Origin of the sequence: Pseudomonas sp. PONIH3 (genome assembly GCF_002934345.1) — a bacterium.
GTDB lineage: Bacteria > Pseudomonadota > Gammaproteobacteria > Pseudomonadales > Pseudomonadaceae > Aquipseudomonas > Aquipseudomonas soli.
On record NZ_CP026386.1, the window covers coordinates 3799116 to 3856786 of the forward strand.

General features: G+C 63.8%; 48 protein-coding genes (2 of these 48 cut by a window edge). 28 read left to right on the forward strand and 20 right to left on the reverse strand.

What is annotated here, in order from left to right; all coding sequences use genetic code 11:
* The 5 genes from C3F42_RS17565 to hcnC form a co-directional block, all read left to right on the forward strand.
* A protein-coding gene (locus C3F42_RS17565) for an autotransporter serine protease (protein WP_104444678.1) crosses the window boundary here: on the forward strand, positions 1-2816 show its 3' portion. 184 nt of this gene lie to the left of the window's left edge; only the last 2816 of its 3000 coding nucleotides appear in the window; its start codon lies beyond the left edge, outside the window; its stop codon occupies positions 2814-2816.
* A 149-nt stretch (positions 2817-2965) separates the two neighbouring features.
* Complete coding sequence (locus tag C3F42_RS17570) at positions 2966-5965, forward strand: autotransporter serine protease (protein WP_201754897.1); 3000 nt, start codon at positions 2966-2968, stop codon at positions 5963-5965.
* A 211-nt stretch (positions 5966-6176) separates the two neighbouring features.
* A complete protein-coding gene (hcnA, locus tag C3F42_RS17575) occupies positions 6177-6491 on the forward strand; it encodes a cyanide-forming glycine dehydrogenase subunit HcnA (protein WP_023629670.1) in 315 nt (104 codons plus the stop codon).
* Positions 6488-7882 carry a cyanide-forming glycine dehydrogenase subunit HcnB gene (gene hcnB, locus C3F42_RS17580; protein WP_046857637.1) on the forward strand — a complete coding sequence of 465 codons (1395 nt, stop codon included), beginning with the start codon at positions 6488-6490 and terminating at the stop codon, positions 7880-7882. Before hcnA ends, hcnB begins: the two co-directional genes overlap by 4 nt.
* Positions 7883-7884: 2 nt before the next feature.
* Positions 7885-9135: a cyanide-forming glycine dehydrogenase subunit HcnC gene (gene hcnC / locus C3F42_RS17585; protein ID WP_094010878.1), complete on the forward strand. Its 1251-nt coding sequence runs from the start codon at positions 7885-7887 to the stop codon at positions 9133-9135.
* 85 nt (positions 9136-9220) lie between these two features.
* Here hcnC and lpdA read toward each other — a convergent pair whose 3' ends face one another.
* Complete coding sequence (gene lpdA, locus C3F42_RS17590) at positions 9221-10621, reverse strand: dihydrolipoyl dehydrogenase (RefSeq protein ID WP_104444679.1); 1401 nt, start codon at positions 10619-10621, stop codon at positions 9221-9223.
* 215 nt (positions 10622-10836) lie between these two features.
* Here lpdA and cfaB point away from each other — a divergent pair, with 215 nt between their 5' ends.
* The gene (cfaB, locus tag C3F42_RS17595; protein ID WP_094010880.1) at positions 10837-12021 is read left to right on the forward strand and encodes a C17 cyclopropane fatty acid synthase CfaB; all 1185 of its coding nucleotides are present in this window, start codon (positions 10837-10839) and stop codon (positions 12019-12021) included.
* 39 nt (positions 12022-12060) lie between these two features.
* Here the strand turns inward: cfaB and cls are convergent, their stop codons facing one another.
* The gene (gene cls / locus C3F42_RS17600; protein WP_038707076.1) at positions 12061-13500 is read right to left on the reverse strand and encodes a cardiolipin synthase; all 1440 of its coding nucleotides are present in this window, start codon (positions 13498-13500) and stop codon (positions 12061-12063) included.
* A gap of 129 nt (positions 13501-13629) precedes the next feature.
* Between cls and C3F42_RS17605 the strand changes: the two genes are divergently transcribed.
* Complete coding sequence (locus tag C3F42_RS17605) at positions 13630-14157, forward strand: DUF3617 domain-containing protein (protein WP_023629675.1); 528 nt, start codon at positions 13630-13632, stop codon at positions 14155-14157.
* A gap of 8 nt (positions 14158-14165) precedes the next feature.
* On the opposite strand, the gene folE2 is transcribed toward C3F42_RS17605, so the two are convergent.
* Entirely contained in the window at positions 14166-15047 is an 882-nt protein-coding gene (folE2, locus tag C3F42_RS17610) for a GTP cyclohydrolase FolE2 (RefSeq protein WP_023629676.1), read from the reverse strand.
* Between the two features lie 24 nt (positions 15048-15071).
* Positions 15072-15449, reverse strand: coding sequence for a hypothetical protein (locus C3F42_RS17615; RefSeq protein ID WP_023629677.1), 378 nt, complete (start codon positions 15447-15449; stop codon positions 15072-15074).
* 109 nt (positions 15450-15558) lie between these two features.
* Between C3F42_RS17615 and zigA the strand changes: the two genes are divergently transcribed.
* Genes zigA through C3F42_RS17630 form a run of 3 tightly spaced genes read left to right on the forward strand, consistent with a single transcriptional unit; the run spans position 15559 to position 18411 of the window.
* Positions 15559-16767 carry a zinc metallochaperone GTPase ZigA gene (zigA, locus tag C3F42_RS17620; protein WP_023629678.1) on the forward strand — a complete coding sequence of 403 codons (1209 nt, stop codon included), beginning with the start codon at positions 15559-15561 and terminating at the stop codon, positions 16765-16767.
* Positions 16764-17381, forward strand: coding sequence for a DUF1826 domain-containing protein (locus C3F42_RS17625; protein WP_104444680.1), 618 nt, complete (start codon positions 16764-16766; stop codon positions 17379-17381). Before zigA ends, C3F42_RS17625 begins: the two co-directional genes overlap by 4 nt.
* 52 nt (positions 17382-17433) lie before the next feature.
* The gene (locus tag C3F42_RS17630) at positions 17434-18411 is read left to right on the forward strand and encodes a GTP-binding protein (protein ID WP_104444681.1); all 978 of its coding nucleotides are present in this window, start codon (positions 17434-17436) and stop codon (positions 18409-18411) included.
* Here the strand turns inward: C3F42_RS17630 and C3F42_RS17635 are convergent, their stop codons facing one another.
* Positions 18412-18804: a DUF3301 domain-containing protein gene (locus tag C3F42_RS17635; RefSeq protein WP_023629680.1), complete on the reverse strand. Its 393-nt coding sequence runs from the start codon at positions 18802-18804 to the stop codon at positions 18412-18414.
* Positions 18805-18924: 120 nt separating this feature from the next.
* Here C3F42_RS17635 and pdxY point away from each other — a divergent pair, with 120 nt between their 5' ends.
* Positions 18925-19797 (forward strand): pyridoxal kinase PdxY, encoded by an 873-nt coding sequence (gene pdxY / locus C3F42_RS17640; RefSeq protein ID WP_023629681.1) that lies wholly within the window; start codon positions 18925-18927, stop codon positions 19795-19797.
* Here pdxY and C3F42_RS17645 read toward each other — a convergent pair.
* Positions 19794-20279, reverse strand: coding sequence for an acyl-CoA thioesterase (locus tag C3F42_RS17645; RefSeq protein WP_023629682.1), 486 nt, complete (start codon positions 20277-20279; stop codon positions 19794-19796). The two genes, pdxY and C3F42_RS17645, sit on opposite strands and share 4 nt — an antisense overlap.
* Positions 20280-20605: 326 nt before the next feature.
* On the opposite strand from C3F42_RS17645, the gene C3F42_RS17650 reads away from it, so the two are divergent.
* Positions 20606-22366: a cation:proton antiporter gene (locus C3F42_RS17650; protein WP_023629683.1), complete on the forward strand. Its 1761-nt coding sequence runs from the start codon at positions 20606-20608 to the stop codon at positions 22364-22366.
* A gap of 143 nt (positions 22367-22509) precedes the next feature.
* On the opposite strand, the gene C3F42_RS17655 is transcribed toward C3F42_RS17650, so the two are convergent.
* The 3 genes from C3F42_RS17655 to uvrD form a co-directional block, all read right to left on the reverse strand.
* A complete protein-coding gene (locus tag C3F42_RS17655) occupies positions 22510-22917 on the reverse strand; it encodes an SMI1/KNR4 family protein (protein WP_023629684.1) in 408 nt (135 codons plus the stop codon).
* Positions 22918-23030: 113 nt separating this feature from the next.
* Positions 23031-23879 (reverse strand): Tim44 domain-containing protein, encoded by an 849-nt coding sequence (locus C3F42_RS17660; protein WP_104444682.1) that lies wholly within the window; start codon positions 23877-23879, stop codon positions 23031-23033.
* A gap of 161 nt (positions 23880-24040) precedes the next feature.
* Positions 24041-26224 carry a DNA helicase II gene (gene uvrD, locus C3F42_RS17665; RefSeq protein WP_038707073.1) on the reverse strand — a complete coding sequence of 728 codons (2184 nt, stop codon included), beginning with the start codon at positions 26222-26224 and terminating at the stop codon, positions 24041-24043.
* A gap of 253 nt (positions 26225-26477) precedes the next feature.
* On the opposite strand from uvrD, the gene C3F42_RS17670 reads away from it, so the two are divergent.
* Positions 26478-29339, forward strand: coding sequence for an EAL domain-containing protein (locus C3F42_RS17670; RefSeq protein WP_094011058.1), 2862 nt, complete (start codon positions 26478-26480; stop codon positions 29337-29339).
* Here the strand turns inward: C3F42_RS17670 and zwf are convergent.
* Positions 29336-30778 (reverse strand): glucose-6-phosphate dehydrogenase, encoded by a 1443-nt coding sequence (zwf, locus tag C3F42_RS17675; RefSeq protein WP_094010885.1) that lies wholly within the window; start codon positions 30776-30778, stop codon positions 29336-29338. The two genes, C3F42_RS17670 and zwf, sit on opposite strands and share 4 nt — an antisense overlap.
* Positions 30779-30881: 103 nt before the next feature.
* On the opposite strand from zwf, the gene hexR reads away from it, so the two are divergent.
* Complete coding sequence (hexR, locus tag C3F42_RS17680) at positions 30882-31748, forward strand: transcriptional regulator HexR (RefSeq protein WP_023630201.1); 867 nt, start codon at positions 30882-30884, stop codon at positions 31746-31748.
* Positions 31749-31884: 136 nt separating this feature from the next.
* A complete protein-coding gene (locus C3F42_RS17685) occupies positions 31885-32103 on the forward strand; it encodes a PA3496 family putative envelope integrity protein (RefSeq protein ID WP_081941302.1) in 219 nt (72 codons plus the stop codon).
* Here the strand turns inward: C3F42_RS17685 and C3F42_RS17690 are convergent.
* Positions 32045-32992, reverse strand: a complete 948-nt coding sequence (locus C3F42_RS17690) for a LysR family transcriptional regulator (protein ID WP_177410854.1) — start codon at positions 32990-32992, stop codon at positions 32045-32047. The genes C3F42_RS17685 and C3F42_RS17690 overlap by 59 nt on opposite strands.
* Before the next feature lie 204 nt (positions 32993-33196).
* Between C3F42_RS17690 and C3F42_RS17695 the strand changes: the two genes are divergently transcribed.
* Together C3F42_RS17695 and oadA are read left to right on the forward strand one after the other, a co-directional pair.
* The gene (locus tag C3F42_RS17695) at positions 33197-34612 is read left to right on the forward strand and encodes an acetyl-CoA carboxylase biotin carboxylase subunit (RefSeq protein WP_023630199.1); all 1416 of its coding nucleotides are present in this window, start codon (positions 33197-33199) and stop codon (positions 34610-34612) included.
* 11 nt (positions 34613-34623) lie between these two features.
* Positions 34624-36432 (forward strand): sodium-extruding oxaloacetate decarboxylase subunit alpha, encoded by a 1809-nt coding sequence (gene oadA, locus C3F42_RS17700; protein WP_023630198.1) that lies wholly within the window; start codon positions 34624-34626, stop codon positions 36430-36432.
* 68 nt (positions 36433-36500) lie between these two features.
* On the opposite strand, the gene C3F42_RS17705 is transcribed toward oadA, so the two are convergent.
* From C3F42_RS17705 to C3F42_RS17715, 3 genes are read right to left on the reverse strand one after another with little or no spacing between them, the layout of a single operon-like run.
* On the reverse strand, positions 36501-37172 hold the full coding sequence (locus C3F42_RS17705) for a GNAT family N-acetyltransferase (RefSeq protein ID WP_104444684.1): 672 nt from the start codon (positions 37170-37172) through the stop codon (positions 36501-36503).
* Positions 37173-37179: 7 nt separating this feature from the next.
* Positions 37180-37626, reverse strand: coding sequence for a GNAT family N-acetyltransferase (locus tag C3F42_RS17710; RefSeq protein ID WP_023630196.1), 447 nt, complete (start codon positions 37624-37626; stop codon positions 37180-37182).
* A gap of 11 nt (positions 37627-37637) precedes the next feature.
* Positions 37638-38267, reverse strand: coding sequence for an FMN-binding negative transcriptional regulator (locus tag C3F42_RS17715; protein WP_104444685.1), 630 nt, complete (start codon positions 38265-38267; stop codon positions 37638-37640).
* A 90-nt stretch (positions 38268-38357) separates the two neighbouring features.
* On the opposite strand from C3F42_RS17715, the gene C3F42_RS17720 reads away from it, so the two are divergent.
* Complete coding sequence (locus C3F42_RS17720) at positions 38358-39887, forward strand: PLP-dependent aminotransferase family protein (protein WP_104444686.1); 1530 nt, start codon at positions 38358-38360, stop codon at positions 39885-39887.
* A 28-nt stretch (positions 39888-39915) separates the two neighbouring features.
* On the opposite strand, the gene C3F42_RS17725 is transcribed toward C3F42_RS17720, so the two are convergent.
* The 4 genes from C3F42_RS17725 to aspA form a co-directional block, all read right to left on the reverse strand.
* Positions 39916-41019, reverse strand: a complete 1104-nt coding sequence (locus tag C3F42_RS17725; protein ID WP_104444687.1) for an extracellular solute-binding protein — start codon at positions 41017-41019, stop codon at positions 39916-39918.
* A gap of 2 nt (positions 41020-41021) precedes the next feature.
* On the reverse strand, positions 41022-42062 hold the full coding sequence (locus C3F42_RS17730) for a histone deacetylase family protein (protein WP_038707625.1): 1041 nt from the start codon (positions 42060-42062) through the stop codon (positions 41022-41024).
* A gap of 113 nt (positions 42063-42175) precedes the next feature.
* Positions 42176-43168 carry an AraC family transcriptional regulator gene (locus C3F42_RS17735; protein WP_023629862.1) on the reverse strand — a complete coding sequence of 331 codons (993 nt, stop codon included), beginning with the start codon at positions 43166-43168 and terminating at the stop codon, positions 42176-42178.
* Between the two features lie 264 nt (positions 43169-43432).
* The gene (gene aspA, locus C3F42_RS17740) at positions 43433-44857 is read right to left on the reverse strand and encodes an aspartate ammonia-lyase (protein ID WP_031314847.1); all 1425 of its coding nucleotides are present in this window, start codon (positions 44855-44857) and stop codon (positions 43433-43435) included.
* A gap of 181 nt (positions 44858-45038) precedes the next feature.
* Here aspA and C3F42_RS17745 point away from each other — a divergent pair, with 181 nt between their 5' ends.
* The 5 genes from C3F42_RS17745 to C3F42_RS17765 all read left to right on the forward strand — a co-directional run bounded on the left by C3F42_RS17745 (position 45039) and on the right by C3F42_RS17765 (position 48651).
* Positions 45039-45968: a LysR substrate-binding domain-containing protein gene (locus C3F42_RS17745; protein ID WP_023629864.1), complete on the forward strand. Its 930-nt coding sequence runs from the start codon at positions 45039-45041 to the stop codon at positions 45966-45968.
* Between the two features lie 172 nt (positions 45969-46140).
* On the forward strand, positions 46141-46632 hold the full coding sequence (gene purE / locus C3F42_RS17750; RefSeq protein WP_031314848.1) for a 5-(carboxyamino)imidazole ribonucleotide mutase: 492 nt from the start codon (positions 46141-46143) through the stop codon (positions 46630-46632).
* A gap of 11 nt (positions 46633-46643) precedes the next feature.
* A complete protein-coding gene (locus tag C3F42_RS17755; RefSeq protein ID WP_023629865.1) occupies positions 46644-47726 on the forward strand; it encodes a 5-(carboxyamino)imidazole ribonucleotide synthase in 1083 nt (360 codons plus the stop codon).
* A 96-nt stretch (positions 47727-47822) separates the two neighbouring features.
* On the forward strand, positions 47823-48068 hold the full coding sequence (locus C3F42_RS17760) for a GlsB/YeaQ/YmgE family stress response membrane protein (protein ID WP_023629866.1): 246 nt from the start codon (positions 47823-47825) through the stop codon (positions 48066-48068).
* Positions 48069-48117: 49 nt separating this feature from the next.
* Positions 48118-48651 carry a DUF3299 domain-containing protein gene (locus C3F42_RS17765; protein WP_023629867.1) on the forward strand — a complete coding sequence of 178 codons (534 nt, stop codon included), beginning with the start codon at positions 48118-48120 and terminating at the stop codon, positions 48649-48651.
* 51 nt (positions 48652-48702) lie between these two features.
* On the opposite strand, the gene C3F42_RS17770 is transcribed toward C3F42_RS17765, so the two are convergent.
* Together C3F42_RS17770 and C3F42_RS17775 are read right to left on the reverse strand one after the other, a co-directional pair.
* Positions 48703-49599, reverse strand: a complete 897-nt coding sequence (locus tag C3F42_RS17770; RefSeq protein ID WP_104444688.1) for a D-hexose-6-phosphate mutarotase — start codon at positions 49597-49599, stop codon at positions 48703-48705.
* Positions 49600-49672: 73 nt separating this feature from the next.
* A complete protein-coding gene (locus C3F42_RS17775; protein WP_003253317.1) occupies positions 49673-50071 on the reverse strand; it encodes an acyl-CoA thioesterase in 399 nt (132 codons plus the stop codon).
* 362 nt (positions 50072-50433) lie between these two features.
* On the opposite strand from C3F42_RS17775, the gene C3F42_RS17780 reads away from it, so the two are divergent.
* The 5 genes from C3F42_RS17780 to pstB form a co-directional block, all read left to right on the forward strand.
* Complete coding sequence (locus tag C3F42_RS17780; RefSeq protein WP_023629869.1) at positions 50434-51723, forward strand: MFS transporter; 1290 nt, start codon at positions 50434-50436, stop codon at positions 51721-51723.
* 166 nt (positions 51724-51889) lie between these two features.
* Positions 51890-52888 (forward strand): phosphate ABC transporter substrate-binding protein PstS, encoded by a 999-nt coding sequence (locus C3F42_RS17785; protein WP_023629870.1) that lies wholly within the window; start codon positions 51890-51892, stop codon positions 52886-52888.
* 143 nt (positions 52889-53031) lie between these two features.
* On the forward strand, positions 53032-55320 hold the full coding sequence (locus tag C3F42_RS17790; protein ID WP_104444689.1) for an ABC transporter permease subunit: 2289 nt from the start codon (positions 53032-53034) through the stop codon (positions 55318-55320).
* 17 nt (positions 55321-55337) lie between these two features.
* Positions 55338-57008, forward strand: coding sequence for a phosphate ABC transporter permease PstA (pstA, locus tag C3F42_RS17795; RefSeq protein WP_038707069.1), 1671 nt, complete (start codon positions 55338-55340; stop codon positions 57006-57008).
* 72 nt (positions 57009-57080) lie between these two features.
* Positions 57081-57671 carry the 5' portion of a phosphate ABC transporter ATP-binding protein PstB gene (gene pstB, locus C3F42_RS17800; protein ID WP_031315066.1) on the forward strand. Its footprint extends 243 nt past the window's final position, so only the first 591 of its 834 coding nucleotides appear in the window; it begins with the start codon at positions 57081-57083; its stop codon lies beyond the right edge, outside the window.

Here is a 57671-nt window from a genome sequence, read left to right on the forward strand (position 1 = left end):
CCTATGCCGCCGGGTTCACCGGTGCCGGGGTCAGCATCGGCGCCCTGGACTCGGGATTCGATCCCGCCCATCCCGAAGCCAGCCCCGGGCGTTTCCACGCGGTCACCGCCACCGGCCAGTACCTCGACGGTACTCCGTTCAGTGTGTCCGGGGTGCTCAATGGCGCCAACGACAGCCATGGTACCCATGTCACCGGCACCATGGGCGCGGCCCGTGATGGCGTGGGCATGCACGGCGTGGCCTTCAATGCCCAGGTATACGTGGGCAACACCAACAAGAATGACAAGTTCCTGTTTGGCACCGATCCCGATCCGCGGTATTTCAAGGCGGTCTACGACGCCCTGGTGGATTCCGGGGCGAGGGCGATCAACAACAGTTGGGGCAGCCAGCCCAAGGATGTCAGCTACCAGACCCTCGGCGACCTGCGCACGGCCTACGCCCAGCATTTCCAGCAGGCCACCTGGCTCGATGCCGCTGGCGATGTGGCGCGTCGGGGTGTGATCAATGTGTTCAGCGCCGGCAACAGCGGCTATGCCAATGCCAGCGTGCGCTCGGCGCTGCCGTACTTCCAGCCGGAACTGGAAGGCCACTGGCTGGCGGTATCGGGCCTGGACAAGAACAACCAGCAGAAATACAACCAGTGCGGCATCGCCAAATACTGGTGCCTGGCGACCCCCGGTGCGGCAATCACCAGTACCGTGCCCGGTGGCGGCTATGCCACCTACAACGGCACCTCAATGGCCGCGCCCCATGCCACTGGGGCCCTGGCCCTGGTCATGGAGCGTTATCCCTATCTGAACAACCAGCAGGCCTTGCAAGTGCTGCTGACCACTTCGCGCCAGCTCGATGGCTCGCCGACCCAGGCGCCTAGCGATCGGGTGGGCTGGGGCGTTCCGGACCTGGGCCGGGCCTTGCATGGCCCAGGGCAGTTGTTGGGGGAGTTCAACGTCAACCTGGAGCGTGGGCAGGGCGATAGCTGGAGCAACGGCATTTCCGACCAGGCACTGGTGCAGCGTCAGGCCGAGGACGTCGCGGAACGGCAGGCCTGGCAGCAGACCCTCAAGGATCGCGGCTGGGAGCATGGGCTGGCAGCGGGCGTCAGCCAGCAGGATCGCAGTGATTATGCCCTGGGCATGGCCCGTGACGCGGCAGCCGCGCAGCGGGTTTATCAGGGCAGCCTGGTCAAGTCCGGGGCCGGTTGGCTGGTGCTGTCGGGTGACAGCAGCTACCGCGGCCCGACCCGCGTCGATGGCGGGTTGCTGGCGGTCAACGGCAGCCTGCAATCAGCGGTGACGGTCAATGCTGGCGGTACAGTGGGCGGCAATGGCCGGGTCGGTGCCCTGATTGCCAACGCTGGGGGCGTGGTGGCCCCGGGTAACTCCATCGGTACCTTGAATGTCGCCGGTAACCTGGACTTGCAGCCGGGTTCGACCTATCAGGTGGAGCTGTCGCCCACGGCCAGTGATCGACTCGTGGTGGATGGTCAGGCCAGCGTCGCTGGCGCCAATCTCGATCTGGTGCCCCAGGCTCGGCCGAACCTGCTGGCCGGTGGCCCGGTCACCAGCCTGGTGGGGCGCCAGTTCGACATCCTGCAGGCGGCAGGCGGCGTCGATGGGCGCTTCGCCCAGGTTCAACCCGGCTACTTGTTCCTTGGGACCGTGCTCGACTATTCGGCCAACGGTGTGCAGTTGGACGTGACGCGCAGCGCCGCAACGTTCGACAGCGTCGCGGCCACGCCCAACCAGCTCGCCAGCGGCGCCGCCGTGGAGCGCCTGGGGCCGGGCAATCCGGTGTATGAAAGCCTGCTGCTCTCGACCTCGGCGGACCAGGTCCGGGACGGCCTGCGCCAGCTAGCCGGGGAGATCTATCCGGCGCTGGACTCGATGCTGCTCAGCCAGGGCTCGGTGTTGCGTGATGCCTTGGGCGAGCGTGTGCAAGGCGCCGCACTGCCAGCCAATGCGCCTGGCACGACGGCGCCCGAGACCGGCTCGACCCAGCTCTGGCTCAAAGGCCTGGGCAGTTGGGGGCGCATCGAGGGCGTGCAGGGCAGTGAGTCCTATACCAGCTCCTTGGGCGGCATGCTGCTGGGCCTGGACCGGGACTTCGACGAGCAGACCCGCGCCGGTCTGGCTGCCGGCTACAGCGACAGCTCCCTGGGCATGGGCGGCAGCCACTCCCGGGCCACGGTCGACAGCTATCACTTGGGCGCCTATGTCCGTCACGACGTCGACCAGCTGCGCTTGAGCCTGGGCGGCAGCTACAGCTGGCACCGCGCCGAAGTTCGTCGCGACCTGGCCTATGCCGAGGTGTCCGGCCGCCAGCGCGCGCGGATCGATGCCCGCAGCCAGCAGCTGTTTGCCGAGGCGGCCTATCGCCTGGCGTTGCCGGCGGTGCAGTTGGAGCCGTTCGCCAACCTGACCTACCAGCACCTGGACCGTGATGGCTTCCATGAGAAGGGCGATGCCGCAGCGTTGCAGGCGGGCGACGAGCAGCGTGATGCCTGGTTAAGCACCTTGGGCCTGCGTGGGCGCCAGCAATGGCAAGTGGGCCCGCAGCAGGACCTGCAATTGGCGGCAAGCCTGGGCTGGCAGCACCGGCTGAGCGGAACCCAGGACCGCGAGCACCTGGCCTTTGCCGACAGTGACCTGCCGTTCCGGGTGGAGACGGCGCCAGCCCTGCGCGATGCCGCGCTGGTCGGGCTCCAGGCACGGGTGGGCCTGACCCGCGACCTGGACCTGAGCCTGGACTACCAGGGGCGTCTGGCCAGTCGTGAACAACAGCATGGCGCGGGGCTCAACCTGCAATGGCGTTTCTGAGGCGTCATGGCGCCAGTTGTTGCAATACGGAGTTCGACCAACGCGGTATTCAATCCATACAACTAAGGAAGGTCGTAGTGAAGCGAGTCAGACAGGATGACAGCGCACTTGGGCAGGGCTGGGCCCTGGCGCCGCTGGGGCGGGTATTGATGGGCTGGGCGGCGTTGATGGGCACGGCCCAGGCCGCGCCCTATGTGGAGAGTGGCCGCCTCGGCGACGCCAGCAGCTGGCGCAGCAGCGAATTCAAGGCCGATTGGGGGCTGGGGGCGATCCACGCCGACAGCGCCTATGCCGCCGGCTACAGCGGCAAGGGGGTGAAGCTGGGGATCTTCGACCAGCCGGTGTACGCCGCGCACCCTGAGTTCGCCGGCAAGGACAAGATCGTGACCCTGGTCACCAGTGGCATTCGCCAGTACACCGACCCCTATATTCCGGTGAAAGCCGGCGATGCCTTCCGCTACGACGGCAGCCCGTCGGTAGGTTCGGATGGCAAGCTCGGCTCCCATGGCACCCACGTCGGGGGGATCGCCGCCGGCAACCGTGACGGCGTGGAGATGCATGGCGTGGCCTTCAATGCGCAGATCATCAGCGCCGACAACGGCGACCCCGGCCCCGAGGATGGCATCGTCCTGGGCAACGATGGCGCGGTGTACAAGGCCGGCTGGGACAGCCTGGTGGCCAGCGGCGCGCGGATCATCAACAACAGCTGGGGCATCGGCATCACCGACCGCTTCGCCAAGGGCGGGCGCAATCCGGACTTCCCGCATTTCACCGTGAACGATGCCCGGGCGCAGTTCGCGCAAATCCAGCCGCTGCTGGGCACCTTGCCCGGTGGCGCCTATGACGGGGCCATCGCCGCCGCCCGCAGCGGGGTCCTGACGATCTTTGCCGCCGGCAACGACTACAACCTGAACAACCCCGATGCGATTGCCGGGCTGGGCTATTTCGTACCGGAGATCGCCCCCAACTGGATGACCGTGGCGGCGTTGCAGCAGAACCCCGACACCAGCAGCGCCAACCCGTACGTGATCAGCACGTTCTCTTCGCGCTGCGGCTATACCGCAAGCTTCTGCGTATCGGCCCCCGGCACCCGCATCTACAGCGCGGTGATTGGCGGTACCAGCCTGGAGGACCTGACCCAGGGTTACGCCAACAAGAACGGTACCTCCATGGCCGCGCCCCATGCCGCTGGCGCAGCGGCGGTGCTGATGGAGCGTTTCCCCTACATGAGCGGCGCGCAGATCGCCAGCGTGCTGCGCACCACTGCCACCGACATGGGCGCGCCCGGCATCGATTCCTTGTATGGCTGGGGCATGATCAACCTGGACAAGGGTATCCGCGGCCCCGGCATGCTGGTTACCGAGCAGGACATTCCCGAGGAGTTGCGGATCGCCGGCGGCTACGGCCCGAGCCAGTTCGTCGCTGATCTGCCGGGTGTCGGCGCCCTGGTGGATGCTGGCAGGCCCACGGAAAGGCGCTGCAACGATCTGAGCTGTGTGCTGGATCTGTGGAGCAACGATATTTCCGGGCATGGCGGCCTGACCAAGCAGGGCATCGGCACCCTGGTGCTCAGCGGGAACAACACTTACGCCGGTCCGACGCTGGTCAACCAGGGGCGGCTGGCGGTCAATGGTTCGCTGCAATCGACCGTGACGGTCAACGACGGCGGCGTGCTGGGCGGCAATGGCCGGATCGGCGCGCTGGTGGTCAACCGCGGCGGCGTGGTGGCGCCCGGCAACTCCATTGGCACCTTGCGCGTCAGTAATGACGTGACCTTCCAGCCTGGCTCGACCTATGCGGTGGAGGTAGACAGCACTGGCAGCGACCGTCTGGTCAGCGATGGCCAGATAGCCGTGGGCGGTGCGAACCTGGCCCTGGACCTGCAGAACCCTGGCGTTTCGCTGCAGTCCCAGCAAGCCACCAGCCTGGTGGGGCGGCAGTTCGACATCCTGGATGCCGCAGGTGGCGTGCAAGGCAGTTTTGCCCAAGTGCAGTCCAACGCGTTGTTCCTCGGTGGTGGCTTGGCGTATACCGGCAGTGGGGTACGGCTGGCGGTGCAGCGTAATGCCACCTCGTTCGCCAGTGTCGGCCTGACCGCCAACCAGCGTTCGGTGGCCGCGGCGGCCGATCGGCTCGGCGCGGGCAACCCGGTCTACGAGAGCCTGCTGTTGTCGGCCGATGCCGCCAGCGCCCAGCAGGCATTCGATCAGCTGTCCGGCGAAATCCACCCGGCGGTGGGTAACTTGCTGCTCAACGACAGCCGCCAGTTGCGCGACGCCGTAGGCGAGCGTACCCGGCTGCAGGGTGTGGAAGGCCAGGACAACGGCCTGTGGGTCAAGGCCCTCGGCGCCTGGGGCAAGGCCGACGGTGATTCCGGACATGCGCGCTATAGCAGTTCGATTGGCGGCATGCTGCTGGGGATCGATGGGCAGATGAGCGAGGACACCCGTGTCGGCGTCTTTACCGGCTATAGCGACAGTTCGCTGAGCATGGGCGATGGCCGTCACTCCTCGGCCAGCGTCGACAGCTACCACCTGGGCGCCTATGCCGGCAAGGAACTGGAGCAGCTGCGCCTGAGCGTGGGCGCCAGCCACAGTTGGCACCGTACCGAGACCAAGCGCGAACTGCAGTACAACGAGGTCAGCGATCGCCAGAAGAGCAAGCGCGATGCCCAGAGCACCCAGGTGTTCGGCGAGGCGGCCTGGAAGGTCGAACTGCCGAGCGTGGCGCTGGAGCCGTTCGCCAATCTGGCCTACGTGCATATAGCCAGCGACAGCTTCAGGGAGCATGGCGGCGCTGCCGCGCTCAAGGGGGGCCAGGATAACCGCGATGCCTGGCTCTCGACGTTGGGCATGCGCGCCGGCAAGCAGCTGCAGTTGTCCAGCGGCCAGGCGGTCGAGCTTGCCGCCACTCTGGGCTGGCAGCACAACCTGAGCTCCACCGGGGCCGACCAGCACCTGGCGTTCGCGGGCCAGGGCGATACCTACAAGGTTCAGGCGCTGTCACTGGACCGTGATGCGGCGGTGGTCGGTGCACGGGTGGGGATTGCCCTGAGCCGCGAGGCCCGGGTCAACCTGGACTACAACGGACTGCTGGGTAGCCGCGACAAGAGCCACGGGGTCGGCCTGACCCTGGATTGGGCATTCTGACACTAAGGTCTCAGTGCTTTGTAGTCAAAAGGCCCCTGCATTCGCGGGGGCTTTTAAGTTCTGCAGGTAAGCATTTTCGGAGCAATGTGAAATCCGTAGCAGTTCGTCGTTGTCGGACGTTTCTACAACCAGCGTCTGGCATGGATCAATGTTTTCTCTCCGGGTTTGCCCTAACGTCCCCCGACCCATCAGTCATCAAGGACGACAGGAAATGCAGACGCTGCAACGAAAGCACGATATCCAGCCATTGGAAGGCAATGAAATGACCCTCCTGGTCAATGGGTTGCCCGCAGTCGCCAGTGCCGGCGAGACTGTACTCAGCGTGCTCAACGCCGTTGGCCTGCGCCAGCTGGCGCGTAACGATCATGGCCAGCTCAGCGGTGCCTACTGCGGCATGGGCGTCTGCCATTGCTGCCTGGTGCAGATCGACGGTCGTCCCAAGCGTCGCGCCTGCCAGACCATCGTCAAACCGGGCATGCACATCGAGACCGAGGTCAACCGCGTGCACGAGGAGGCCCATCCATGAGCCTTCGTCCTGTGATCGTCGGTGGCGGCTCGGCCGGCATGGGCGCGGCCATCGAGCTGGCCGAACATGGCGTGGATTGCCTACTGTTCGACGAAGCCTCGCGCCCCGGTGGCGTGGTCTATCGTGGCCCGTTGCGCGCCGGCGTCGACCTGGGCTACCTGGGCCCGCGCTACACCAAGGCCCTGACCAAGCTGCACGAAGATTTCGCCGCCTGCGCCGAGCGCATCGACCTGCGTCTGAACCATCGCGTGGTGGGCGGTGACGACCAGCGGCTGATGGTCCTCGATGGCGACGAGCGCCTGCACGAGATCGACTATTCCCATCTGCTGCTGGCCGCCGGTTGCCATGAACGCAACGTGCCGTTCCCTGGTTGGACCTTGCCGGGCGTGATCCTGCTCGGTGGTTTGCAACTGCAGATCAAGAGCGGTGTGGTCAAGCCACTGGGCAGTACCCTGATTGCGGGTACCGGGCCTTTGCTGCCACTGGTCGCCTGCCAGCTGCACGCCGCCGGTGCCAAGGTCGCGGGGGTGTACGAGGCCTGCTCGTTCAACCGCATCGCCAAGGAAAGCCTGGCGCTGATGAACAAGCCGCAGCTGTTCCTCGACGGCCTGAGCATGCTCGCCTACATGAAGCTCAACGGCATCCCCATGCATTACGGCTGGGGCGTGGTGGGCGCCACGGGGGAGGGCGAACTGCAGGAAGTCGAGGTCGCACCCTATACCCAGGACTGGCAACCGGACATGAGCCGTGTCCAGCGCGAGCAGGTGCGCACCCTGGCAGTGGGCTATGGCTTCATCCCGCGTACCCAGCTCAGCCAGCAACTGGGCCTGGCCCATGGTTTCAGCGAGGACGGCTACCTGCGCGCCGAATGCAACGTGTGGCAGCAAAGCAGCCAGCCGAACATTCACCTGGCGGGCGACATGGCCGGGATCCGCGGTGGCGAGGCGGCCATGCTGACCGGGCGCATTGCCGCGGTTTCGATGCTCCAGCAGATGGGCAAGCTCGATGCCGAGCAGGCGATCGAGCGCCGTGAGCGCTACCTGGGCAAGCTGGCTGCGATCAAGCGCTTCCGTTCCGGGGTTGAGCGCTACACCGCCCGTGGCGCCGCACAGGTCGCACTGCCACAGGCCGACACGGTGATCTGCCGTTGCGAACACGTGACTCGCGAGCAGATCGATCTGGCCCTGGAGCAGGGTGTGCAAGACATGGCCAGCCTGAAGATGCGCACCCGGGTGAGCATGGGCGACTGCCAGGGGCGCATGTGCGTCGGTTACTGCAGCGACCGTCTGCGCAGCGCCACCGGGCGCAAGGACGTGGGTTGGCTGCGCCCGCGCTTCCCGGTGGACCCGATCCCGTTTTCCGCATTCGAACAACTCGGCACGGAGGCCTGAACATGAAAAAGCACTACGACATCATCATCGCCGGTGGTGGAGTGATCGGCGCGTCCTGCGCCTACCAGCTGTCCAAGCGCAGCAACCTGAAGATCGCCTTGATCGACTGCAAGCGCCCGGGCAATGCCACCCGCGCCTCGGCCGGCGGCCTGTGGGCCATCGGCGAATCGGTGGGGCTGGGTTGCGGGGTGATCTTCTTTCGCATGATGTCCTCGCGCAGCAAGCGCGAGGCCAATGGCGCGGCGGTGGTGGTCGATTCGAGCACACCGCACATCCTGCCGGAATGCTTCTTCGACTTCGCCTTGCAGTCCAACGCGATTTATCCACAGCTGCACCAGGAACTGATCGAACGCCACGGCATGGACTTCAAGTTCGAGCGCACCGGGCTCAAGTACATCATCCAGGATGAAGAAGACCAGTTATACGCCGAGCACATCGTCAAGCAGATCCCGCACTTGGCCGACCAAGTTCGTTGGCTCGACCGCGACGCGCTGCGCGCTTCGGAACCGGCGGTAACGCTCAAGGCCAATGGCGCGCTGGAGTTTCTCTGCGATCACCAGGTCAGTCCGTTCCGCCTGGGCGATGCGTTCATGGAGGCGGCGCGGCAGAACGGCGTCGACCTGTACCCGAACGTCAACATCACCGGCGTGCTGCATGAAGGTTCACGGATCAAGGGCGTGCGCACCGCCGAAGCCGGTGAGTTCCATTGCGGCACATTGATCAATGCCGCTGGCGCCTGGGCGGCGGAACTGAGCGAGTGGGCCACCGGGGAGAGCATTCCGGTCAAGCCGGTGAAAGGCCAGATCGTGCTGACCGAGCGTCTGCCCAAGCTGCTCGATGGCTGCATCACCACCAGCGATTGCTACATGGCACAGAAGGACAACGGCGAGATCCTGATCGGCAGTACCACCGAGGAGAAGGGCTTTGATGTCAGCAATACCTTCCCGGAGATCAACGGCTTGGTACAGGGGGCGATCCGCTGCGTGCCACAGCTGGCGCAGGTGAACCTCAAGCGCACCTGGGCCGGCCTGCGGCCTGGGTCACCGGATGAGTTGCCGATTCTCGGGCCTGTGGATAATGTCCCAGGGTATTTCAACGCCTGTGGACATTTCCGTACCGGGATTCTGACCTCGGCGATTACCGGCGTGCTGCTGGACAAGGTTGTCCACAATGAGGCGCTGCCGCTGGATATCACGCCATTCCTGGCGTCGCGCTTCCACAGCGCTGGGGATAAACAGCGGGCCCATGGCTAAGTGGGCTTTGCCCTGCGATTGCGTTGGCAGGCATGACGCAATCGCGGGGCAAGTCCGCTCCCACGGGCGGTGCTGAAAGGTCCGGTCAGATCTGCATCGCCATCCCTTGCACATTCATCGCCGCCTGGCGCAGGGCCTCGGAGCGGGTCGGGTGCGGGTGGCAGGTGAGGGCGATGTCCTCGGCCGAGGCCGAGAACTCCATTGCCACGCAGAACTCGCCGATCATCTCGCTCACGCTTGGGCCGACCAGGTGCACGCCCAGCACCTCATCGGTCTCGGCATCGGCGATGACTTTGGCGAAGCCTTCGGTCTCATGGTTGATCTTGGCGCGGCTGTTGGCGGTGAAGGGGAACTTGCCGACCTTGTAGGCACGGCCTTCGGCCTTGAGCTGCTCTTCGGTCTTGCCGACGCTGGCCAGTTCCGGGCGGGTATAGATGACGCCCGGGATGAGGTTGTAGTTGACCTCGTGGGCCTTGCCGGCGATGCGCTCGATGCACGACACCGCTTCGTCTTCGGCCTTGTGCGCCAGCATCGGGCCGGAGGTGACGTCGCCGATCACCCAGATGCCTGGCACCGCGCTGCGGTGATGGTCGTTGGCGAGCATGCCGCGCTTGTCGGTTTGCAGCCCTGCGCTTTCCAGGTTCAGGCCTTGGGTATAAGGACGGCGGCCGATGGCTACCAGCACGTAGTCGGCCTGCAGGGTTTCGGCGGTACCACCGGCGGCGGGTTCCAGGGTCAGTGTGACGCCGTCGGCCGCGGCCGTGGCCTGGGTCACCTTGCTGCCCAGCTTGAAGGTCATGCCTTGCTTGGCCAGGGCTTTCTGCAGGGTCTTGGCGGTTTCTTCGTCGGTGCCAGGGCAGATGCGGTCCAGGTATTCGATCACCGTCACTTCGGCACCCAGGCGACGCCATACCGAACCCAGCTCCAGGCCGATCACCCCGGCGCCGATGACGATCAGATGCTTGGGCACCTGGGGCAGCGACAGGGCACCGGTGGAGTCGATGATGCGCTGGTTGTCGATGGTCACGCCGGGCAGCGGCGTGGGCTCCGAGCCGGTGGCAATGACGATGTCCTTGGCCTGCAGGGTGGTTTCACTGCCGTCCTCGGCCTTGACGATCACCTTGCCAACCCCGTCCAGGCGGCCCCAGCCCTTGACCCAGTCGACCTTGTTCTTGCGGAACAGGTATTCGATGCCCTTGGTCAGGCCAGTCACGCTTTCATCTTTCTGCTTCATCATCTGGCCCAGGTTGAGGGTCGGCTTGACCTCGATCCCCAGGTGGGCGAACTCATCGCCACTGGCTGCCTCATACAACTCGGAAGCGTGCAGCAATGCCTTGAAAGGCATGCAACCGACGTTCAGGCAGGTGCCGCCCAAGGTCGAGCGACCCTCGACACAGGCCACGCTCAGGCCCAGCTGGCCCGCACGGATCGCGGCGTTGTAGCCGCCGGGGCCGCCGCCAATGATCACCACGTCATAGGATTTCATGGGTTTCGTTACTCCGAGAGTGTGAGGAAGCGAAGAGGGCACAAGGTTAATCTGAGCGAGCAGGATTGTATACAATCTGCCATATAGGCTGCGCCAGATAGTTCTAGACCATGGTCGTGATTACCGGAAACTTCGTACGAATGAACTACCCTGATGCGGTGACGTCCGACACATTAAGGCGTGGCGTCCCGTATCAACGAAAGGGAGGGTCATGAATGCTTGCGCAACTTCCACCTGCGTTGCAGAGCTTGCACTTACCTTTGCGCGTCAAGCTGTGGGACGGCAACCAGTTCGATCTGGGGCCGAGCCCGCAAGTCACCATCGTGGTCAAGGAACCCCAGCTCATTACCCAGCTCACCCATCCCAACCTCAATGAGTTGGGATCGGCCTTCGTCGAGGGCAAGCTGGAGCTGGAAGGCGATATCGGCGAAGTCATCCGGGTTTGCGACGAACTCAGCGATGCCTTGCTGCAGGATGAAGATGAGGTATTGCCGGCACGCACTGCCCATGACAAGACCACCGATGCCGAAGCCATTTCCTATCACTACGACCTGTCCAACGAGTTCTACCAACTGTGGCTCGACCGGGACATGGTCTATTCCTGTGCTTATTTCAAGGAGCCGGACAACACCCTGGCCCAGGCTCAGCAGGACAAGTTCGATCACCTGTGCCGCAAACTACGCCTGCAGGCTGGCGATTACCTGCTGGATGTCGGTTGTGGCTGGGGCGGGCTGGCGCGCTTTGCCGCCCGTGAGTATGGCGCCAAGGTGTTTGGCATCACCCTGAGCAAGGAACAGCTGAAGCTGGGCCGCCAGCGGGTCAAGGAGGAGGGCCTGGCTGACAAGGTCGACCTGCAGATCCTCGACTACCGCGACCTGCCCCAGGATGGTCGCTTCGATAAGGTGGTCAGCGTCGGCATGTTCGAGCATGTCGGCCACGCCAACCTCGAGCTGTACTGCCAACGGCTGTTCGGTGCCGTGCGCGAGGGTGGCCTGGTGATGAACCATGGCATCACGGCCAAGCATGTCGATGGCCGCCCCGTCGGCCGCGGCGCGGGCGACTTCATCGATCGTTATGTATTCCCCCATGGCGAGCTGCCGCATATCTCGATGATCACTGCACGGATTTGCGAAGCGGGCCTGGAGGTGGTCGACATCGAGAGCCTGCGCCTGCACTACGCCAAGACCCTCAACCACTGGAGCGAGAACCTCGAGAACCAGCTGCAACGCGCCGCCGCGCTGGTGCCGGAGAAGACCTTGCGTATCTGGCGCCTGTACCTGGCCGGTTGCGCCTACGCCTTCACCAAGGGCTGGATCAACCTCCATCAGATTCTCGCAGTGAAGCCTTACGCCGACGGTCACCACGACCTGCCATGGACCCGTGAGGACCTGTATCGCTGACCTCTACAGCGGCGTGCTCGTCCGGCACGCCGCTGCGCGCTACAGGATCGGTGAAATCAGGCGCGCGATGCGCATACCCAGCTGTTGCAGACGATGGGTGTCGCGGCTGTCTTCAGCGGTGATCTCCCTGGCCTGCTCGAAATCATTCACCAGCATGAGCTCGACCTGATCGGCAAAGGCACGATCCACAGTGAGCAAGGTGATCTCGAAATTCAGCCGGAACGAACGATTGTCGAGGTTGGCGCTGCCGATGGCGCTGACCTCGTCATCCACCAGCACGACTTTCTGGTGCAGGAACCCCGGTTGATAGCGGAACATGCGCACCCCGGCGCGCACCGCTTCGAAGGCGAACAGGCTGGAGGCGGCGTAGACGATGCGGTGGTCGGGGCGCGAGGGAATCAGGATGCGTACATCGACGCCCCTCAGTACCGCCAGGCGCAGGGCGGCGAAGATGGCTTCGTCGGGAATGAAGTAGGGGCTGGTGATCCATACCCGGCTGCTCGCCGAGTGAATCGCTTCGAGAAAGAACAGCGCGCAGGTTTCCTGGGGATCGGCCGGGCCGCTGGCCAGCGCCTGGCACAACACGCCATCCTCGGGGTAGGCATCAGGCAGGATCAGCGGCGGGAGCTGGCGCGTGGCCCAGTACCAGTCCTCGGCGAAGGACTCCTGCAGGCAGGCCAGCACCGGGCCGCTTATCTGTACGTGGGTATCGCGCCAGGGCGAGAGCTTGGGGTGTGCACCGAGGTATTCGTCTCCCACGTTGTGGCCACCGAGAAAACCTTGCAGACCATCAACCACCACGATCTTGCGATGATTGCGGAAGTTGACCTGAAAGCGGTTGAACCAGCCGCGGCGCGTGGCGAAGGCCTCAATCTGCACTCCACCGTCACGCAGTACCTGGCTGTAGCTGGCCGGCAGCGCATGGCTGCCGACGCGGTCGTAAAGCACGAAAATTCGGACACCTTCGGCGGCCTTGCGCAGCAATAGCTGCTGCAGTTCCTTGCCCAGGGCATCGTCATGGATGATGAAGAACTGCACCAGGACGGTGTCCCGCGCCATGCGGATGGCCGAGAAGATCGCCTCGAATGTGGCAGCGCCGTCGACCAGCAGTTTCACTTCGTTGTTGGCCAGGCATGGCATGCGCCCGAGCTTGGGCATGGCGCGCAGGGCGGCATAGCTGTCCGACTCGCGGGCGGTCAGCGCTTCCTCCACCCATGGGCGCCAGTTCAGGTTGGCCATGGCCACATGCATTTCCTGGTTGGCCTGGCGCCGCGCCTGGATGTACGCATAGAAGGAGCGGGCGCCGAACACCAGGTAGGGGATGAGCGTGAGGTAGGGGATGAACAGCAGCGACATGGCCCAGGCGATCGCACCTTGGGCGGTGCGCACGGTGAACACCGCATGCAGCGCGGCGGCCAGGCCGAGCAGGTGAATCAGACCGAGCACGTAACCGAAAAAGTAGGGGCTGTGGTAATCCATACGCATCCTGCTTGCCGAGAGTACTGCTGCTAACAGACCACGTTCGAGGGGACCACTGCAACCCACAGGCGAATTCGACGTCTAAAGGCTCAGTCCGGCCGGAGCCGGTATTTCGAGGAGCTTTCATCCATGAAGATTCGTCTGCCATTGCTCGCCCTGGCACTGGGGTTGGGCAGCCCGCTGGTCCACGCGCAGATGTTGCAACCCGGCTTGTGGGAGCTGACCACCAGCAATATGCAGGTCGATGGCAAGCCGTTGCCAGACATGGAGTTCATGCTCGGCCAGTTGAAGAACCTGCCGCCTGAGCAACGGGCGATGATGGAAGGTGCCCTGGCCAAGCAGGGCATCACCGTGGGCGGCAAGGGTGTGCGCTCGTGCCTGACCGCCGAGCAGGTCAAGACCAACGACATCCCCCTGCAGGACCCGCAATCGGGCTGCACGCAGAAGATCACCGAGCGCAATGGCAATGTCTGGAAGTTCCAGTTCAACTGCCCGAAAGCCCAGGGTACCGGCCAGGCCACCTTCCTCAGCGACCGTGAGTTCCTGACCAAGGTCAACGGCACGTTCAATGCCTCCGGTGTCCAGCAACAGGGAAGCATGGATACCCGGGCGGTCTGGCTGGGCAACGACTGTGGAACAGTGAAGCCACGCAGTTGAAGTAGCGCTCACCACCGATGTTGAGTCACCGCAACCGCGTCGTGGGCATGCAGGCTCTCTGCATGCTCCACGCGTACGCTGAACCCCAACACCTCTTCAATCTGCATCAATGCCAGGTGCAGGCGCCGGGCAGCATCCTCGCAGAACATCAGGTTCTGTCCATTGGCCAGGGCAAAAGCCTGCTCGTCGGCGCGCTTCACTGCGGTCTGCACTGCGGTGCCCAGCGCGGCTTCCGCCGCGTCGATCAGCCCTGTCAGGTTCAGCGCTTCCCCTGCAAGGCGTACCTGAAGCCTGGCCATGCTCCGTTGGCTATGGGGCGTGGCGACGATCCCGTCACTACTGCCCAGCCATTGGCGAATGCCGCAGCGGTCCAATGGCCGGTGGGCGAAGTCCCTGTCGAACTGCTCCTGGATCAACTGCCTTGCTAGTGCTGCCGAGCATGGGCATGTCGACGAGTACGGCACATTCACTGATAGTTCCACGTGGAACATTTCATCTTCAAGCTTGGCATCCACGGTTACCGGGTAGCGCTTCCAGCCAGCCAACGGACTGATCAGTGCCGACCGTTTGAGCAGATGATCAAAGGTCAGGCGCAGATAAGCATTGTTGGACAGGCCGGTGTGGCTAAGCAGAAATGACCGCAGTATCTGGCGTAGAAGCGGGGGTGACAGGGGTTGTTGCTCCAGCGCCTCCAATGCCAGGTACAGCCGGGACATGTGGATGCCGCGTGAGGCGCCATCGTCGAGGCTCACTCCGGCATCGGCAAATGCGGTGACGGTGCGCCCGTCGAGTTGCAGCGCAACGGCGATACCATTCATGCCCACCCAGTCCAGCGGCAGTGCCTGTTGATTGCTTTGGGCGGCGACATCGGGAAGGGATAGGCTGGTCATGGAAGGGATCCTGAACGGTTAAAGTCACTGGCAACCGCCGATGAGGCTGCAATGCAGGTTGAAGCGTTGGCCGCTGGAGCTGGAAACACGATTCAGCGTGGTCCAGCCAATACGCCGGCTGTAGCCGACCCAAGCCTCGCCGTCGCTGGCCAGGCCGGTAAAGAACGTCAATGCGCCGTGGCGGCTGTTGGTTTGCGCCCAAAGCCGCTTGCTCGCAACTTCATACCCGCGCAAGTAAAAGGTGCTGCCCTCGGTTCGCACGCTGTAGTAGTTGCCCTTGCTGTCCTGGCAGGCCAGCAAGGTTGCGCTGCGGGTGCACCGTGCAAGGTCGGTAGTGGGCATGGCAAAGAGCTGCTCTGGATGAACGAGCAGCAGCAGGGCGATGACGCCAGGTAGTTTCATGACGCTCTCCAGACAACCGTTCGGCGATACGGCTTGGCGAAATTGTATTGTTATAATATAACATTGTGCAATGCATCGTTTCGAATGCGCCTGCCCGATGAGGTTCGTCATGCCCAACCGTCTTCCTGTCACCGTGCTGTCCGGCTTCCTGGGTGCCGGCAAGAGCACGTTGCTCAACCATGTCCTGCGTAACCGCGACAATTTGCGCGTGGCCGTGATCGTCAACGACATGAGTGAAATCAACATCGATGCCAGTGAGGTGCAACGCAATGTCAGCCTCAACCGCGCTGAGGAAAAGCTGGTTGAGATGAGCAACGGCTGCATCTGCTGCACACTGCGCGAGGACCTGCTGGAGGAGGTGGCCCGGTTGGCGGGCGAGGGTCGCTTCGATTACCTGCTGATCGAGTCCACGGGTATATCCGAGCCGCTTCCGGTCGCCGAGACGTTCACCTTTCGCGATGAGCAGGGCCGCAGTCTCTCCGACATGGCACGCCTCGACACCATGGTCACCGTTGTCGATGGGCTGAACTTCCTTCGCGATTATCAGGCAGCCGAAAGCCTGGCCAGTCGGGGCGAGACCTTGGGCGAAGGTGACGAACGTTCGATCAGTGACTTGCTGATCGAGCAGGTTGAGTTCGCCGATGTGTTGCTGCTGAGCAAGATCGACCTGATCAGCCAGCATGAGCGCGAAGAATTGACCGCCATCCTGCGCAGCCTCAATGCGCGGGCGCAGATCGTGCCGATGGTGATGGGCCAGGTGCCTTTGGCGCGCATCCTCGATACCGGCCTGTTCGATTTCGACCAGGCCGCGCAGGCGCCGGGCTGGCTGCAGGAGCTGCGTGGCGAACATGTGCCGGAAACCGAGGAGTATGGTATTGCCGCGACCACCTGGCAGGCGCGCCGGCCATTCCATCCGCAGCGTTTCTTCGACTTTATCCACAAGCCTTGGAGCAACGGCCGCTTGCTGCGCTCCAAAGGGTTCTTCTGGCTGGCTAGCAAGTTCCAGGAGGCCGGTAGCTGGTCGCAGGCCGGCGGCATGATGCGCCATGGCCTGGCTGGTCGTTGGTGGCGTTTCGTGCCGCGCGAACAATGGCCGCAGGATGAAGAGAACACCGCGGCGATCCTCAAGCAGTGGTCCGCGGAAGCGGGCGACTGCCGACAGGAACTGGTGTTCATCGGGCAGAACATCGACTTTGTTCGGTTATCCACAGAGCTGGAAGCCTGCCTGCTCGATGATGAGGAAATGGAGTTGGGGCCGATGGGCTGGCTGCGCCTGCCGGACCCCTTTGGTGAGTGGCATGAGGACGCTGCGGCATGACTGTGGATATCCGCCAGGTCTTCGGTGAGTCACCCCAGGTGATGACGGAGATTCTCCAGGATGGGGTCAACCTCGCGGTCTGGCAGCGCCGCCTGCCGGCCCAGGTCGAGGACTTCGCCAACCTGGTGCTGAGCCTGGGCCAGCCATTGGCCGATGAGCGCGTGATCGAGGTGGATGAACGCCAGCCGCCAGCGTTGCCCGGGCTGCTCAGAGAAACCGCCGATCTGCATGGCTACGATGGCTTCGTCGCCGATGTGGCCTGGCTGGTGGCGGCCTATACCTGCCTGCTGGGCGCTCGGCGCCTAGGGGTGCGGCTGCGGGTGCTTGAGGGGGCGATGTGCCCGCGCATGCATGTGGATCATGTGCCATTGCGCCTGCTCAGTACCTACGCCGGCGCAGGTAGCGAATGGCTGCCAGAGGGTGCCATCGACCGTACCCGGTTGCAGCTGGCGCCGCCGCCTGTGGATAACGTCCGGCGATTGGTGGCGGGAGAGGTAGCCCTGCTCAAGGGTGAGAAGTGGCTGGGGAACGAGGGTGCGGGCTTGGTCCACCGGTCCCCGCAGACACCCGCCTGGGAGCGTCGCTTGCTGTTGAGCCTGGACTGGTTGGCATGAATTGCCGGACGCCCCGGTATAGACTGCCATCAAGCCCTTGCGATACCGAGCCATGTTGCAGAACATCCCCACCCATGTGATCGCCGGCCCGCTAGGCGCCGGCAAGACCAGCCTGATCCGTCACTTGCTGGAGCAACGACCAACTGGTGAGCGTTGGGCCGTGCTGGTCAACGAATTTGGCCAGATCGGCCTGGATGCCGCCTTGCTCAGCCGTGATGAGGCCGGCATCGCCATCGCAGAGGTGGCGGGAGGCTGTCTGTGCTGCGTCAATGGCGCACCGTTCCAGGTGGGGCTCGGCCGCCTGCTGCGCAAGGCGCGCCCGGATCGCCTGTTCATCGAACCGTCCGGCCTCGGTCACCCACTCGAATTGCTGGAGCAACTGGGGCGGGCGCCTTGGACCGGTGTCCTGTCGGTCCAGCCACTGTTGATGGTGCTGGATGCCGCGGCCCTTTCCCGGGGCACTGGCTTGCCAGAGGCACAGAACATGGCATTGGCGAAGGCGGGGTTGCTGCTGTTCAACAAGGCGAGCTCCATGGATGCTGCCACCCGCCTGTTGATAACTGCATCATTGCCTGAAGTCCCGGCGTTGTGGACGGATCATGGCGCGCTAGCCCTCGCTGAGTTGCCTGTATCGCCCGCGGCGCCAGCAGCGGGCTCACTCGACCTTTCCAGTTTGCCTGTGGATAACGGCCCCATCCCACGGCCCACCTTGTGGGTGGATCCGCGGCAACCGATCTGTCAGTCCCGGCTGGCGGACGAGGGCTGGAGCGTAGGTTGGCGCTGGCATCCGGGCCAGTTCTTCGATGAAATGGCGCTACGTGGCGTTCTTGAGCAATGGTCGTGGTGCCGGGCGAAAGGGGTTATCCACAGCGCGGCGGGGTGGCAGTCGTTCAATGGCCTGGAACGTGGGGCGCTGGAATGGCGCCCCAGCGAATGGCGCAGGGACTCGCGCATCGAGCTGATCTTCGATCAGCCACAACCAGTGCAGGTGCTCCAGGCGGCCATCGCCAGCTGTTACGTTGCTGGCTGATCAATTGCGCCAGCGGTTATGTTCCTGGCGCCATTGCTGCATTTCGATGACGTTGTCGGTGCGTGGCGGGGTCTTGATCTCGAACGGGTAGGGTGCAAGTTCGATCTGCATGGTGTGGGCGCCGAACTGGGTGACAGTGCCGGGGTGACGTTGTTCGCCGGTAACGGTGAACTCGAAATTGTAGATGCGCGCCAGGCGCTTTCGGCCATTGGCGTCGCGCACGAAAGCGATGCGCTTGAGCGCCACGGCGTCGTCGAGCAGTTCCAGGTCGAGCTTGGCACAATGCTGCTTGACCCGAGCCAGGGCCTTCTCGCGAAGCCCGTGGTTGTGCCACAGCCAGGCGCCTGCGGTCGCCACCAGCATCAGGACGAAAAGGTTTTCCAGGGTCAGCATTTGCGTAAGCTCCAGACAGGTCGATCCAGCTTAACTGCGTCTCTGGCCTGTCGTACAGATAGCAATCAGGTTCATACTGCGGGCCGCACATTTCTTCACATAGTTTCGGAAGCGCCCTGCATGAAACGTACACCGCACCTGCTCGCCATTCAGTCCCACGTGGTCTTTGGACACGCCGGCAACAGCGCCGCGGTGTTTCCCATGCAGCGGGTCGGGGTCAACGTCTGGCCACTCAACACGGTGCAGTTCTCCAACCACACTCAGTATGGCCAGTGGGCGGGGGAAGTGCTTGCGCCAGCGCAAATTCCCGCGTTGGTGGAAGGCATTTCCAATATCGGCGAATTGGGCCACTGCGATGCGGTGCTGTCGGGTTACCTGGGCAGTGCCGAGCAGGGGCGGGCGATCCTGGCTGGCGTCGAGCGGATCAAGGCGGTCAATCCCAGGGCTTTGTACCTGTGCGACCCGGTCATGGGCCATGCCGAGAAAGGTTGCATCGTGCCGGCCGAGGTAAGTGAATTCCTGCTCGAGCAGGCCGTGGCCAAGGCCGATATCCTGTGCCCCAACCAGCTTGAGCTGGACAGTTTCTGTGGCCGCCGCGCGCAGTCGCTGGAGGATTGCGTGGGCATGGCGCGCGGGTTGTTGGAGCGTGGGCCGCAGGTAGTGCTGGTCAAGCACCTGAATTATCCACAGCGCGCGGACGATGCCTTCGAGATGCTCCTGGTGACCCGCGAAGCCAGCTGGCACCTGCGTCGGCCACTGCTGGCGTTCCCGCGTCAGCCGGTAGGGGTGGGCGACCTGACGTCAGGGTTGTTCCTCGCCCGGGTGCTGCTTGGCGATAACTGGCTGCAAGCCTTCGAGTTCACCGCCGCTGCCGTGCATGAGGTGCTGCTGGAAACCCAGGCCTGCGCCAGCTATGAACTGCAGCTGGTGCGGGCCCAGGATCGCATCGCCCACCCACGGGTGCGCTTCGAGGCGCAGCGCCTGAACGGCTAGATCGAATCGGTCTTCAGGTTCTGATAGCGCTGCTCTAGCTCCTGGCGGATCTGTCGGCGCTGCTGACCCTGCAGGAAGCGGCGCTTCTCTTCGCTGCTCTGCGGCTGGCGTGGTGGTACCTTCACCGGGCGCCGGTCATCGTCGACAGCCACCATGGTGAAGAAGCAGCTGTTGGAGTGGCGTACAGAGCGCTCGCGGATATTCTCCGTGACAACCTTGATGCCCACCTCCATCGAGGTGTTGCCGGTGTAGTTGACCGACGCCAGGAAGGTCACCAGTTCGCCGACGTGCACCGGCTCGCGGAAGATCACCTGGTCCACCGACAGGGTCACCACATAGGTACCGGCATAGCGGCTGGCGCAGGCATAGGCGACTTCGTCGAGGTACTTGAGCAGGGTGCCGCCGTGTACGTTGCCAGAGAAGTTGGCCATGTCCGGTGTCATCAGGACGGTCATGGTCAGCTGGGCGTTTCCAGGTTCCATAAAGAGCTCACGGTGAATTTGCACGGTATCGGGGCGGGTATCTGCAGACACTTCTGTTTCCCCTCTTTGAGGTTTCCCATCCTGGTACGGGACGTCGGCTGACGCTCCATCGTCACGCCAATATTGCCATCGGCGGTGTCGAATCTGCCGATCTGTTTCTGCATATTGCATTGGCAATTTGCGGCAAGGCGCGATGTTAACCTGACGACGCCCATGCAACGTGGGCTTTCGCGTCAATCACAACAGTATGTGCCTGCTCCGCGCCCAGGGTCTTCCCAGCAGAGGAGCGGTTCGCCCCCAGCATCGAAAACAAGGAGTAACACGCCATGCATGCCATCAGCTTCATCCAGGATCTGGCGGTGATCATGCTGGTTGCCGGGGTGGTCACCATTCTCTTTCATCGCCTCAAGCAGCCCGTGGTGCTGGGCTACATCGTCGCCGGCTTCATCATCGGGCCGCACACGCCGCCGTTCGGGCTGATACACGACGAAGACACCATCAAGACCCTGGCTGAACTGGGAGTGATCTTCCTGATGTTCTGCCTGGGCCTGGAGTTCAGCCTGCGCAAGCTGTTCAAGGTCGGTGCCACGGCGTTCATCGCCGCCTTCCTGGAAATCGTCCTGATGATCTGGATCGGTTTCGAGATAGGTCGCTGGTTCGGCTGGAACACCATGGATTCGCTGTTCCTCGGGGCGATCCTGGCGATTTCCTCGACCACCATCATCGTCAAGGCGCTCAACGACCTGAAGATGAAGAACGAGCGCTTTGCCCAACTGATCTTCGGCGTGCTGATCGTCGAGGATATTCTCGGCATCGGTATCATCGCGCTGCTGTCGGGCATCGCCGTCAGCGGTACGGTGAGCTCCGGCGAGGTGTTCTCGACCGTGGGCAAGTTGTCGCTGTTCATGATCGTCGCGCTGGTCATCGGCATCTTGCTGGTGCCGCGGCTGCTGGCCTATGTGGCCAAGTTCGAAAGCAACGAAATGCTGCTGATTACCGTGCTGGGCCTGTGTTTCGGCTTCTGCCTGCTGGTGGTCAAGCTCGAGTACAGCATGGTGCTGGGTGCCTTCCTGATCGGCGCAATCATGGCCGAGTCGCGCGAGCTGCTGAAGATCGAGCGCCTGATCGAGCCGGTGCGCGACTTGTTCAGTGCCATCTTCTTCGTGGCCATCGGCCTGATGATCGACCCGTCGATCCTGCTCGAATACGCTTGGCCGATCGTGGTCATCACCCTGGCGGTGGTACTGGGCAAGATGCTTTCCTGCGGCATGGGGGCGTTCATTGCCGGCAATGATGGACGCACTTCGCTGCGTGTGGGGATGGGGCTTTCGCAGATCGGCGAATTCTCCTTCATCATCGCTGCCCTGGGCATGACCCTGCAGGTCACCAGCGACTTCCTCTACCCGGTCGCGGTGGCGGTATCGGCCATCACCACCCTGCTCACGCCCTACCTGATCCGCGCTGCCGACCCGTTGTCGATCAAGCTGGGCAATGTGGTACCCAGCCGCCTGGCGCGGGTGCTTTCGCTGTACGGCGAGTGGTTGCGCAGCATCCAGCCCCAGGGCGAGGGGGCCATGCTGGCGGCGATGATCCGGCGCATCCTGTTGCAGGTCGGGGTCAACCTGGCGCTGGTGATCGCGATCTTCTTCAGTGGCGGCTATTTCGCCGGGCGTATCGGCGTCTGGCTCAGCGAATGGGTGACGGACGCCGGTCAGCAGAAGGCGCTGATCTGGGGCGCGGCGCTGCTGCTGTCGTTGCCGTTCCTGATTGCCGCGTACCGCAAGCTCAAGGCACTGTCGATGTTGCTGGCAGAGATGGGCGTCAAGCCGGAGATGGCGGGGCGACATACCCAGCGCGTAAGACGGGTGATCGCCGAGGTGATTCCGCTGCTGTCACTGCTGGTGATCTTCCTGCTACTGTCAGCCTTGTCGGCGAGCATTCTGCCCACCAGCGAACTGCTGCTGATCATCGCGGTAGTGGCGGCGGTAGTGGTGGCACTGCTGTGGCGCTGGCTGATCCGTGTGCATACGCGAATGCAGGTGGCGTTGCTGGAGACGCTGGAGAACAGCCGCGATCATTCGCACTGAGGGAGCGGTTAACGCTTTCTGCGCAAGATTTCACCGTCGTCCGAGGGGATGGAGCGGTAGCAGTGTCGCCAGGCGCAGAGAGCCTGGCGATTCTACGAGTGATTGGTAGCTATAAGCCATCACTTTGTGCGGGTATTTCTCATTCAGCTTTCCAGCCAGACATCCCGCGCCCAGTGCCAGACCGATTCCCAGCTTTCCTCGGTGACGATTTCCTCTTCACCGGACCACAGCACCACGGTGCCGTCCTCTTCGACGCAGTAGAAATCGTCTCCGTCCTGGCAGATCGGTATGAGGTCGCGGGGCACGCCGGCGTCCCAGGCATTGGCCGCCACCTCCGGCAGGTAGGTGTGGGATTGCGGGTCGGTCACGGTGACCGGCTCGAGGCTGCCGTACACCACGTCACTGACGGTCAGCAGGTATTCCTTGAACACGAAGGGGATGTTGATGAACAGCTCTTCCTCGATCTCGACCAGCTGATCCTCGTCCGGCAGTTCCAGCGGCACCGGTACCGGCTCGTTGGCTTCACGGAGTTGTTCGATCACTTCTTCCACGGTTCACATCCTCTGACCTTATGACAACGCTGCGCGTTATACCCTAGTAGGCCGCTCTGGCAAAAGCAAAAACCCCGGGACAGGCCCGGGGTTTTTTCTGCAACGTGCGACGGTTAACCGTTTTGGCGGATACCGGCCATCAGCCAAGGCTGGTTTTCGCCCTGGGCGCGAACCATGTGCCAGCTTTCGCTGAACACTTCGCCCTGGTCGAAGCGCGAAGTCTTCGACACGCCACGGAAGGTAAGGGTGGCGTCGGTCTGGTCGGCGCGGTCGTCTACGCCGTCCAGTTGCACATCGAGGTCGTCGATGTAGGTGGACTGGAAGCCTTCACCTTGTTCCGCGCGCTCACGCTTGAGGAACTCGAGCATCTGCGGGGTGACGAACTCGGCGATCTTGTCCATCTCGTTGGCGTCCCAGTGCTGCTGCAGCGACTGGAAGTGCGAACGTGCGGCGGCCAGGAAGCTGGCTTCGTTGAACCAGGCCGGGGCGTTTATCGCAGGCGCGGCAACCGGTGCGGCGGAACCGCCGAAGATCGACTGCGGGGCGGCCTGCGGCTGGGCTTCGCGCTGGTACGGGGCATGGCCGGCTGCAGCGTGTTGCGGCTGCTGCTGGCGGCGGCGCGCGGCGATGAAGCGGAAGACCAGGAAGGCGATCAGGCCCATGATCAGGAAATCGAGGATCTGCATGCCATCGAAGCCATCGCCCATGAACATGGAGGCCAGCAGGCCACCGGCGGCGAGGCCGGCCAGCGGGCCCAGCCAGCGCGAGGCGCCGCTGGCGGCAGCGGGTGCGCGGCCTGGCGCGGTCGGGGCGGCGGCAGGGGTGGTCGGGGTAGCCTGGCGGGTTTGGTGGATAGGCGCGGAGCCCGAGCTCTTGCCGCCACCGAAGCGCTTGGCGTTGGCGTCGAGGCTCAGCGTCAGGCCGACGCAGAGCGCCAGAGCGATGCTAAGAAAACGTTGCATAAGTTGGGGGTTCCCGTTTGTGTGGATTGCACGCGCGTCATGGTGCACATGAACCAGCAGACATAGCCAGCGACAACATGTTTCGAGCTTTTGCCTGATAGTCGGGAATGCAGACGGGCGTTGTCTGAAAGGTCATCGCGGGGCAAGCCCCGCGATTGGGTTCAGATGGCTTCCAGCTTGGCGTAACCAAGCATCAGCCATTTGCTGCCTTCGGAGAAGTTCACCTGCACCCGCGCCTGGGCACCGGAGCCCTCGAAGTTGAGGATCACGCCTTCGCCGAACACCGCATGCTGCACCCGCTGGCCAAGGCTGAAGGCGGTCTGCGGGATGCTGGCGTTGGCGAACAGGCTGCTCGCGGGCGTCTTCGCGCCGCCGAACGGGCGGCTGACGGTGTTCGATAGGCGCACTTCCTGCACCAGCCCGGCCGGAATCTCGCGGACGAAACGCGACACCTTGTTGTAGGTTTCGCTGCCGTACAGGCGACGGGTCTCGGCGTAGGTCATGACCAGCTGGCGCATCGCCCGGGTGATGCCCACGTAGGCCAGGCGCCTTTCTTCTTCGAGGCGGCCGGGTTCTTCGAGGCTCATCTTGTGCGGGAACAGGCCTTCCTCCATGCCCACCAGGAACACGTAGGGGAACTCCAGGCCCTTGGCGCTGTGCAGGGTCATCAGCTGGATGCTGTCCTCGTGCTCGTCGGCCTGGGTGTCGCCGGCCTCCAGCGAGGCATGGCCGAGGAACGCCGACAGTGGCGACAGGTCGGCGTCGTCGTCGCTGGTCTCGAAGTTGCGGGCCGCGCTGACCAGTTCCTCAAGGTTTTCCACCCGGGCCTGGCCTTTCTCGCCCTTTTCTTCCTGGTGGTAGATGATCAGGCCGGACTGTTCGATGACGGTCTGGGTCATCAGGTGCAGCGGCATGTCCAGCACCTTGGCGGCGAGGTTCTCGAGCAGCTCGATGAAGGCGCCCAGCGCACTGGCGGCGCGGCCCTTGAGGGCCTTGGCGGCCAGCAGCTGGCACATGGCGTCCCACATCGACAGCTGGCTGTGACGGGCGTGTTCGCGGATGGCCTCGACGGTCTTCTCGCCGATGCCGCGTGGCGGCACGTTGATCACCCGCTCCAGCGCCGCGTCGTTGCCGCGGCCTTCGAGCAGGCGCAGGTAGGCCATGGCGTTCTTGATCTCGGCGCGTTCGAAGAAGCGCTGGCCGCCATAGATGCGGTAGGGGATGCGTTCGCGCAGCAGGGCCTCTTCCAGCACCCGCGACTGGGCGTTGGAACGGTAGAGGATGGCGATCTCGTCGCGAGCGTTGCCCTGCTTGATGAGACTTTCGATGGTCTCGACCACGTAGCGCGCTTCGTCGTGCTCGTTGTACGCGGCGTAGAGCGTGAGCGGTTCGCCCTCGCCCATGTCGGTCCACAGTTCCTTGCCCAGGCGTCCGCTGTTGTTGGCGATCAGCGCGTTGGCGGCCTTGAGGATGCCGCCGGTGGAACGGTAGTTCTGCTCCAGGCGAATCAACTCGGCGTCGGGGAAGTCGGCGGTGTACTGGTGGATGTTCTCTATCTTGGCGCCGCGCCAGCCGTAGATCGACTGGTCGTCGTCACCCACCGCCATCAGGCTGTCGCCACCGGAGGCGAGCAGGCGCAGCCAGGCGTACTGCACGGCGTTGGTGTCCTGGAACTCGTCCACCAGCAGGTGGCGGAAGCGGCGCTGGTAATGCTTGAGCAGGTCCGGGTGGTCGCGCCACAGGTCGAGGGCGCGCAGCAGCAGCTCGGAGAAGTCGATGACCCCGGCGCGGTCGCAAGCCTGTTCATAGGCGACATAGATGTCGCGCATGGTGGCCAGGAACAGGTCGCCGCTGGCCTGGATATGCCGTGGGCGCAGGCCCTCGTCCTTCTGGCCGTTGATGAACCACTGGACCTGGCGTGCCGGCCATTTCTGCTCGTCCAGGCCCATTTCGCGGATCACCCGCTTGACCAGGCGTTGCTGGTCGTCGCTGTCGAGGATCTGGAAGTTCTGCGCCAGCCCTGCCTCCTGCCAGTGCGCCCGCAACAGGCGGTGGGCCAGGCCGTGGAAAGTGCCGACCCACATGCCGGCCGGGTTGATGCCCAGCAGTTGCTCGATACGCTGGCGCATTTCCGCCGCGGCCTTGTTGGTGAAGGTCACCGACAGGATCGAGTGCGGCGAGGCCTGCTCGACCTGGATCAGCCAGGCGATACGGTGCACCAGCACGCGGGTCTTGCCCGAGCCGGCGCCGGCCAGCACCAGTTGGCGCCCGACGGAGGCCGCCACGGCCTGGCGCTGGGCGTCGTTGAGGGAGTTCAGCAGGAGGGAGAGGTCGTCATTATGCATGCGGGCATTCTATGGCCGCGCGCAGGCAGGGGCAAACGCCCGCGCTGCAAATCACCGCACAGGCCATCTACCGTTCATCGGCGCTGCTGGCAGCGCCGCGTGGTTGAGCGGTCAGACCTGGACGGACGAGACATTTTCCAAATCATGACGTAGAGCAGTTTGGTCTGACGCGACGCTTGTGTATTCTCCCTGCACATTTGTGGTCAGCCATAACAAGAACTCAAAAGAATCCAGCCATATGACCCAGGATTGCATGGCGATCGGAGCATCGCCGGAGACGACACGGAGCGTTCGCAGGCAATTCGCCACCCAGCTGTCGATCGAGCGGACTCGCCTGCTGTACCAGGGCTCTCTGCTGCCCACCCTGTTCATGCTGCTCAACGGCCTGCTCAGCGCCTGGCTGCTGTGGAGCCCTGGGCGCTATCTGCTGGTTGGTGTGTGGATGGCCTGGCTGCTGGCACTGGTGGTGCTGCGGGTGATCCAGGTGGCGGCCTTCGAATCGGCGACACCGGTTCGCCAGGCCAAGCCAGCCTGGCGGAGGATGTTCCTGCTCGGTTCGGCGTTCAGCGGCCTGACCTTGGCCAGTGCGGTGATCGCCCTGGCGCCGGCGGACAACTTCGTGCAGCAGGCCTGGGTATTCGGCCTGCTCGGGGCAGCGGCGTTGTCGGCCAGTGTCGCCTACGCGGTCAGCCTGCCGGCGTTTCTCAGCTTCGCGGTGCCGTGCCTGCTGCCGCCGATCGCGTTTCTCTTCGTCTATGACGCCGGGCACCAGCGTGGCTGGGGCTGGCTGGGGCTGATCCTGCTGGTAGCGCTGATGGTGGTGGCCTGGCAGGTCAATCGCCTGATCGAGCGTGGCTTGCTGCGCCGCTTCCAGAACCAGGCGCTGATCGAGCATCTGCAGTGCGCCCAGCGCCACAGCGAGGGCCTGAACCGCAAGCTCAGCGCCGAAATCGCCCAGCGCCGTCAGGCCGAGGACGACCTGCGCCAGGCCCATGCCGGCCTTGAACAGCGCGTGGCCGAACGTAGCCATGAGCTGGACCAGGCCAACCAGGCCCTGAGCAAGAGCGAGCAGCGCCTGGCCCTGGCCCTGCAGGCCAGCGAGCTGGGGCTGTGGGACTGGAACCTGGAGACCGACGAAGTCCATCACACACAACTGCATGCCCTGTTCGGCCTCGATGCCGACCAGGTGCGTTCGGTACGCGCCGACCTCAAGCCGCGGCTGCACCCCGATGATTTGCCGGTGCTGCGGCGCACGCTGGTCGAACATCTCAAGGGGCGCACCGAGGACTACCGGGTCGAGTACCGGGTGCGTCACGCCCAAGGCCACTGGTGCTGGATCGAGGACCGTGGGCGGGCGGTGGAATCCGATGCCCAGGGCAAGGTCCTGCGCATGCTGGGCACCCGCCGTGACATCACCGCACAGAAGGAGCAGGAGGAGCAGCAGCGGCTCGCCGCGACGGTGTTCGAGGCAGCCAGCGAGGGGATCGCCATTCTCGATGCCGACTTCCAGCTGCTGGCGGTCAACCAGGCTTTCTGCGATGTCACCGGCTACGGCCGGGCCGAGTTGATCGCCCGCAACGCCCTGGAGCTACCCTGCAGCCGCGACGCCCGGCGCCACAGCCAGGCCATCGACCAGGCGCTGGACCAGCAGGGGCGCTGGCAGGGTGAGTTGGTCGAGGCGCGCAAGAGCGGCGAGCTCTATCCCCAATGGTTGCAGCTCAACAGCGTGAGCGATGTGCGGGGGCGTATCGTCAATATCGTCGGCTTCTTCACCGACCTGTCGGCGCGCCGCGAATCCGAGGAGCGCCTGCGCTATCTGGCGCACTACGATGACCTCACCGGCCTTGCCAACCGTGCGCTGTTCCGCCTGCGTCTGCACGAGGCGGCGCAACGCATGCGTCTGAATGGCCGCAGCCTGGCGCTGCTGCATGTTGACCTGGACCGCTTCAAGCTGCTCAACGAGAGCCTGGGTCATGAGCTGGCCGACCAGTTGCTGAAGAAGATGGCCCAGCGCCTGGCCAACGCGGTGCCCGAAGCCGATACCGTGGCGCGCCTATCCGGCGACGAGTTCGCGGTGCTGTTCGACGGCTATACCAACTTATCCAGCCTGGTGCGCGTCACTACCCGGTTGCTGGACAAACTGCGAGTGCCCCAGCGTGTGGGCGGGCACGAGGTGGTGATCAGCGCCTCGGTGGGTATCAGCCTGCTGTCCGATGCCAGCCTGGACCTCAATGCCCTGGTAAGCCAGGCCGACATGGCCAAGCAGCATGCCAAGCATCTGGGCGGCGACAGCTTCCAGTTCTATACCGAGAGCCTGCGTGCCAGCACCCTTGAGCGCCTGCAGCTGGAGAATCAGTTGCGCAAGGCCATAGACGAAGGCCAGCTGCTGGTCTACTACCAGCCCAAGCTGTGCCTGCGCACCGGTCAGTTGCACGCGGCCGAGGCCTTGGTACGCTGGCAGCACCCGCAATGGGGCATGGTGCCACCCAGCGAGTTCATTGGCCTGGCGGAGGAAACCGGATTGATCGCGCCCATGGGCGAGTTCGTGCTGCGCCAGGCCTGTTGGCAAGCCTGCGAGTGGTTGCGCCAGGGCCTGGAGGTGCGTGTTTCGGTCAACCTGTCGGTGTACCAGTTGCGCCAGGGCAAGCTGGTCAGCCTGGTGCGCCAGGTCCTGCAGGAGTCCGGCCTGGCGCCGCACCTGCTGGAGCTGGAACTGACCGAAAGCCAGTTGCTGGACAGTGTCGAGCACATCATCGCCACCTTCGAGCAGCTACACGCGCTGGGGGTTAAGCTGGCCATCGACGATTTCGGCACTGGCTACTCGTCACTGAGCTACCTCAAGCGCTTCCCGGTCGACTACGTAAAGATCGACCAGGCGTTCATCCGCGGGCTGCTTGAAGGCACGCAAGATGCGGCCATTACCCGGGCGATCATCGCCATGGCGCAGAGCCTGCAATTGAAGGTGGTGGCCGAAGGGGTGGAAACCCGTGAACAGTTGCAGTTCCTGCGCGAGCACGGCTGTGACGAGGTGCAGGGCTACCTGATCAGCCGGCCGGTCGATGCCGCGTCGTTCAAAGCGCTGCTAGGGCTTTCGACCGCCGACCTGTTGGGCTAGGCGTGCCAGGCCTGGCCCTGGCGCGCCAACAGGCTGTTGGCCTGTTCCGGGCCATTGCTGCCGGCGGGGTAAGGGCGCGGCGCCTGGAAGTGCTCCTCCCAGCCCTGCAGGATCGGGTCGATCCAGGCCCACGCGGCCTCGACCTCGTCGCGGCGCATGAACAGCGTCGAATCGCCTTCGAGTACATCCAGCAATAGCCGTTCGTAGGCCTCCCAGCGGCGGGTCTGGGCGAAGGCCTGGGCCAGGTTGAGGTCCAGCTCGACCGGCGCCAGGCGCATGCCTTTGCCCGGGCTCTTGGTCATCATGCGCAAGCTGATGTGCTCATCCGGTTGTAGCTGGATCAGCAGCTGGTTGACCTGGCCGCCGCTGAACAGCTCGTGCGGCACGGGCTTGAACTGGATGACGATCTGCGACGAGCGCCGCGCCATGCGCTTGCCGGTACGCAGGTAGAACGGCACGCCGGCCCAGCGCCAGTTGTCGATGTGCGCCTGGACCGCGACGAAGGTTTCGGTGTCGCTGTCGTTGTCCACGTCCTTCTCGAAATAGTAGGCCGGCACTTCCTGGCCGCCGATCTTGCCGGCGCCGTATTGGCCGCGCACGGTCTTGTCCTGGACGTCCTGGCCGGTGATGGGCTTGAGGGCGCGGAGGATCTTCACCTTCTCGTCGCGTACCGCTTCGGCCTCGAACTGCGAGGGGGGCTCCATGGCCACCAGGCAGAGCAGTTGCAGCAGGTGGTTCTGCAGCATGTCGCGGGTAGCGCCGGCACGGTCGTAGTAGGCGCCGCGGTTTTCCACGCCGAGGGTTTCACAGACGCTGATCTGCACATGGTCGACCTGGCCGTTGCGCCATACCGGCTCGAGCAAGGCGTTGGCAAAGCGCAGGGCCATGAGGTTCTGCACGGTTTCCTTGCCCAGGTAGTGGTCGATGCGAAAGACCTGGGACTCGTCGAACACCGCGCCGATCGCTTCGTTGATCGCGGTGGCCGACTCAAGCGAGTGGCCGATGGGCTTTTCCAGCACGATGCGCGCTTCGCTGTCGGCCAGGCCGGCGATGCGCAGGTGAGTGGCGATCGGCACGAACAGCTTGGGCGCGGTGGCCAGGTAGAAGATCCGCGTCAGGCCGCCGGGCTCACCCAGGTAGCGGGCCAGGCGGCCGAAGTCAGCGCTCTGCGCCGCGTCCATGGGGAAGTAGTCGAGCCGCGCCGAAAAGCGCTGCCAGACGTCTTCGTCGAAGTCCTGGCGGGCGACCTGCGCCCGGCAATGGCGCTCGGCAAGCTTGACGTAGTCGTTGCGCGGCAGGTTGCGTCGGGCCAGGGCGATAATCCGCACGGCGGTGTGCAGGCGGGATTCGCGATACAGGTGGTAGAGCGCCGGGAGCAGTTTGTGCAGGGCCAGGTCGCCCGTGCCGCCGAAGACCAGAATGTCGCAAGGAATCGTCAAACCACCACTCTCCACGTTCGATTAGCTGGGCGGGTTGGCAAGCATGTAGTATAACTACAAGAAAGCTACATCCCGGCACGCCGATCATAACCGAGTCCAGCCCGTGAATCTGTTGCAACATATCGACCAATCGCGGCACCTGCTGCGCAAATCGGAACTCAAAGTGGCCGACCATGTGCTGCTCGATCCGGCTGCCGTCATGCACAGCTCCATGGCCGATCTGGCGCACAGCGTGGGTATCAGCGAACCGACCATCGTGCGCTTCTGCCGGGCGATCGGTTGCTCGGGCTTCCAGGATCTCAAGCTCAAGCTGGCGCAAAGCCTGGCTGCCGGTGCCAGCTTCGGTCAGTTCGCCATCCATGAAGACGACTCGGTCGCTGACTACAGCCTGAAGATCTTCGACACCACCCTGCATACCTTGATGGAAGTACGCGAGCACCTCGATCCGCAAGCCTTGCAGCAGGCAGTGACGGCCATGGCCCAGGCCCAGCGCGTGGAGTTCTATGGTTTTGGTGCATCGGGCGCGGTCGCGGCGGATGCGCAGCACAAGTTCTTCCGCCTGCTGCTCAGCGCGGCGGCCTACTCCGATCCGCACATGCAGGCAATGTCGGCTGTCACGCTCAAGCCGGGCGATGTGGCGGTGTGCATTTCCCAGTCGGGGCGCTCGAAGGACCTGCTGATCACCGCCAACCTGGTGCGCGAGAGCGGTGCCAACCTGATCACCCTGTGCCCGAGCCAGACACCGCTGGCCGAGCTGTCGACGGTCAACCTGGCTATCGACGTGCATGAGGACACCGAAATCTACACGCCGCTGACCTCGCGCATCGCCCACCTGGTGGTGATCGACGTGCTGGCCATGGGCGTGGCCATGGCGCGCGGGCCGAGCCTGGTCAACCACCTCAAGAGCGTGAAGCGCAGCTTGCGCAGCCTGCGCCTGTCGCCCAAGTCGATCAAGGCGACCGACGACTGATTCGAGGCTGTGCTCGCATGGGATCGGGCTGGCCCGCGCCCATGCAGATTTCATCATTTCGTCACCAATCCACCGCCAAACCGTAAACCACCGAAGCCAGTCTGAAACTCCCCGCATCCTTTCTGGGAGACAGGCAATGGCACGTGATCACGACGGTGTGTACCAACCCAACGCCAAGGCTCGCAAGCAGCAGGAAAAGGATCAGCGCCGCATGGAGTACCGCCGCGCGATCGAATGCTACTGCGACCAGCGCCAGTTGCTGCGCGAACTGGCCGACTACCCCGACCTGCAGGACCTCACGGTGTGGCAGGTATCGGCGGCAACTTCCCCGAGAAACGCTCAACAAGCCCGCTGATCATTGCACGTTCGCTGCGGATGAACGCTTGAAACGCCAGGGCCACCGGCGATTGCCGCTTGCTCCGGGACTGCACCAGGCACCAGCTGCGGTACAACGGCAGTTCTTCCACCGGCAACTCCCTGAGCATGCCGGTGGCCAGTTCCATGTTGACCGCATGACGGGTCAGCAGGGCGATGCCCAGCCCGGCCACCACGCATTCGCGCTGGGCATCGGTGGAGGCCACCTCGAGGGTCTGGGTGAAATGCACGCGCTTGTCCTTGAAAAACTCCTCGCAGGCCTTGCGGGTGCCCGAACCCTGTTCACGGACCAGCAAGGTGTGCGGCTCGAGATCCTGCAGGCGCAGGCTGTCCGGCTTGCACAACGGGTGTTGCGGCGGTGCCACGGCGACGATCGGGTTGTTCAGGAAGGGCAGGAACTCGAGGCCCATGTCCTGGGGCACCATGGACATGATGACCAGGTCGTCGCGGTTGTCCGACAGGCGCCTGATCGCCTGGGCACGGTTGACCACCGTCAAGGTGAGGTTGACCTCCGGGTGGCGCTGCTTGAAGGCGGCGAACAGGTGTGGCACGAAGTACTTGGCGCTGGATTCGATCGCCAGTTTCAGCTGACCCTGCAGTGAGCCCTGCATGTCCGACAGCTGCATGTCGAGGTTCTCCAGGCGCCCGAAGATATCCCGGCTGGTGCGTTGCAGCGCTTCGGCGGCCTCGGTCAGGTAGAGCTTCTTGCCGACATACTCGAACAGCGGCTGGCCAACCAGCTCCTCGAGCTGGCGGATCTGTAGACTAACGGCGGGTTGCGTCAGCGCCATCTCTTCGGCCGCCCGGCTGTAGGAGCGCAAATCACACACTTCGTTGAAGACCTGCAGCTGACGTAAAGTCATACGCATCAATGACTTGCGCATTTTTTGCGGTGCTCCGGCAAAACCTTGTTACCCAACTATAAGCTTTTGCTTATGCTGCCTCTAACAAATATTGATTTTTGTTTATCGACCTTCAGCGCTAGGGTGGATATGCGACTGGCCAGCGACGTTTGGTCACGCGCCGACCGGTAGAACCGGATCGTCTGTTCCTACGGCTTTGGGAAGACTCCAGTGATAACAAAAATCCTGATCGCCAACCGGGGTGAGATTGCAGTACGGATCGTGCGTGCCTGCGCCGAGATGGGCATTCGCTCCGTGGCGATCTACTCCGACGCCGACCGCCACGCCTTGCACGTCAAGCGCGCCGACGAGGCCTACAGCATCGGTGCCGAGCCCCTGGCCGGCTACCTGAACCCGCGCAAGCTGGTGAACCTTGCTGTCGAGACCGGCTGCGATGCCTTGCATCCCGGCTACGGTTTCCTGTCGGAAAACGCCGAACTGGCGGAGATCTGCGCTGAACGCGGGATCAAGTTCATCGGCCCGGCTGCCGACGTCATTCGCCGCATGGGTGACAAGACCGAAGCGCGCCGCACCATGATCGCGGCCGGCGTGCCGGTCACCCCCGGCACCGAAGGCAACGTCGCCGATATTCATGAAGCCCTGCAGGAAGGCGACCGCATCGGTTACCCGGTGATGCTCAAGGCCACCTCCGGTGGCGGCGGGCGCGGCATTCGCCGCTGCAACAGCCGCGAGGAACTGGAACAGAACTTCCCCCGGGTAATTTCCGAGGCCACCAAGGCCTTCGGCTCGGCGGAAGTGTTCCTGGAAAAGTGCATAGTCAACCCCAAGCATATCGAGGCGCAGATTCTCGGTGACAGCTTCGGCAACGTGGTGCACCTGTTCGAGCGCGACTGCTCGATCCAGCGCCGCAACCAGAAACTCATCGAGATCGCCCCGAGCCCGCAGCTGACCCCTGAGCAGCGTGCCTACATCGGCGACCTGGCCGTGCGCGCGGCCAAGGCGGTGGACTACGAGAATGCCGGTACCGTGGAGTTCCTGCTCGCCGATGGCGAGGTGTACTTCATGGAGATGAACACCCGGGTGCAGGTGGAACACACCATCACCGAGGAAATCACCGGCATCGACATCGTTCGCGAGCAGATCCGCATCGCCTCCGGCCTGCCGCTGTCGATCAAGCAGGAAGACATTCAGCACCGCGGCTTTGCCTTGCAGTTTCGCATCAACGCCGAAGACCCGAAGAACAACTTCCTGCCCAGCTTCGGCAAGATCACCCGCTACTACGCCCCGGGCGGCCCGGGTGTGCGTACCGACACGGCGATCTACACGGGCTACACCATTCCCCCGTTCTACGACTCCATGTGCCTGAAACTGGTGGTCTGGGCGTTGACCTGGGAAGAAGCCATGGACCGCGGCCTGCGGGCCTTGGACGACATGCGCCTGCAGGGGGTCAAGACCACTGCCGCGTACTACCAGGAAATCCTGCGCAACCCGGAATTCCGTAGCGGCCAGTTCAACACCAGCTTCGTCGAAAGCCACCCTGAACTGACCAACTACTCGATCAAGCGCAAACCCGAAGAGCTGGCCCTGGCCATCGCCGCCGCCATCGCCGCCCACGCAGGCCTGTGAGGAACCGAATAATGTCCAAGAAAATCTTTGTTACCGACACGATCCTGCGCGACGCTCACCAGTCCCTGCTGGCCACCCGCATGCGCACCGAAGACATGCTGCCGATCTGCGACAAGCTCGACAAGGTCGGCTACTGGTCGCTGGAAGTCTGGGGCGGCGCCACCTTCGACGCCTGCGTGCGCTTCCTCAAGGAAGACCCGTGGGAGCGCCTGCGCAAGCTGCGTGCCGCGCTGCCCAACACCCGCCTGCAGATGCTCCTGCGCGGGCAGAACCTGCTGGGCTACCGCCATTACAGCGACGATGTGGTCAAGGCCTTCGTGGCCAAGGCCGCGGTCAACGGCATCGACGTGTTCCGCATCTTCGACGCCATGAACGATGTGCGTAACCTGCGCGTGGCCATCGAGGCGGTGAAAGCCGCCGGCAAGCACGCCCAGGGCACCATCGCCTACACCACCAGCCCGGTGCATACCGTCGATGCCTTCGTTCAGCAGGCCAAGCAGATGGAATCCATGGGTTGCGACTCGGTGGCGATCAAGGACATGGCTGGCCTGTTGACCCCGTTCGCCACCGGCGAGTTGGTCAAGGCACTGAAAGCCGAGCAGTCATTGCCGGTGTTCATCCACTCCCACGACACTGCCGGCCTGGCCGCGATGTGTCAGCTCAAGGCCGTCGAGAACGGCGTCGACCATATCGACACCGCGATCTCCAGCTTCGCCTGGGGTACCAGCCACCCGGGCACCGAGTCGATGGTCGCCGCGCTAAAGGGCAGCGAGTTCGACACCGGGCTGGACCTCGAGCTGCTGCAGGAGATCGGCCTGTACTTCTACGCCGTGCGCAAGAAGTACCACCAGTTCGAAAGCGAGTTCACCGCCGTGGATACCCGCGTGCAGGTCAACCAGGTACCGGGCGGGATGATTTCCAACCTGGCCAACCAGCTCAAGGAGCAGGGCGCGCTCAACCGCATGAACGAAGTGCTGGCAGAGATCCCGCGGGTGCGCGAAGACTTGGGATTCCCGCCGCTGGTGACCCCGACCTCGCAGATCGTCGGCACCCAGGCGTTCTTCAACGTGCTGGCCGGCGAGCGCTACAAGACCATCACCAATGAAGTGAAACTGTACCTGCAAGGCGGCTACGGCAAAGCCCCCGGTGTGGTCAACGAGCAGCTGCGGCGCCAGGCGATCGGCAGCGAGGACGTGATCGACGTGCGCCCGGCCGACCTGCTCAAGCCGGAGATGGCCAAGCTGCGCGCCGACATCGGCAGCCTCGCGCACTCCGAGGAGGACGTGCTGACCTTCGCCATGTTCCCCGACATCGGCCGCAAGTTCCTCGAGGAGCGTGAAGCCGGCACCCTCAAGCCAGAAGCCTTGCTGCCGATTCCGGAAGCTGGCGCGGTGGGGGCGGTGGGCGGTGAAGGCGTGCCGACCGAGTTCGTCATCGATGTCCACGGTGAAACCTACCGCGTCGATATCACCGGTGTCGGCGTGAAGGCCGAAGGCAAGCGCCACTTCTACCTGTCCATCGACGGCATGCCGGAAGAAGTGGTGTTCGAGCCGCTCAACGAATTCGTCGGCGGTGGCGGCAGCAAGCGCAAGCAGGCCAGCGCGCCGGGCCACGTCAGCACCAGCATGCCGGGCAACATCGTCGATGTGCTGGTCAAGGAAGGCGACGTGGTCAAGGCCGGCCAGGCGGTGCTGATCACCGAGGCGATGAAGATGGAGACCGAAGTCCAGGCAGCGATCGCCGGCAAGGTCGTGGCCATTCACGTGGCCAAGGGCGACCGGGTGACCCCAGGCGAAATCCTGATCGAGATCGAAGGCTGACAGAAGCCTTCATCTACAAGCGGTTAACCTCTGGGGAGCGGATGCTCCCCTTTTTTTGTCTGGATAAATCAGCCCACGCGGCACGCTTCCAGCGTGCGGACTTGTCCCTCAGGCTGCTGGTTTTCCTCACTCAACCAACGCTCGAACCCCGCCGCCACGGTAGGCCATTCGGTATCCTTAATCGAATACCACGTTGTATCGCGATTACGGTCCTTGACCACCATGTGGTTGCGGAACACGCCCTCGAACACAAAACCGAACCGTTCGGCCGCGCGCTTGGAGCGGGCATTGGCGTCGTTGCACTTCCATTCCAGCCGGCGATTGCCCAGCTCGAAGCCCAGTTTGCTCAAAAGGTAAACCGCCTCGGTGCCCTTGGGTGTGCGTTGCATGGCGGCGCCGAAGGCGATGTGGCCAATCTCGAAGCGGCCGTGTTCGGGGACGATCGACATGTAGCTGAGGATGCCCTGAACCTGGCCGTTGGCGCGGTCGATCACACTGTAGAACAGCGGGTCGCGGCTGGCGGCGTTGCCTTCCAGCCAGCGGTCGAAGCTGGCGCGCCCAGCAAACGGGCCGTAGGGCAGATAGTCCCATAGCGCTGGGTCCGAGCCCGGACCTTGCAGTACTTCCCAAAGGTCGTTGCCATGGCGCGCCGGGTCAAGCTTCTCCAGGCTGATGAAACGGCCTTCGATGGGCTCGGCCTTGGGCGTACCGGCGGGTTTCCAGTTCAATGCGTCGTTCATGGGCGGCCTACAGTGCTTTGCGGAATTGGATGAAGCCCGGTCGCTCGGCGACCTGCTCGTACAAGCTGATGGCGGTGGCGTTGGTCTCGTGGGTCAGCCAGTGCACCTTGATGCAGCCGGCGGCCTTGGCCGTGGCGTAGACATGCTCGATGAGCTGCCGACCGATGCCCAGGCCACGCACTTCACTGTCCACGTAGAGGTCCTGCAGGTAGCAGGAGTTCTCGATGCTCCAGTTGGAACGATGGTAGATGAAGTTGACCATCCCCACCGCCTTGCCATCGACCCAGGCCAACGCCGAGTGGGTGGGCTCGTTCGCATCGAGCAGGCGTTGCCAGGTGCTGGTGTTGACTGCGTCGGGCAGTTCGGCCTGGTAGAAGCGCAGGTAGGCCTGCCACAAGGGTAGCCAGGCGGCGTGGTCGTTGGCGCCCACCGGGCGCAGGGTGATGCTGGTCATGGGCTTTTCCTTCAGAGGTCGCGCATGTGCGCGGCGAGTTGGTTATCCACAGGGTCGGCGCTGGCGGCCAGGCCTGCGCGGACCCCGGCGATGTCTTGCGCCGAACGGTTCTGACTGAGCTTGCGTGCGCCCTGCAGGCGGGCGATCGGCAGGCGGATACCGATGATGGCGCGGAGCATGCCGTCAAGGTAGTCAGCCGGAGCATCGGCGACGCTCCACGGTGCTGCGCGGCCTTGCTCATGGCGGTCGGTCAGGCGGCTGACGATGTCCAGCAATTGCGTCGGTGCGTGGATCACCTCCACCGGGCCCCAGGCATGCACCGCCATGTAGTTCCAGGTGGGCACCACCTTGGGGTTGTCCGTCTTGCTCGGGTAGTAGCCAGGGCTGACATAGGCGTCGGCGCCGGGGAATACCAGCAAGGCCTCAGCGCCGTGTGCCAGGTCCTGCCATTGCTGGTTGGCCCGGGCGAGGTGGCCGTAGACCGTGCCGAATTCGCCCTCGCCAGTGGTGACCAGCACGGGCAGATGGGTGGCCAGCAGCCCATGCTCACCGTGGCTGACCAGCGTTGCCAGGCGGGTGTGCTGCATGTGCTGGTGCAGGCGGGCAAGGTCATGTTCCTGATGCGGTTTGCTGTTGTACATGCCGGTGTTCCTTGTGCTGTGGCTTCATGCTAGGCAGGCTATTGGCTCTGTGTAAGAGCCATTCATGACTGTTTTGATAGGTCCAATGCCATGAGCGAACCTACCCACGCGTTGCCTTTCGATCCGGCAGGAATCGTCCTGGATCGCCGTCGCGGGCTCAGCCAGCAGCTCTACCAGGCCTTGCGCGCGCGCGTGCTGGATGGGCGCCTGGAAGGCGGCACTCGGCTGCCGGCCACCCGTGACCTTGCGGCGGTGCTCGCGTTGTCGCGCAACAGCGTGGTGCGTGCCTATGACCAGTTGTATGCCGAGGGCTTTATCGAAAGCCGGGTAGGCGATGGCACCTATGTAAGCCGCCTGGGAAAACTATCCACACAACTGTCCACAGGGTTATCCCTGGTGTTATCAACAGATTTATCCACATTTGAGGCGTCTGATACTGAGGATTTATCCAGTTTTGCGCTGTGCAGCGAGCCGTTGTTGCGTCTGAAAAAGCACCATCTGCCGCCGCCAAAAGGCGATGCGCCGAGGGCTTTCAGGGTTGGCCTGCCAGCCTTCGACCTGTTTCCTTTCGAGGTCTGGGCCAAGCTGCAAGCGGGTTTCTGGCGAAATCCCGACCCGGCGCTGCTCGGCTATGGCGACCCGGCAGGGGAGCTGCCGTTGCGTGATTTGATTGCCACCTATCTGCGTCGATCGCGAGGGCTTTCCTGCAGTGCTGAACAAATTGTGATCACCAGTGGTGCGCAGCAGGCGATCAGCCTTTGTGCACAGTTGCTGTTGCAGCCTGGTGACGGGGTGGCTGTGGAAAACCCGGGCTACCGCGTTGCCGGGCACGCCTTCGCCCTGGCGGGGGCAAGGGTCAGCGGCGTGCCGGTAGACGAAGAGGGCATGGACTGTGCGCGCCTGGCCGAGCTGCCGGATTGCCGGCTGGCTTACGTGACCCCGGCTCACCAGTACCCCACCGGTGTGACCATGAGCCTGGCCCGGCGCCTGGCGTTGCTGGCCTGGGCCGAGCGCCAGGACGGTTGGGTCGTCGAGGACGATTACGATGGTGAGTACCGCTACAGCGGTGCGCCTTTGGCACCGCTGGCGGCACTGGATCGGCAGGGCCGGGTGCTGTACGTCGGAACGTTCGGCAAGATCGCATTTCCGGCTTTGCGGCTGGGTTACCTGGTGCTGCCCGGACGCCTGGTGCGGGCATTCAGCCAGGCCAAGGCGCTGGCGGTGCATCACTCGGAAGTCGGCACGCAATGTGTCATGGCGCAGTTCATGGCCCAAGGGCATTTCCAGCGGCATATCCGCCGTATGCGCCGGGCGGCGCTGGCCCGCAGGAATGTGCTGAAGGCCGGTTGGCCCGTGGATGTACCGGGGCTGGGGGCAATGCCAGACGTCGCAGCAGGGCTGCATGTGAAGGTGGCTGTGGATAACTTGGCGCGGGAGCAGGAGTTGGTGGCGCGGGCGGAGGCGGTGGGGGTGGAGGTCACTCCGCTGAGCAGCTACTGGCTGGAGGACAGCGCGGAACCTGCGGATACGAGGGCAGGGCTGGTACTGGGATTCGCGGCAGTGCCAGAAGGGGAGATTGCGCAGGCTTTGATGCGCCTGCGCAAGGCCTGGCGAGATTGAATGGGGCCGCTCTGCAGCCCCAAAAACATCAGGTCCCCGACTTGATCTTGGTCCAGGCCCGCGTCCGCGCCCGCTCGGCATCCCGTGGCAACGGCTTGAGCGTGTACAACTTGGCCATTGCATCCGCCGTCGGGTACAGGTTTGGATTGTTGCGGATCGCCGGGCTGACCTTGTCGGTCGCATCCTTGTTCGGGTTCGGGTAGCCGACGAAGTCGCTGATCGGTGCGATCACTTCTGGTCGCAACAGGTAGTTGATGAATGTGTGGGCATCTTCCGGGTTGGCGGCGTTCTTGGGGATCGCCAGCATGTCGAACCAGATCGGCGCGCCTTCCTTCGGCAGGCGCATGTCCACCACCACGCCGTTCTTCGCTTCACGAGCCCGATTCGCGGCCTGGGAGAAGCTGCCCGAGTAGCCCACCGCCACACAGATATCACCATTGGCGATGTCGGCCATGTACTTGGACGAGTGGAAGTAGGTTACATGCGGGCGGATCTTCAGCAGCAGGTCCTGGGCTTTCTGATAGTCGGCCGGCTTGCCGCTGTTGGGGTCCAGGCCCAGGTACGACAGCGCCAGCGGCAGGATCTCCGACGGCGAATCAAGCAGCGCCACGCCACACTGCTTGAGCTTGGCGATGTTCTCTTCCTTGAAGATCAGGTCCCAGCTGTCCACCGGTGCGTCGTCGCCGAGCACCGCCTTGACCTTGGCCGGGTTGAAGCCGATCAGCACCGTGCCGTACATGTAAGGCACGGCAAACTTGTTGCCGGGGTCATTGGCCTCGATCAGCTTCATCAGTGCCGGGTCAAGGTGTTGCCAGTTGGGCAGCTTCGCCCGATCGAGGGGCTGGAACACGCCGGCTTCTATCTGCTTGGCGAGGAACACGTTGGACGGCACCACCACGTCATAGCCGGAGTTGCCGGTGAGCAGCTTGGCTTCCAGTGCTTCATTGGTGTCGAAGATGTCGTAGATCAGCTTGACCCCGCTGTCCTTCTGGAAGTCGACCAGGGTTTGCGGGGTGATGTAGTCGAACCAGTTGTATACCCGCAGGGTACGCTGTTCGGCGTGTGCCTGCAGTGCGCCAGCGAACAGGCCGGCGGCGACGAGCGGGGCGAGCAGACGTTTGAGTCGGGTCATGTTCACGCTCCTGGCTGGGCCTGCTGGAAGCCTTCCAGCACATTGACCGCGTTGATGCCGATTTCCTCCACAGCGTAGCCGCCCTCCATCACGAACAAGGTCGGCTTGCCCAGCTGGGCGATGCGCTTGCCCATCGCCAGGTAGTCGGGACTGTCGAGCTTGAACTGGGAGATGGGGTCGTCCTTGAAGGTATCCACGCCAAGGGAGATCACCAGCACATCGGCATCGAAGGTGGCGATGCGCTGGCAGGCGTCTTCGAGGGCTGCGCTCCAGGCTGCCCAGTCGCTGCCGGCAGGCAGCGGGTAGTTGATGTTGCAGCCTTCGCCGGCACCTTCGCCGATCTCGTCGGCGTAGCCGAGGAAGAACGGGAACTCGTCCTGCGGGTCGCCGTGGATCGAGGCGAAGAACACGTCGTTGCGGGTGTAGAAAATGTCCTGCGTACCGTTGCCGTGGTGATAGTCGACGTCGAGGATGGCTACCTTGCGCCGGCCGTGGTCGATGAAGGCCTGGGCGGCAATGGCTGCGTTGTTGAGGTAGCAGTAACCCCCCATCACTTCGCCTGCGGCGTGGTGCCCTGGTGGCCGGCACAGGGCGAATGCGGCATGGGCGCCTTGCTGGATCGCGGCCTGGGCGGTCAGGGCGACCTGGGCGGCGCTGTAGGCGGCCTGCCAGGTGCCGGCGGTGATCGGTGCGCCGGCGTCGAAGCTGTAATAACCGAGCTCGCCGTGCAGGCCGCTGGGTTTGACCTGGCGCAGGGTGCGCGCCGGCCAGGTGAATGGCAGCAGGTCACCTTCCTGGCCAAGCGCGGCCCAACGGGCCCAGGCGCCTTCGAAGAAATCCAGGTAGTCGGCGCTGTGGATGCGCTGCAGCGGCGCGCGGCCAAAGTCGGCGGGGCCTTGCACGGGCCCGAGGTTGCGCTGCTTGACGCGCTCCAGGACGTGGTCGGCGCGCGACGGCATTTCGAAACAGGGCATCAGCTTGCCGTCGATGAGCTCGCAGCGGCCATGGTGCAGGCGGTGGTCATCGGAATAGATCGTCAGCACGTTGTTGTTCTCCGTATTCACTGGCGTGGAGCCATTTTTACGGACTGCCCGGTACTGGAGAACGTCGCAAACGGCCAAAAGGGGATCGATGTGGCCAAGCCGTCCGTAACCGGTCAACCGCGAAAATGGCTTGGCGCCACGCCGCTCCAGCGCTGGAAGGCATGTCGGAAGCTCGCGGTCTCGCTGAACCCCAATGTTTCGGCAATGCGGTAGATCGGCATCTGGTCCTCGGCCAGCAACTGCTTGGCCCGCTCGAAGCGCAGCTCGTCGAGGAGCTGTTGATAACTGCTGCCCAGCGCCTGCAAATGCCGGCGCAGTGTGCGCGACGAGCAGTTCATCTGCCGTGCCAAGCCTTCCAGCCCAGGCGCGGCATCCAGTTGTCGCAGCAGCAGCTGGCGGATCCGCCCCAGCCAAGCTTGGCGGCCGGTGAACTCCAGGTTGAGGCGCCGGCAGCGTTCGCCCATGGCCTTGTGGGTGATCGGGTCGGCCAGGGGCAGGGGCATGTCCAGCCAGTGTCGTTCGAAAGCGAAGGCATTGTCGCTGGCGCCGAAGCCGAGTGGGCACTGGAATGCAGGGTCATAGAGCGCGTGGTAGCCCGGGCGCGGGTGTTCGAAACGCGCCGCCAGCAACGGTAGTTGGCGGCCGAGCAGGTCATCGCAGATCACTTTCAGCGACAGCAGGCAGAATTCGGCATTGAAGGCGGCCAGCCCAGGCGCGTCGTAATGGTCGCTGGCGCTGAGCCACACGCGCTGGCCATCGTCCACCAGGCGCAGTTGAAAGACTGTTCCCAGCAGTGCCGGAAAGGTCAGCGCCAGGCGCAGGGCGTCACCCAAAGTGGCACTTGAGAGCAGGGCGTAACCGAGCATGCCGTAGCACGACACGTGCATGCGCCGGCCGAGTTCCAGGCCGATGTCCTGGCGCCGGGCCACGGCGTTGGCGCAGACCTGCAGTTCCTGCTGGGTGGTGATGCGCGCATCGGCGTGGCCCAGGTCTGCGGGGCCTATGCCGCTGCCGGCGAGCATGTGCTGCGCGTCCACGCCGTCTTCCTGGAACACCTGGAGGATCAGCGAAACGGCGTTGAGGGTGGTGAGGTGGCTGTGCAGCATGCTCGGCATCCCGTTGAGCTGGGGAGCATTACCGAGCAAGTTGTGTGCCGGGTACGCGGCGTGGCGTGGGAGCAGACTTGCCCCGCGATGGCGTAGTTGAGGCCCGCATCAATATCGCGGGGCAAGCCCGCTCCCACGGCCGCTCCCCTATCAACAGCATTTCGCAGGCATAAAAAAAAGGGCCCGTAGCATGCGCTCGGGCCCTTGAAAGGTTGAGAGGTGTCTAGTCCCTCGACCTGGTGAGACTGTTTGCAGCGGTCTGGGTTACGCCTTCAGCGGAACCAGACGGGGAGCGATCATGTTTTCCGGACGCAGGATGTCGTTGAGCATCTCTTCGTCCAGCAGCTTCTCTTCGCGCACCAGTTCCAGCACGCCGCGGCCGGTTTCCAGGGCGACGCGGGCGATACGGGTGGCGTTTTCGTAGCCGATGTATGGGTTCAGGGCGGTGACCAGGCCGATCGAGTGCTCGACCAGTTCACGGCAGCGCTGTTCGTTGGCGGTGATGCCGACGATGCAGTGCTCGCGCAGCATGTCCATGGCGCGTTGCAGCAGGCGGATCGAGTCGAAGATCTTGTAGGCGATCAGCGGTTCCATCACGTTCAGCTGCAGCTGGCCACCTTCGGCGGCGACGGTCAGGGCCAGGTCGTTGCCCATGATGGCGAACGCGACTTGGTTGACGGCTTCCGGGATAACCGGGTTGACCTTGCCTGGCATGATCGAGCTGCCTGGCTGGCGCGCCGGCAGGTTGATCTCGTTGATGCCGGTGCGTGGGCCGCTGGACAGCAGGCGCAGGTCGTTGCAGATCTTCGACAGCTTGACCGCGGTGCGCTTGAGCATGCCGGAGAACAGCACGAAGGCGCCCATGTCGGAGGTGGCTTCGATCAGGTCGGCAGCCGGCACCAGCGGCTGGCCGCTGATGATCGCCAGGCGCTGGACGGCCAGCATCTGGTAGCCCGGGTCGGCATTGATGCCGGTACCGATGGCGGTGCCGCCCAGGTTGATTTCGGTCAGCAGTTCCGGAGCCAGCGAGCGCAGGCGCTGCAGGTCTTCGGTCATGGTGGTGGCGAAGGCGCGGAATTCCTGGCCCAGGGTCATCGGCACGGCGTCTTGCAGCTGGGTACGGCCCATCTTCAGAACGTGGTCGAACTCTTTACCTTTGGCAGCGAAGGCCTGGATCAGGCTGTCGAGGCTAGCCAGCAGGGCGTCGTGGCCCAGCAGCAGACCCAGACGAATCGCGGTCGGGTAGGCGTCGTTGGTCGACTGCGCCATGTTCACATCGTTGTTCGGGTGCAGGTACTGGTACTCACCCTTCTGGTGACCCATGGCCTCCAGCGCGATGTTGGCGATGACTTCGTTGGCGTTCATGTTGGTGGAAGTACCAGCACCGCCTTGAATCATGTCCACCACGAACTGCTCGTGATAGTCGCCTTTGATCAGTCGTGCGCAGGCTGCGCTGATCGCGGCGTGCTTGGCATCGCTCAGGTGCCCCAGCTCACGGTTGGCGTCAGCAGCTGCCTGCTTGACCATCGCCAGGCCGACTACCAGTTTCGGGTAGTGCGACAGCGGAACACCGGAGAGGTGGAAGTTGTTGGCAGCGCGCAGAGTCTGGATGCCGTAGTAGGCATCGGCAGGGACTTCAAGGGTACCAAGCAGATCTTTTTCGACGCGGAACGATGCAGCGGAGGACATGATGGATATCATCTCGATTTTGACCCGGCACCTGCCGGAATGGCGCCAATGCTAGGGCTGCCCAGATTTTGCGGCCAATGCTGTTGCACGCTAACCTATGCGCAAACGGCATACGGTTTGATGTGACGCCGATTGACAATCGAGCGTGTTCCATTTTGGTGCACGCAGTGCGGAGTAGTCGATGAACCTCGAAAGCAAATGGCTGGAGGACTTCAGTGCCCTGGCCTCGACCCGCAGTTTCTCGCAAGCGGCCGAGCGCCGGTTCGTTACCCAGCCAGCGTTTAGCCGACGCATACGCAGCTTGGAAGCGGCGCTTGGGTTGACCTTGGTGAATCGTTCCCGCACACCCATCGAACTGACCGAGGCCGGGCAGCTGTTTCTCGTCACTGCACGCACCGTTGTCGACCAGTTGAGCGAAGTTCTCCGCCATTTACATCACCTCGAAGGCGGTCAGGGCGAAGTGATCCAGGTCTCGGCCGCGCACTCCTTGGCATCGGGCTTTTTCCCCCGCTGGGTGGCGCAATTGCGCAACGATGGCCTTAACATCGCCACGCGCCTGGTCGCCACCAACGTCGGTGATGCGGTGCATGCATTACGCGAAGGCGGCTGCGACCTGATGCTGGCCTTCTATGACCCGGACGCGGCGCTGCAGATGGACGCCGAGATCTTCCCGTCGCTGCACATGGGCAATACCGAAATGCTTCCGGTGTGTGCCGTGGGCCCCGACGGCAAGCCGCTGTTCGACCTGGAGGGGGAGGCCAGCGTGCCCTTGCTGGCCTACAGCGCCGGCGCCTTCCTCGGTCGGTCGGTCAACCTGCTGCTGCGCCAGCGCAACCTGCGCTATACCACTGTCTATGAGACGGCCATGGCCGACAGTCTCAAGAGCATGGCGCTCGAAGGCATGGGCATCGCCTGGGTCCCGAAGCTGTCGATGCGCGGCGAACTGGAGCGTGGCGAGCTGGCGATCTGCGGTGGCAGCCAGTGGCATGTGCCACTGGAAATCCGCCTGTATCGCTGCGCCTTGGTGCGCAAGGCCAACGTGCGCTTGCTGTGGCGCAAGCTGGAGGGCGGTTCAGTTGACCCAAAAGTCAGCCAAACCCCCGAAAAATAAGGCCGACAGTTGGTCGCCGGGGGTGCCGTGACCGCGCAACGTTACGCTATACTGCGCGGCCCCTCGACCGGATAGATTCCGGTCATGATCAGCAAACAAGCCACGCCGGTCGTCCCGCGTGGCTTGTTGTTTTTTGACGCGCCTGCGGGCGCACAAGCGAAGAGGCTCGACGATGAGTGCACTGGTTGGCGTGATCATGGGCTCCAAGTCCGATTGGTCCACCCTTAGCCACACCGCCGATATGCTGGAAAAACTCGGCATTCCCTACGAAGTGAAGGTGGTTTCCGCCCACCGCACCCCGGACCTGCTGTTCCAGTACGCCGATGAGGCCGAAGGCCGCGGCATCGAAGTGATCATCGCCGGCGCCGGCGGCGCCGCCCACCTGCCGGGCATGTGCGCCGCCAAGACCCATCTGCCGGTGCTCGGTGTGCCGGTGCAATCGTCGATGCTCTCGGGTGTTGATTCGCTGCTGTCGATCGTACAGATGCCTGCTGGCGTCCCGGTCGCCACCCTGGCCATCGGCAAGGCCGGCGCGATCAACGCAGCCTTGTTGTCGGCGAGCATCCTCGGGGCCAAGCACCCGCAGTTCCACGCGGCGCTCAAGCAGTTCCGCACCGAGCAGACCGACACCGTGCTGGATAATCCAGACCCGCGTCAGGCTTGAGGCTGAAACCCATGAAGATCGGTGTAATCGGTGGTGGCCAACTGGGCCGCATGCTGGCCTTGGCGGGCACCCCGCTGGGCATGAACTTCGCTTTCCTCGACCCGGCACCAGACGCCTGCGCCGCGCCGCTGGGCGAGCACCTGCGTGCCGACTACGGTGACCAGGACCATCTGCGCCAGCTGGCCGACGAAGTCGACCTGGTGACCTTCGAGTTCGAAAGCGTGCCGGCCGAGACCGTGGCCTTTCTCTCGCAGTTCGTCCCGGTCTATCCGAGCGCCGAGGCCCTGCGCATCGCCCGTGATCGCCTGTTCGAGAAGAGCATGTTCCGCGATCTGGGGATTCCCACCCCGGCCTTTGCCGACATCCTCTCGCAGGCGGACCTCGATGCCGCGGTGGCAAGCATTGGCCTGCCGGCCGTGCTCAAGACCCGCACCCTGGGTTACGACGGCAAGGGCCAGAAGGTCCTGCGCAAGCCCGAAGACGTGGTCGACACTTTTGCCGAACTGGGCAGCGTGCCGTGCCTGCTGGAAGGCTTCGTGCCGTTCACCGGGGAAGTGTCGCTGGTGGCCGTGCGCGCCCGCGACGGTGAAACCCGCTTCTACCCGCTGGTGCACAACACCCATGACAGCGGCATCCTGCGCCTGTCGGTGGCCAGCGAGGCGCACCCGTTGCAGGCCCTGGCCGAAGACTACGTTGGCCGCGTGCTGCAGAAACTCGACTACGTGGGCGTCATGGCCTTCGAGTTCTTCGAAGTGGACGGTGGCCTGAAGGCCAACGAAATCGCCCCGCGTGTGCACAACTCCGGGCACTGGACCATCGAAGGCAGTGAGTGCAGCCAGTTCGAGAACCACCTGCGCGCCGTGGCCGGCCTGCCGCTGGGCTCGACCGCCAAGGTCGGCGAAAGCGCCATGCTCAACTTCATCGGCGAAGTGCCAGCAGTGGAGAAAGTCGTCGCCATCGATGACTGCCACCTGCACCACTACGGCAAGGCATTCAAGGTCGGGCGCAAGGTTGGCCACGCCACCCTGCGCTGCCAGGACATGGCCACCTTGAAGGCCAAGATTGCCGAAGTAGAGGCGTTGATCGCCGGCTGATCGAACTTCTGCCGGGCATTGCCGCTCTGAGATGGCAACATGCCGAAGCGCTGACTAGGCTTTGGCATGTCTCATGTTCATCACAGAGGGATTGCCATGGGCATCATTGGAACCATCTTCATCGGCCTGATCGTCGGCCTGCTGGCGCGTTTCCTGAAACCGGGTGACGACAGCATGGGCTGGATCATGACCATTCTCCTCGGCATCGCCGGTTCCCTGGCCGCCACCTACGGCGGACAAGCCCTGGGCATCTACCAGGCCGGGCAGGCCGCGGGCTTCTTCGGGGCCCTGGTCGGCGCGATCATCCTGCTGGTGATCTACGGCTTCATCAAGAAACGCTGAATTCCCGCTAGAATGCCCGGCAATTCATCCTGAGTTGCCGAGCATTTCCATGCGTGCGTTATCCCTCATTCCCCTGTTGCTGGCCAGCGCCCTGGCCCATGCCGAACTGCCCGAGACCGACTGGCTGGAACTGATGCCCAAGTCGGACCAGAAGGCGCTCGAGCAGATGCCCGAGATCGATCACAACTCCCCGGAAGCCCTGGGCACCTTCACCGCCAAGGGTGGGCTGAAGCAGAGCAAGGGCCTGCCGGCAGTGATGTACTCGACCAAGACCGTGGCCGCCATGAACGGCAGGCAGATCCGCCTGGGTGGTTATCCGGTGCCGCTGGAGAGCGATGCCAAAGGCAACAGCACGCTGTTTTTCCTGGTGCCTTACCCAGGGGCGTGCATCCATGTACCGCCGCCGCCACCGAACCAGCTGGTGCTGGTGCGGTATCCGAAAGGGCTGAAGATCGACGACATCTACACGCCGCTGTGGGTGACCGGCACCTTGAAGGTGGAGGCGGTCAGCAATGACTTGGCGGATGCGGCCTATGCACTGGAGGCGGGGCAGGTGAGGGTGGTGGAGGATGCGGACCTCTGAGCCTGGCAGAGCGTATCGCGGGGCAAGTCGGGCCGCCCCGCGATAGCGATTTCAGAGCGCTTCGCTACCGATTGCCACGCTCATCGCATGAGTCGCCCCTGGCTTGAGCACCACCACGTCATCCATCACATTCGCCGTCTCGATGCACAGCATGCGCTGCCAGCCATCGTCGGCCATGTCCGGCAGGTCGCGGGCGCGGTCGGTCCAGGGGTTCCAGATCACCGCGGTGCTTGAGCCGCCAGCAGTAAGGGTGGTGCGTCGGTTCCAGTGCGGATCGACAATCGCCAGTCGATCGGGCGCGTTCAGGTAGATGCGATCAGTCTCGCCCGCGAAACCCAGGTTGCCCTGCTGTTTGCGCTGTTCCCAATTGGCCAGTGTTTCGATGTAGGCCAGCCCGTCCACGCCTTCCACTTGAACCCGGCGCACATCGCTCACGGCGAAGTAGCTGTGCAGCGCCTGGCTCAGGGTGACATCGGTATTGCCGAGGTTGTAGCTGGTGAGGGTGAGCTTCAGCTGGTCACCCAGCTCTACCAGGAGCTTGAGCTGGACCTCATGAGGCCAACCCGGCAGGTCACCCTGGGCTTCGGGCAATTCGAACTCGACCTGCAGGTGGTCGCCGTGTTCCTCGGCGCGCAACAACTGCCAGTCACGGCCACGCACCAGGCCGTGGGCGGGCGGCTGCTCGCCCTTGAACATGGCTTTGACCGTATCGGGATTGCGCTCGAAGATACCGAACCACGGCCAGCACACGGGAGCGCCGGCACGCACCGACTTGCCCTGGCGGAAGATGGCCTGGTCGCTCAGCCACAGCAGCGGAGGCTCGCCCAGGCGCTGATAGCTCAGAACCTGGGCGCCCTGCTGGGCAATCAGTAGTTCGGCATGATCGCTGGTGATGCGCCAGCAGTTGAGTTCGCCGTGCAGCTCGGTCTCGACCGTGAAGTTAGCCATTGCGTTCGTCTCATTGATTGTCTGTCAGGCCGTTGGACCCGGTGACGTGCAATGAGTTTACCGCTGGCCAGGCTCAGCGACGAGGTACGGAGCGGGTGCGACCACTGCCATCGATGGCGACGAACACGAACACCGCCTCGGTAACCTTGCGCCATTCGCTGGACAGCGGGTCGTCGCTCCATACCTCGACCATCATCTGGATCGAGCTGCGGCCGATTTCCAGGGTCTGGGTATAGAAGGACAACTGCGCGCCCACGGCCACCGGGACCAGGAACGCCATGCGATCGATGGCTACCGTGGCCACTCGGCCTCCGGCGACGCGGCTGGCCATGGCGGTGCCGGCCAGGTCCATCTGGGCGACCAGCCAGCCGCCGAAGATATCGCCGAAACCATTGGTTTCGCGCGGCAGCGCGGTGATCTGCAAGGCCAGGTCGCCTTGCGGGATAGGATCTTCTTGTTCGAGCTCAATCATGCCGTGGGGCCTCTGACCCGTGACGCTTCGTTGGTGGCGCAATAACGGACGCCGTAAAAACGATTCAGCAACACGCATACTACGCTGATTTCGCTTCAGGGGGCGGCCTCAGGGAAACTCTGCGAAACAGTCTGACAACGATGACCGACGTTTTCGCACAACATCCCTCAGGATAAGCAACCTTTTCCTACGAGCGGGCAGTATATATACCTGCACAGCCAGCGACGACCGCGCATTCATGAATATCTGTATGGATTTTGTACCGCTATGAGCGCAGCTCGGCAATTTGCTATCTTCGCCGACTATTCAATCCAGAAGCCGCATGCCAAGCGGTCCGCAGACCTACAAGAGAAAGAACAGCGATGACCTCCGTGCAGAGCAGTATCGAGCAGCCGTCCCGGCCGTTGTCCCGCAGTGACTACAAGACCCTCTCGCTGTCCGCCCTGGGCGGTGCCCTGGAGTTCTACGACTTCATCATCTTCGTGTTCTTCGCCACTGTGGTGGGCAAGCTGTTCTTCCCGGCCGACATGCCCGAATGGCTGCGCCTGATGCAGACCTTCGGCATCTTCGCCGCCGGCTACCTCGCCCGGCCATTGGGTGGCATCGTCATGGCCCACTTCGGCGACCTGCTCGGACGCAAGAAGATGTTCACCCTGAGCATTTTCATGATGGCCGTGCCGACCCTGGTGATGGGGCTGCTGCCCACCTATGCGCAGATTGGCCTGTGGGCGCCGATCCTGCTGCTGTTGATGCGGGTTATCCAGGGCGCGGCCATCGGTGGCGAGGTGCCGGGGGCCTGGGTGTTCGTCTCCGAGCACGTGCCGGCGCGCAACACCGGCTATGCTTGCGGCACCCTGACCGCCGGCCTGACCTCGGGCATTCTGCTTGGCTCGCTGGTGGCGACGCTGATCAACACGATCTACAGCCCCGAGGAAGTGGCGGACTACGCCTGGCGTATTCCATTCCTGCTCGGTGGGGTGTTCGGCTTCTTCGCGGTCTACCTGCGCCGCTGGCTGCATGAGACCCCTGTGTTCGCCGAAATGCAGGCACGCAAGGCCCTGGCCGAGGAGCTGCCACTGCGCGCGGTGCTGCGTGATCATCGCGGCGCGATCATCCTCTCGATGCTGCTCACCTGGCTGCTGTCGGCCGGCATCGTGGTGATCATCCTCATGACCCCGGCATTGCTGCAGAGCCTCTACCACGTCAGCCCCACCGACTCGCTCAAGGCCAATAGCCTGGCTATCGTGCTGCTCAGCCTGGGCTGCGTCGGCGCTGGCAGCCTGGCCGACCGTTTCGGTGCCGGGCGAGTGTTCATCGTCGGCAGCCTGATGCTGCTGGCGTCGTCCTGGGCCTTCTACCACAGCCTGCCGACCCGCCCGGACCTGCTGTTCCCGCTCTATGCGCTGACTGGCTTGTGCGTGGGTATCGTCGGCGCCGTGCCTTACGTGATGGTCAAGGCGTTCCCGCCTGTCGTGCGCTTCAGCGGCCTGTCGTTCTCCTACAACCTCGCCTACGCGATCTTCGGTGGCCTGACGCCGATGGTGGTGACCGCGCTGCTCAAGTTCAGTCCGATGGCACCCGCCTATTACGTGGCGTGCCTGTGCGCCGTTGGTCTGCTGGTGGGCATCTATCTGCTCGCGCGCAAACGCTGAAACCCGCTCTAAGTCCCCTCCGCAACATCCTGTAAAGGCCATCCCGGTTACCGGTGATGGCCTTTCATCCAATTGTCACATTCGAGTCATAGAGTGTTCATGCGGCCTGCAGATACTTGGGCCCGTTCCATCTCACAACCCACGATATTCCTGCTAGGAGCAAGGCATGAAACTGAAGCGTTTGATGGCGGCCCTGACCTTTGCCGCCGCTGGCGTCGCTGCCGCCAATGCGGTCGCCGCTGTCGATCCTGCAATCCCGACCTACACCAAGACCACCGGTGTTTCGGGCAACCTCTCCAGCGTCGGTTCCGACACCCTCGCGAACCTGATGACCCTGTGGGCCGAGGCCTACAAGAAGGAATATCCGAACGTAAACATTCAGATCCAGGCCGCCGGTTCCTCGACCGCGCCACCCGCCCTGACCGAAGGCACCGCCAACCTGGGCCCGATGAGCCGCAAGATGAAGGACGTCGAGCTGCAGGCGTTCGAGCAGAAGTATGGCTACAAGCCGACTGCCATTCCGGTTGCCGTTGACGCCCTGGCCGTGTTCGTTCACAAGGACAACCCGATCAAAGGCCTGACCATGGCCCAGGTCGACGCCATCTTCTCCTCCACCCGTCTGTGCGGTGGCAAAGCCGACGTCAAGACCTGGGGTGACCTGGGCGTGACCGGCGACCTGGCCAACAAGCCAGTTCAGCTGTTCGGCCGTAACTCGGTATCCGGCACCTACGGCTACTTCAAGGAAGAAGCCCTGTGCAAAGGCGACTTCAAGCCTAACGTCAACGAACAACCTGGCTCGGCTTCGGTCGTGCAGTCGATCAGCTCGTCGCTGAACGGCATCGGCTACTCGGGCATCGGCTACAAGACCGCCAGCGTCAAGACCGTGGCCCTGGCCAAGAAAGAAGGCGGCGCGTTCGTCGAAGACAACGAAGCCAACGCCCTGAACGGTACCTACCCGCTGTCGCGCTTCCTCTACGTCTACGTCAACAAGGCCCCGAACAAGCCTCTGGCCCCGCTGGAAGCCGAGTTCGTCAAGCTGGTGCTGTCGCAGGCCGGCCAACAAGTTGTCGTGAAGGACGGCTACATCCCGCTGCCAGCCAAGGTGGTCGACAAGACCCTGGCCGACCTGGGTCTGTCCCACGCGGGTAACGTTGCAAAGAAGTAAATAACTGAGGATGAGGCCGGTGCCAAAGAATGCCGGCCTCCTCCACGAATTCCTTAGTCCGAAGCCAGGGCTCCTGAGCGGCGGGCTTTTTTGCGTCACTGCACTGTCATGTTTTTGTCATACGGGACCGCTAGGGTGTGCGCATGAATGATCTGGCCAACTCCACAATGACCCAAAATTCTCCTCCCGTGCGCATTGACTTCAATACGCCCGAGTTGCAACGCAAGCGCCGCCTGCGCGCCCTCAAGGATCGCCTGACCCGCTGGTACGTCCTGGTGGGCGGGCTCGCCGTGCTGGCGGCGATCACGCTGATCTTCTTCTACCTGGCCTATGTGGTGCTGCCGTTGTTCCAAGGCGCCACGCTTACCAGCAAGAAGGCGCTGGAGCCGACCTGGCTGCAGCAGGACGCCGGTAAACCGCTGCTGATCGCCCTCGAGGAACAGAACCTCGTGGGCATGCGTGTATCCGACAAGGGCCAGGCCCTGTTCTTCGACACCAAGACCGGCAACGAACTGAAGCGCGTCGACCTGCCGCTGCCGGCCGGCGCCCAGGTCAGCTCGATCAGCACCGACCAGCCGGGCAGCCCGCTGGTGGTGGTGGGCCTGTCCAACGGCCAGGCACTGGTGTTCCACCACACCTACAAGATCACCTATCCGGACAACAAGAAGACCATCGAGGCGGGCATCGACTTCCCCTATGGTCAGGACCTGTTCACCCTGGATGACCAAGGCCGCGCGCTGGAGCATGTGAGCGTCAACGTCAACGGCGACACCTTGTTGCTGGCCGGTTCCACCGGTGCGCACCTGCAGGTGATCGAACTGTCGCGCACCGAGAACATGATGACCGACGAGGTCACTGTCGAGCAGAACCGTATCGAACTGCCGCAGATGACCGAGGTGGTGAAGAACATCTTCATCGACCCGCGCCAGCAGTGGCTGTACGTGGTCAACGGTCGCGCCACCGCCGACGTGTTCAGCCTGCGCGACAAGAGCCTCAACGGCCGCTACAAGCTGCTCGAGGACGGCAACGCCGAGATCACCGCGACCGCCCAGCTGGTCGGTGGCATCTCGCTGATCTTCGGTGATTCCAAGGGTGGCCTGAGCCAGTGGTTCATGGCCCGCGACCCCGATGGCGAGTCGCGCTTCAAGTTGATCCGCAGCTTCCAGCTGGGCAAGGCCCCGGTGGTGCAGATCGACGCCGAGGAGCGCCGCAAGGGCTTCATCGCCCTGGACAGCGAAGGCAAGCTCGGCGTGTTCCACAGCACCGCGCACCGCACCCTGCTGGTCGAGCCGGTCGCCGAAGGCGCGGGCATCCTCGCCCTGTCGCCGCGCGCCAACCGCATCATCATCGAGCAAAGCAACAAGCTGCTGCCGCTGAGCCTGAAGAACCCGCACCCGGAAGTCTCGTTCAGCGCGCTGTGGGGCAAGGTCTGGTACGAGAACTACGACGAGCCCAAGTACGTCTGGCAGTCGACCGCCTCGAACACCGACTTCGAACCCAAGCTGAGCCTGTCGCCGCTGACCTTCGGTACGCTCAAGGCCGCGTTCTACGCGATGATCCTGGCTGCCCCGCTGGCCATCGCCGCCGCCATCTACACCGCCTACTTCATGGCTCCGGGCATGCGCCGCAAGGTCAAGCCGGTGATCGAGTTGATGGAAGCGATGCCGACGGTGATCCTCGGCTTCTTCGCCGGCCTGTTCCTCGCGCCGTACCTCGAAGGCCACCTGCCGGGCGTGTTCAGCCTGTTCCTGATCATGCCGATCGGTATCCTGCTTGCCGGCTACAGCTGGAGCCGCCTGCCGGAGTCGATCCGCCTGCGCATCCCCGATGGCTGGGAAGCGGCGATCCTGATCCCGGTGATCCTGGTCATTGGCTGGTTTGCCCTGTACATGAGTCCGTTCCTCGAGAGCTGGTTCTTCGCGGGCGACATGCGCCTGTGGATCACCAACGATCTGGGGATCACCTATGACCAGCGCAACGCCCTGGTAGTGGGTATCGCCATGGGCTTCGCGGTCATCCCGAACATCTACTCCATTGCCGAGGACGCCGTGTTCAGCGTGCCGCGCAGCCTGACCCTGGGCTCGCTGGCGCTGGGCGCGACGCCATGGCAGACCCTGACCCGCGTGGTCATCCTCACCGCCAGCCCGGGCATCTTCTCGGCGCTGATGATCGGCATGGGCCGTGCGGTGGGTGAGACCATGATCGTGCTGATGGCCACCGGCAACACCCCGGTGATGGAGCTGAACCTGTTCGAGGGCATGCGCACCCTGGCCGCCAACGTGGCCGTGGAAATGCCCGAATCGGAAGTCGGCGGCAGCCACTATCGTGTGCTGTTCCTCGCCGCCCTCGTGCTGCTGTTGTTCACCTTCGTGATGAACACCCTGGCCGAGCTGATTCGCCAGCGCCTGCGCAAGAAATACTCGTCGCTTTGATAGAAAGGTAGAGATCCGTGAAAAAGGATTCCCTCAAAGGCTGGTTCAAGAGCGGCGCCCCCGGCGTCTGGATCAGTGGCGGCGCGGTGGCCATGGCGGTCATCATGACCGTCGGCCTGCTGGCCGTGATCGCCGTGCGCGGCCTGGGCCACTTCTGGCCGGCCGACCTGGTCCAGGCCACCTACAAGGTGCCCGGCCAGGCTGACCACATCGTCATCGGTGAAGTGGTGCAGAAGGAAGAAGTGCCCCGCGAACGCCTCAAGGGTGCCGGCCTGCCGGTGCCCGACCAGGGCCCGGAGTTCATGACCCGCGAGCTGATCAAGGTGGGTAACCGCGACCTCAACGGCAGCGACTTCACCTGGGTGGTCGGCGAGTGGCTGGTCGACCAGCAGAAACCTGCCGACCTGATTGCCCTGGAGCGCCGCGAATGGGGCAACTTCTACGGCTATCTGGTCAGCGTCAAGGAAGAAGGCCGCGTGGTCGCTCAGGGGCCGGAAGCCTGGAACGAGCTGCAGGCCCGCCTCAAGCGCGCCAGCCAACTCAACGACCAGCTTGTGAAGCTCGAGAAGAAGGACATCGGTGCCATCAACCATGGCCTGGAGCGCCTGCGCCTGCACAGCCGCAAGCTGGAACTGGACGGCAAGCTCGACGCCGCCGCCCAGGCCGACATGGACGCCGAGCGCGCCGAGCTGAACAACCGCTACAAGGCCATCGAAGAGCGCCTCAACGGCCTGCATCAGGAGTTCGCCCGCGACAGCCTGGTAGCACGCGACGGCAACGGCCGCGAAGTGGAGATCAACCTGAGCAAGGTGGTCCACGCCATTCAGCCGAACGCCATGTCGGGCTTTACCAAGATGGGCGCCTACTTCGCCAAGGTGTGGGAGTTCCTCAGCGACGACCCGCGTGAGGCCAACACCGAAGGCGGTATCTTCCCGGCCATCTTCGGCACCGTGATGATGACCCTGATCATGGCGGTGATCGTCACCCCGTTCGGCGTACTGGCTGCCGTCTACTTGCGTGAATACGCCAGGCAGGGCCCGGTGACCCGGCTGATCCGCATCGCCGTGAACAACCTCGCCGGCGTCCCGGCGATCGTCTACGGCGTGTTTGGCCTGGGCTTCTTCGTCTACGTGCTGGGCGGCTCGATCGACCGGCTGTTCTTCCCCGAGTCGCTGCCGGCACCTACGCTGGGTACGCCGGGCCTGTTGTGGGCTTCGCTGACCCTGGCGCTGCTGGCCGTGCCGGTGGTGATCGTGGCCACCGAGGAAGGTCTGGCGCGTATTCCGCGCACTGTACGCGAAGGCTCGCTGGCGCTGGGCGCGACCAAGGCCGAGACGCTGTGGAAGATCGTCCTGCCGATGGCCAGCCCGGCCATGATGACCGGCATGATCCTCGCCGTGGCCCGCGCCGCCGGCGAAGTGGCCCCGCTGATGCTGGTGGGTGTGGTGAAGCTGGCGCCATCGCTGCCGGTTGACGGCAACTACCCGTACCTGCACCTGGACCAGAAGATCATGCACCTGGGCTTCCACATCTACGACGTCGGCTTCCAGAGCCCCAACGTCGAGGCCGCGCGGCCGCTGGTGTACGCCACCGCGCTGCTGCTGGTGCTGGTGATCGCCACCCTCAACCTCTCGGCGGTGTGGATCCGTAACCACCTGCGCGAGAAGTACAAGGCCCTGGACCACTGATCCCGATTGCAAGCGTGCCGCCCGGATGCCGGGCGGCCCTTTGAAACGAATTGATAGCGTATGGAGTTGACCATGCAGCATGAATCCCACGCCCACGGCATCGACATGTCGGCCCTGGGCCGCGACAAGCAGAGCCTGCGCCTGGCTGAAGAGACCGTGGCCATCGAAGTACCCGGCCTGTCCCTGTTCTACGGCGACAAGCAAGCACTGTTCGACGTCAGCATGAACATCCCCAAGCAGCGCGTGACCGCCTTCATCGGCCCGTCCGGCTGCGGCAAGTCCACGCTGCTGCGCACCTTCAACCGCATGAACGACCTGGTCGACGGCTGCCGTGTCGAAGGCGCCATCAACCTGTACGGCAACAACATCTACCGCAAGGGCGAGGACGTGGCCGAGCTGCGTCGCCGCGTGGGCATGGTGTTCCAGAAGCCCAACCCGTTCCCCAAGACCATCTACGAGAACGTGGTCTACGGCCTGCGTATCCAGGGCATCAACAAGAAGCGCGTGCTCGACGAGGCCGTCGAGTGGGCGCTGAAGGGCGCGGCCCTGTGGGATGAGGTCAAGGACCGCCTGCACGAGTCGGCGCTGGGCCTGTCCGGTGGCCAGCAGCAGCGTCTGGTGATCGCCCGTACCATTGCCGTTGAGCCGGAAGTGCTGTTGCTC

Excerpts from the sequence above, each read along its gene's own strand:
- C3F42_RS17570 (WP_201754897.1), top strand. The coding sequence starts at position 2,966 with ATGGGCTGGGCGGCGTTGATGGGCACGGCCCAGGCCGCGCCCTATGTG.
- hcnA (WP_023629670.1), top strand. The coding sequence starts at position 6,177 with ATGCAGACGCTGCAACGAAAGCACGATATCCAGCCATTGGAAGGCAAT.
- hcnB (WP_046857637.1), top strand. The coding sequence starts at position 6,488 with ATGAGCCTTCGTCCTGTGATCGTCGGTGGCGGCTCGGCCGGCATGGGC.
- hcnC (WP_094010878.1), top strand. The coding sequence starts at position 7,885 with ATGAAAAAGCACTACGACATCATCATCGCCGGTGGTGGAGTGATCGGC.
- lpdA (WP_104444679.1), bottom strand. The coding sequence starts at position 10,621 with ATGAAATCCTATGACGTGGTGATCATTGGCGGCGGCCCCGGCGGCTAC.
- cfaB (WP_094010880.1), top strand. The coding sequence starts at position 10,837 with ATGCTTGCGCAACTTCCACCTGCGTTGCAGAGCTTGCACTTACCTTTG.
- cls (WP_038707076.1), bottom strand. The coding sequence starts at position 13,500 with ATGGATTACCACAGCCCCTACTTTTTCGGTTACGTGCTCGGTCTGATT.
- C3F42_RS17605 (WP_023629675.1), top strand. The coding sequence starts at position 13,630 with ATGAAGATTCGTCTGCCATTGCTCGCCCTGGCACTGGGGTTGGGCAGC.
- folE2 (WP_023629676.1), bottom strand. The coding sequence starts at position 15,047 with ATGACCAGCCTATCCCTTCCCGATGTCGCCGCCCAAAGCAATCAACAG.
- C3F42_RS17615 (WP_023629677.1), bottom strand. The coding sequence starts at position 15,449 with ATGAAACTACCTGGCGTCATCGCCCTGCTGCTGCTCGTTCATCCAGAG.
- zigA (WP_023629678.1), top strand. The coding sequence starts at position 15,559 with ATGCCCAACCGTCTTCCTGTCACCGTGCTGTCCGGCTTCCTGGGTGCC.
- C3F42_RS17625 (WP_104444680.1), top strand. The coding sequence starts at position 16,764 with ATGACTGTGGATATCCGCCAGGTCTTCGGTGAGTCACCCCAGGTGATG.
- C3F42_RS17630 (WP_104444681.1), top strand. The coding sequence starts at position 17,434 with ATGTTGCAGAACATCCCCACCCATGTGATCGCCGGCCCGCTAGGCGCC.
- C3F42_RS17635 (WP_023629680.1), bottom strand. The coding sequence starts at position 18,804 with ATGCTGACCCTGGAAAACCTTTTCGTCCTGATGCTGGTGGCGACCGCA.
- pdxY (WP_023629681.1), top strand. The coding sequence starts at position 18,925 with ATGAAACGTACACCGCACCTGCTCGCCATTCAGTCCCACGTGGTCTTT.
- C3F42_RS17645 (WP_023629682.1), bottom strand. The coding sequence starts at position 20,279 with ATGGAACCTGGAAACGCCCAGCTGACCATGACCGTCCTGATGACACCG.
- C3F42_RS17650 (WP_023629683.1), top strand. The coding sequence starts at position 20,606 with ATGCATGCCATCAGCTTCATCCAGGATCTGGCGGTGATCATGCTGGTT.
- C3F42_RS17660 (WP_104444682.1), bottom strand. The coding sequence starts at position 23,879 with ATGCAACGTTTTCTTAGCATCGCTCTGGCGCTCTGCGTCGGCCTGACG.
- uvrD (WP_038707073.1), bottom strand. The coding sequence starts at position 26,224 with ATGCATAATGACGACCTCTCCCTCCTGCTGAACTCCCTCAACGACGCC.
- C3F42_RS17670 (WP_094011058.1), top strand. The coding sequence starts at position 26,478 with ATGGCGATCGGAGCATCGCCGGAGACGACACGGAGCGTTCGCAGGCAA.
- C3F42_RS17685 (WP_081941302.1), top strand. The coding sequence starts at position 31,885 with ATGGCACGTGATCACGACGGTGTGTACCAACCCAACGCCAAGGCTCGC.
- C3F42_RS17690 (WP_177410854.1), bottom strand. The coding sequence starts at position 32,992 with ATGCGTATGACTTTACGTCAGCTGCAGGTCTTCAACGAAGTGTGTGAT.
- oadA (WP_023630198.1), top strand. The coding sequence starts at position 34,624 with ATGTCCAAGAAAATCTTTGTTACCGACACGATCCTGCGCGACGCTCAC.
- C3F42_RS17705 (WP_104444684.1), bottom strand. The coding sequence starts at position 37,172 with ATGAACGACGCATTGAACTGGAAACCCGCCGGTACGCCCAAGGCCGAG.
- C3F42_RS17710 (WP_023630196.1), bottom strand. The coding sequence starts at position 37,626 with ATGACCAGCATCACCCTGCGCCCGGTGGGCGCCAACGACCACGCCGCC.
- C3F42_RS17715 (WP_104444685.1), bottom strand. The coding sequence starts at position 38,267 with ATGTACAACAGCAAACCGCATCAGGAACATGACCTTGCCCGCCTGCAC.
- C3F42_RS17720 (WP_104444686.1), top strand. The coding sequence starts at position 38,358 with ATGAGCGAACCTACCCACGCGTTGCCTTTCGATCCGGCAGGAATCGTC.
- C3F42_RS17725 (WP_104444687.1), bottom strand. The coding sequence starts at position 41,019 with ATGACCCGACTCAAACGTCTGCTCGCCCCGCTCGTCGCCGCCGGCCTG.
- C3F42_RS17735 (WP_023629862.1), bottom strand. The coding sequence starts at position 43,168 with ATGCTGCACAGCCACCTCACCACCCTCAACGCCGTTTCGCTGATCCTC.
- aspA (WP_031314847.1), bottom strand. The coding sequence starts at position 44,857 with ATGTCCTCCGCTGCATCGTTCCGCGTCGAAAAAGATCTGCTTGGTACC.
- C3F42_RS17745 (WP_023629864.1), top strand. The coding sequence starts at position 45,039 with ATGAACCTCGAAAGCAAATGGCTGGAGGACTTCAGTGCCCTGGCCTCG.
- purE (WP_031314848.1), top strand. The coding sequence starts at position 46,141 with ATGAGTGCACTGGTTGGCGTGATCATGGGCTCCAAGTCCGATTGGTCC.
- C3F42_RS17755 (WP_023629865.1), top strand. The coding sequence starts at position 46,644 with ATGAAGATCGGTGTAATCGGTGGTGGCCAACTGGGCCGCATGCTGGCC.
- C3F42_RS17760 (WP_023629866.1), top strand. The coding sequence starts at position 47,823 with ATGGGCATCATTGGAACCATCTTCATCGGCCTGATCGTCGGCCTGCTG.
- C3F42_RS17765 (WP_023629867.1), top strand. The coding sequence starts at position 48,118 with ATGCGTGCGTTATCCCTCATTCCCCTGTTGCTGGCCAGCGCCCTGGCC.
- C3F42_RS17770 (WP_104444688.1), bottom strand. The coding sequence starts at position 49,599 with ATGGCTAACTTCACGGTCGAGACCGAGCTGCACGGCGAACTCAACTGC.
- C3F42_RS17775 (WP_003253317.1), bottom strand. The coding sequence starts at position 50,071 with ATGATTGAGCTCGAACAAGAAGATCCTATCCCGCAAGGCGACCTGGCC.
- C3F42_RS17780 (WP_023629869.1), top strand. The coding sequence starts at position 50,434 with ATGACCTCCGTGCAGAGCAGTATCGAGCAGCCGTCCCGGCCGTTGTCC.
- C3F42_RS17785 (WP_023629870.1), top strand. The coding sequence starts at position 51,890 with ATGAAACTGAAGCGTTTGATGGCGGCCCTGACCTTTGCCGCCGCTGGC.
- C3F42_RS17790 (WP_104444689.1), top strand. The coding sequence starts at position 53,032 with ATGAATGATCTGGCCAACTCCACAATGACCCAAAATTCTCCTCCCGTG.